The organism is Anabaenopsis sp. NIES-4685, assembly GCF_059725405.1.
In genome coordinates this window covers 4,152,150-4,209,820 of the sequence record NZ_AP043602.1, presented here as the reverse complement: position 1 = coordinate 4,209,820, position 57,671 = coordinate 4,152,150, and the positions used below count along the sequence as shown (strand labels likewise).

At 43.0% G+C, this 57,671-nt stretch carries 34 protein-coding genes, 2 tRNA genes and 6 pseudogenes (2 of these 42 cut by a window edge); 16 read left to right on the top strand and 26 right to left on the bottom strand.

The features are described from left to right. The 3 genes from AC6IZ0_RS18165 to AC6IZ0_RS18155 form a co-directional block, all read right to left on the bottom strand. On the bottom strand, positions 1-625 hold the 5' portion of the coding sequence (locus AC6IZ0_RS18165; protein WP_497726099.1) for a S8 family peptidase. Its footprint begins 1,112 nt before the window's first position; only the first 625 of its 1,737 coding nucleotides appear in the window; the start codon lies at positions 623-625; the stop codon falls past the left edge of the window. Then, the gene (locus tag AC6IZ0_RS18160) at positions 622-4,977 is read right to left on the bottom strand and encodes a DUF4347 domain-containing protein (RefSeq protein WP_497724245.1); all 4,356 of its coding nucleotides are present in this window, start codon (positions 4,975-4,977) and stop codon (positions 622-624) included. The genes AC6IZ0_RS18165 and AC6IZ0_RS18160 overlap by 4 nt, the downstream gene beginning before the upstream one ends. 438 nt (positions 4,978-5,415) lie before the next feature. Then, a complete protein-coding gene (locus tag AC6IZ0_RS18155) occupies positions 5,416-7,338 on the bottom strand; it encodes a GAF domain-containing sensor histidine kinase (protein ID WP_497724243.1) in 1,923 nt (640 codons plus the stop codon). Positions 7,339-7,558: 220 nt separating this feature from the next. Here AC6IZ0_RS18155 and cobN point away from each other — a divergent pair. Then, positions 7,559-11,260: pseudogene (cobN, locus tag AC6IZ0_RS18150) on the top strand (cobaltochelatase subunit CobN); the annotation flags it as partial. An 18-nt stretch (positions 11,261-11,278) separates the two neighbouring features. After that, the gene (locus tag AC6IZ0_RS18145) at positions 11,279-12,496 is read left to right on the top strand and encodes a peptidoglycan-binding domain-containing protein (RefSeq protein ID WP_497724242.1); all 1,218 of its coding nucleotides are present in this window, start codon (positions 11,279-11,281) and stop codon (positions 12,494-12,496) included. 9 nt (positions 12,497-12,505) lie between these two features. Here the strand turns inward: AC6IZ0_RS18145 and AC6IZ0_RS18140 are convergent, their stop codons facing one another. The 4 genes from AC6IZ0_RS18140 to lipA all read right to left on the bottom strand — a co-directional run bounded on the left by AC6IZ0_RS18140 (position 12,506) and on the right by lipA (position 16,835). Further along, positions 12,506-12,961 (bottom strand): ferric uptake regulation protein, encoded by a 456-nt coding sequence (locus tag AC6IZ0_RS18140; protein WP_271730521.1) that lies wholly within the window; start codon positions 12,959-12,961, stop codon positions 12,506-12,508. Positions 12,962-13,279: 318 nt separating this feature from the next. After that, positions 13,280-14,527 carry an RNA polymerase sigma factor SigC gene (gene sigC / locus AC6IZ0_RS18135; protein ID WP_271730523.1) on the bottom strand — a complete coding sequence of 416 codons (1,248 nt, stop codon included), beginning with the start codon at positions 14,525-14,527 and terminating at the stop codon, positions 13,280-13,282. 466 nt (positions 14,528-14,993) lie between these two features. Then, complete coding sequence (locus AC6IZ0_RS18130; protein ID WP_271730587.1) at positions 14,994-15,920, bottom strand: NAD(P)H-dependent glycerol-3-phosphate dehydrogenase; 927 nt, start codon at positions 15,918-15,920, stop codon at positions 14,994-14,996. Positions 15,921-15,932: 12 nt separating this feature from the next. Next, positions 15,933-16,835, bottom strand: a complete 903-nt coding sequence (gene lipA / locus AC6IZ0_RS18125; protein WP_497724241.1) for a lipoyl synthase — start codon at positions 16,833-16,835, stop codon at positions 15,933-15,935. 128 nt (positions 16,836-16,963) lie between these two features. Here lipA and AC6IZ0_RS18120 point away from each other — a divergent pair. Then, positions 16,964-17,036: transfer RNA gene (locus AC6IZ0_RS18120), tRNA-Pro, on the top strand. Between the two features lie 922 nt (positions 17,037-17,958). Beyond that, positions 17,959-19,651: pseudogene (locus tag AC6IZ0_RS18115) on the top strand (WD40 repeat domain-containing protein); the annotation flags it as partial. Between the two features lie 116 nt (positions 19,652-19,767). Here AC6IZ0_RS18115 and gcvP read toward each other — a convergent pair. The 3 genes and pseudogenes from gcvP to gcvT form a co-directional block, all read right to left on the bottom strand. Beyond that, a pseudogene (gene gcvP, locus AC6IZ0_RS18110) lies at positions 19,768-22,679 on the bottom strand (aminomethyl-transferring glycine dehydrogenase). An 80-nt stretch (positions 22,680-22,759) separates the two neighbouring features. Next, positions 22,760-23,149 carry a glycine cleavage system protein GcvH gene (gene gcvH / locus AC6IZ0_RS18105; RefSeq protein WP_497724240.1) on the bottom strand — a complete coding sequence of 130 codons (390 nt, stop codon included), beginning with the start codon at positions 23,147-23,149 and terminating at the stop codon, positions 22,760-22,762. A 219-nt stretch (positions 23,150-23,368) separates the two neighbouring features. Continuing rightward, complete coding sequence (gene gcvT, locus AC6IZ0_RS18100; RefSeq protein WP_497724238.1) at positions 23,369-24,505, bottom strand: glycine cleavage system aminomethyltransferase GcvT; 1,137 nt, start codon at positions 24,503-24,505, stop codon at positions 23,369-23,371. A gap of 139 nt (positions 24,506-24,644) precedes the next feature. On the opposite strand from gcvT, the pseudogene AC6IZ0_RS18095 reads away from it, so the two are divergent. Further along, a pseudogene (locus AC6IZ0_RS18095) lies at positions 24,645-25,140 on the top strand (pentapeptide repeat-containing protein). A 96-nt stretch (positions 25,141-25,236) separates the two neighbouring features. Here AC6IZ0_RS18095 and AC6IZ0_RS18090 read toward each other — a convergent pair. The 8 genes and pseudogenes from AC6IZ0_RS18090 to hisF all read right to left on the bottom strand — a co-directional run bounded on the left by AC6IZ0_RS18090 (position 25,237) and on the right by hisF (position 33,016). Then, positions 25,237-26,880, bottom strand: coding sequence for a restriction endonuclease subunit S (locus AC6IZ0_RS18090; protein ID WP_497724237.1), 1,644 nt, complete (start codon positions 26,878-26,880; stop codon positions 25,237-25,239). Next, on the bottom strand, positions 26,877-27,299 hold the full coding sequence (locus AC6IZ0_RS18085; protein ID WP_497724235.1) for a PIN domain-containing protein: 423 nt from the start codon (positions 27,297-27,299) through the stop codon (positions 26,877-26,879). The genes AC6IZ0_RS18090 and AC6IZ0_RS18085 overlap by 4 nt, the downstream gene beginning before the upstream one ends. Continuing rightward, a complete protein-coding gene (locus AC6IZ0_RS18080) occupies positions 27,283-27,501 on the bottom strand; it encodes a hypothetical protein (RefSeq protein WP_497724233.1) in 219 nt (72 codons plus the stop codon). Before AC6IZ0_RS18080 ends, AC6IZ0_RS18085 begins: the two co-directional genes overlap by 17 nt. Before the next feature lie 45 nt (positions 27,502-27,546). Continuing rightward, positions 27,547-29,004, bottom strand: a complete 1,458-nt coding sequence (locus tag AC6IZ0_RS18075) for a type I restriction-modification system subunit M (protein WP_497724231.1) — start codon at positions 29,002-29,004, stop codon at positions 27,547-27,549. A 73-nt stretch (positions 29,005-29,077) separates the two neighbouring features. Further along, a pseudogene (gene hsdR / locus AC6IZ0_RS18070) lies at positions 29,078-31,415 on the bottom strand (EcoAI/FtnUII family type I restriction enzme subunit R). Between the two features lie 372 nt (positions 31,416-31,787). Then, positions 31,788-31,860: transfer RNA gene (locus AC6IZ0_RS18065), tRNA-Ala, on the bottom strand. An 82-nt stretch (positions 31,861-31,942) separates the two neighbouring features. Next, positions 31,943-32,134, bottom strand: a complete 192-nt coding sequence (locus AC6IZ0_RS18060; RefSeq protein ID WP_200988426.1) for a hypothetical protein — start codon at positions 32,132-32,134, stop codon at positions 31,943-31,945. Between the two features lie 108 nt (positions 32,135-32,242). After that, positions 32,243-33,016 (bottom strand): imidazole glycerol phosphate synthase subunit HisF, encoded by a 774-nt coding sequence (hisF, locus tag AC6IZ0_RS18055; protein WP_497724230.1) that lies wholly within the window; start codon positions 33,014-33,016, stop codon positions 32,243-32,245. A 146-nt stretch (positions 33,017-33,162) separates the two neighbouring features. On the opposite strand from hisF, the gene ruvB reads away from it, so the two are divergent. From ruvB to AC6IZ0_RS18030, 5 genes are all read left to right on the top strand, one after another. Next, positions 33,163-34,260 carry a Holliday junction branch migration DNA helicase RuvB gene (ruvB, locus tag AC6IZ0_RS18050; RefSeq protein WP_497724229.1) on the top strand — a complete coding sequence of 366 codons (1,098 nt, stop codon included), beginning with the start codon at positions 33,163-33,165 and terminating at the stop codon, positions 34,258-34,260. Between the two features lie 104 nt (positions 34,261-34,364). Further along, a complete protein-coding gene (locus AC6IZ0_RS18045; protein WP_497724227.1) occupies positions 34,365-34,958 on the top strand; it encodes an IS607 family transposase in 594 nt (197 codons plus the stop codon). Further along, positions 34,843-35,352, top strand: coding sequence for a transposase (locus AC6IZ0_RS18040; protein WP_497726098.1), 510 nt, complete (start codon positions 34,843-34,845; stop codon positions 35,350-35,352). The genes AC6IZ0_RS18045 and AC6IZ0_RS18040 overlap by 116 nt, the downstream gene beginning before the upstream one ends. 21 nt (positions 35,353-35,373) lie before the next feature. Next, the gene (locus tag AC6IZ0_RS18035) at positions 35,374-35,487 is read left to right on the top strand and encodes a zinc ribbon domain-containing protein (RefSeq protein ID WP_497724225.1); all 114 of its coding nucleotides are present in this window, start codon (positions 35,374-35,376) and stop codon (positions 35,485-35,487) included. Positions 35,488-35,670: 183 nt separating this feature from the next. Next, complete coding sequence (locus AC6IZ0_RS18030) at positions 35,671-36,477, top strand: tetratricopeptide repeat protein (RefSeq protein ID WP_497724224.1); 807 nt, start codon at positions 35,671-35,673, stop codon at positions 36,475-36,477. 136 nt (positions 36,478-36,613) lie between these two features. On the opposite strand, the pseudogene AC6IZ0_RS18025 reads toward AC6IZ0_RS18030, so the two are convergent. Together AC6IZ0_RS18025 and AC6IZ0_RS18020 are read right to left on the bottom strand one after the other, a co-directional pair. Further along, positions 36,614-38,001 (bottom strand): annotated as a pseudogene (locus AC6IZ0_RS18025) (cytochrome P450). Between the two features lie 124 nt (positions 38,002-38,125). Then, positions 38,126-38,929, bottom strand: coding sequence for a TIGR01548 family HAD-type hydrolase (locus AC6IZ0_RS18020; RefSeq protein WP_497724223.1), 804 nt, complete (start codon positions 38,927-38,929; stop codon positions 38,126-38,128). A gap of 139 nt (positions 38,930-39,068) precedes the next feature. On the opposite strand from AC6IZ0_RS18020, the gene AC6IZ0_RS18015 reads away from it, so the two are divergent. The 4 genes from AC6IZ0_RS18015 to bioB all read left to right on the top strand — a co-directional run bounded on the left by AC6IZ0_RS18015 (position 39,069) and on the right by bioB (position 43,997). Next, the gene (locus AC6IZ0_RS18015; protein WP_200988431.1) at positions 39,069-39,368 is read left to right on the top strand and encodes a 30S ribosomal protein PSRP-3; all 300 of its coding nucleotides are present in this window, start codon (positions 39,069-39,071) and stop codon (positions 39,366-39,368) included. Positions 39,369-39,688: 320 nt separating this feature from the next. Further along, a complete protein-coding gene (locus AC6IZ0_RS18010; protein WP_271730551.1) occupies positions 39,689-39,829 on the top strand; it encodes a hypothetical protein in 141 nt (46 codons plus the stop codon). Between the two features lie 95 nt (positions 39,830-39,924). Next, on the top strand, positions 39,925-42,816 hold the full coding sequence (locus tag AC6IZ0_RS18005) for a glycerol-3-phosphate acyltransferase (protein ID WP_497724221.1): 2,892 nt from the start codon (positions 39,925-39,927) through the stop codon (positions 42,814-42,816). Positions 42,817-43,010: 194 nt separating this feature from the next. Then, positions 43,011-43,997: a biotin synthase BioB gene (gene bioB, locus AC6IZ0_RS18000; protein ID WP_497724220.1), complete on the top strand. Its 987-nt coding sequence runs from the start codon at positions 43,011-43,013 to the stop codon at positions 43,995-43,997. Between the two features lie 181 nt (positions 43,998-44,178). On the opposite strand, the gene AC6IZ0_RS17995 is transcribed toward bioB, so the two are convergent. Next, positions 44,179-44,502, bottom strand: coding sequence for a hypothetical protein (locus tag AC6IZ0_RS17995; protein ID WP_271763661.1), 324 nt, complete (start codon positions 44,500-44,502; stop codon positions 44,179-44,181). 286 nt (positions 44,503-44,788) lie between these two features. On the opposite strand from AC6IZ0_RS17995, the gene AC6IZ0_RS17990 reads away from it, so the two are divergent. Continuing rightward, a complete protein-coding gene (locus tag AC6IZ0_RS17990; RefSeq protein ID WP_497724219.1) occupies positions 44,789-48,271 on the top strand; it encodes an RNA-directed DNA polymerase in 3,483 nt (1,160 codons plus the stop codon). Then, a complete protein-coding gene (locus AC6IZ0_RS17985; RefSeq protein WP_497724217.1) occupies positions 48,195-50,750 on the top strand; it encodes a 3'-5' exonuclease in 2,556 nt (851 codons plus the stop codon). The genes AC6IZ0_RS17990 and AC6IZ0_RS17985 overlap by 77 nt, the downstream gene beginning before the upstream one ends. Before the next feature lie 256 nt (positions 50,751-51,006). Here the strand turns inward: AC6IZ0_RS17985 and ftsH3 are convergent, their stop codons facing one another. The 5 genes from ftsH3 to AC6IZ0_RS17960 all read right to left on the bottom strand — a co-directional run. After that, the gene (gene ftsH3 / locus AC6IZ0_RS17980) at positions 51,007-52,845 is read right to left on the bottom strand and encodes an ATP-dependent zinc metalloprotease FtsH3 (RefSeq protein ID WP_497724216.1); all 1,839 of its coding nucleotides are present in this window, start codon (positions 52,843-52,845) and stop codon (positions 51,007-51,009) included. A 117-nt stretch (positions 52,846-52,962) separates the two neighbouring features. After that, positions 52,963-53,736: an aminotransferase class IV gene (locus tag AC6IZ0_RS17975; RefSeq protein WP_497726097.1), complete on the bottom strand. Its 774-nt coding sequence runs from the start codon at positions 53,734-53,736 to the stop codon at positions 52,963-52,965. A gap of 39 nt (positions 53,737-53,775) precedes the next feature. Then, complete coding sequence (locus AC6IZ0_RS17970; RefSeq protein WP_497724215.1) at positions 53,776-54,771, bottom strand: DnaJ C-terminal domain-containing protein; 996 nt, start codon at positions 54,769-54,771, stop codon at positions 53,776-53,778. A 65-nt stretch (positions 54,772-54,836) separates the two neighbouring features. Next, positions 54,837-56,906 carry a molecular chaperone DnaK gene (gene dnaK / locus AC6IZ0_RS17965; protein ID WP_271730561.1) on the bottom strand — a complete coding sequence of 690 codons (2,070 nt, stop codon included), beginning with the start codon at positions 56,904-56,906 and terminating at the stop codon, positions 54,837-54,839. Positions 56,907-57,181: 275 nt separating this feature from the next. Beyond that, on the bottom strand, positions 57,182-57,671 hold the 3' end of the coding sequence (locus tag AC6IZ0_RS17960; RefSeq protein ID WP_497724214.1) for a hydantoinase B/oxoprolinase family protein. It continues 1,073 nt past the right edge of the window; 490 of the gene's 1,563 nt are visible here — the last part of the coding sequence; the start codon falls outside the window, past its right edge; its stop codon occupies positions 57,182-57,184.

The window sequence follows — 57,671 nt, the reverse complement described above, 5'->3', positions numbered from 1 at the left end:
GTTGATCATCAGAGATTTCATCACCAGTATCGTGGAGAATCTGACTAATTTCCGTAGGGGATAGCCTGCTACCGCGAAACCTCATGGCTGCTTCCTGCATCAGTGCTACTATTCCAGCTATGTGAGGAGAAGCCATACTAGTTCCACTTTGGTGACCAGAGCGATTACTAGGAAGCGTACTGAGAATTCCCTCACCGGGGGCAAAAATAGTCTTTTTATAGATATTGATTGTATCTAGTCTTTGGCTATTAGCGGCGATTTGACTATTATTTGGCGAGATACTACCGACATTTAAGGTACTGATAATTGCTGGTATTCGTACACCTGACTTGCGGAACTCTTGATAGTCATTACCTGTTGCGGAAACAATAGTAACTCCTGCTTCTTCTAGGCTACGGATTTCATCACTTATTGGAGATCTCTGAGCGGTATCAGTATAGGCTCCTTTTGATCCCAAGGATATATTCACAGCCACAATGTTGTACAGTCGCTGATTTTGTTTCACCCATTGCAAGGCTTGTTGTAGATGTATCAGGTTAAAATCTCTTTGACGATTCGGAATGACCTTTAATCCCAATAATCCTACCCCAGGTGCAATTCCATAGCTGGGATTACTAGAGCCTATTGTGCCGGAAACATGAGTTCCGTGAATTTGTCCATCGTAGGAATCAAGGGCATTGTGGTAAATCTTCCGCCGCGCTGAGTAAAGTCGATGAATCCTTTAAAGTTATTGATGATATCTCTATGGGATCCCTCTATTCCCGAGTCGATAACTGCTACCGTAAATCCACTACCATCAAGCCAATCTTTGTAATTTTCATCGTGGCGTAAGCGGTCAACATCTATGAGGTCAAAGGCTTTATTTCCCGTGGAGGGAGCATCATCATTTTGAATTGTCCCCGTAGCAGTAGCTGTGGTAATGGTGCTGTTAGTCGCACCTGACAAAGTAACGGTAAAGGCTTCATCTGGTTCTACTAACGTGTCACCACTGACATTGACTGTAATTACTTGAGATCTTACCCCATCTGCAAAGGTGACCGTACCTGTGGGGAGGGTTCCGCCAAAGTCGGCGGCGTTAGCGGAGTTTTCACCTGTACCTGTAACCGCCCAGTTAGCAGTGCTGATACCTGTATCCACTGTGCGGGTAACTGTGAAGGTGAAGGGGGTAGTACCTGAGTTACCTTCAGCCCTTGTTGCATCATTATTGGGGTCGATCTCTAGGACGGGGAGAACATCATCATCTACATCTGTGACTGTAATGGTGACATTACTAGCAGTGGAGGTATTCCCTGCTGCGTCTCTAGCTCTAATTCCCAGTGTAAAACTGTTGGGTAAGGTTTCAAAGTCATTGGCTGCAGCGGCGACTCCTGCTGCTGTCAGGGTAATTACGCCACTGTTGTTAATGCTAAAGAATCCATTGTCGTTACCACTGTCAATGGTATACCCTGTAACAGCTACGTTATCGGTAGCAGCTACGTTTCCTACTTGGTAACCTGTTGCTTGGTTTTCTGGGTAGGTGAAGGTTTGACTGGGGTTGATAACAGGGTCGGTGTCATCTACATCTGTGACTGTAATGGTGACATTACTAGCAGTGGAAGTATTCCCAGCCGCGTCTCTAGCGGTAATTCCCAGTGTAAAACTGTTGGGTAAGGTTTCAAAGTTATTGGCTGCTGCGTTGAATCCTGCTGCTGTCAGGGTGATTACGCCACTGTTGTTAATGCTAAAGAATCCAGCTTCGTTACCACTGACTATGGTGTACCCTGTAACAGCTACGTTATCACTAGCAGCTACGGTTCCTACTTGGTAACCTGTTGCTTGGTTTTCTGGGTAGGTGAAGGTTTGACCAGGGTTGATAACAGGGTCGGTGTCATCTACATCTGTGACTGTAATGGTGACATTACTAGCAGTGGAGGTATTCCCTGCTGCGTCTCTAGCGGTAATTCCCAGTGTAAAACTGTTGGGTAAGGTTTCAAAGTTATTGGCTGCTGCGTTGAATCCTGCTGCTGTCAGGGTGATTACGCCACTGTTGTTAATGCTAAAGAATCCAGCTTCGTTACCACTGACTATGGTGTACCCTGTAACAGCTACGTTATCACTAGCAGCTACGGTTCCTACTTGGTAACCTGTTGCTTGGTTTTCTGGGTAGGTGAAGGTTTGACTGGGGTTGATAACAGGGTCGGTGTCATCTACATCTGTGACTGTAATGGTGACATTACTAGCAGTGGAGGTATTCCCTGCTGCGTCTCTAGCGGTAATTCCCAGTGTAAAACTGTTGGGTAAGGTTTCAAAGTTATTGGCTGCAGCGTTGAATCCTGCTGCTGTCAGGGTGATTACGCCACTGTTGTTAATGCTAAAGAATCCATTGTCGTTACCACTGACTATGGTGTACCCTGTAACAGCTACGTTATCACTAGCAGCTACGGTTCCTACTTGGTAACCTGTTGCTTGGTTTTCTGGGTAGGTGAAGGTTTGACCAGGGTTGATAACAGGGTCGGTGTCATCTACATCTGTGACTGTAATGGTGACATTACTAGCAGTGGAGGTATTCCCTGCTGCGTCTCTAGCGGTAATTCCCAGTGTAAAACTGTTTGGTAAGGTTTCAAAGTTATTGGCTGCAGCGTTGAATCCTGCTGCTGTCAGGGTGATTACGCCACTGTTGTTAATGCTAAAGAATCCAGCTTCGTTACCACTGACTATGGTGTACCCTGTAACAGCTACGTTATCACTAGCAGCTACGGTTCCTACTTGGTAACCTGTTGCTTGGTTTTCTGGGTAGGTGAAGGTTTGACCAGGGTTGATAACAGGGTCGGTGTCATCTACATCTGTATCATTACCTTGAGACACATTCAAAACTATGTCCCCTGTATTGATATCATAGCCATCCACTGCTATTTGATAGGTGGTTCCAGATATAGCATTAAAGCTGACTCGACTTTGCCTACTTTCATCAAAATCATCATTTTCCGCCACGAAAGTTAAGGTATTAACCCCATTCCCCCTGTAGACAGAAAGAAATGTATCAAAATTACTCCCTATGGTGTCAATGGTCACAGTTCCTGATGTTGGCGCTGTCCAACTCCACCAAGCTGAGTTAATTATACCTGACTGGGCTGGTTCTCCGCTTTCTCCTGTGAATCCTATATTGCTGCCAGTTTCCGAGGTGTTTGTACCTGTGATGGTGGTACGATTGGCAAAGGTATCATTGTTTGTGGTACCAGCATCATCATTAATAATTGTCCCCGTAGCAGTACCAGTGGTAAGAGTAGCGTTACTGGGGTTAGATAGGGTGACGGTAAAGGCTTCATCTGGTTCTACTACTGTATCACCACTGACATTGACTGTAATTACTTGAAATGTTTCCCCCGCAGCAAAGGTGACCGTACCTGTGGGGAGAGTTCCGCCAAAGTCGGCGGCGTTAGCGGAGTTTTCACCTGTACCTGTAACCGCCCAGTTAGCAGTGCTGATACCTGTATCCACTGTGCGGGTAACTGTGAAGGTAAAGGGGGTAGTACCTGAGTTACCTTCTAACTGCGTGAGATTGGCGGTGGCGATTATTATAGATGGTTGCTCAGTTGGGGATTGAGTAAACTCACTTACATCTAATAATATTTGCAATCCTGAACCACCATCAGCGACATAGGCGTAGTTCCCCACTACTTGTACACCCTCAGCACTACCAGAGGTATCGTAACCGCCGGTGCGGGTGGGGAATTCGGGGTTGCTGATATCAATGACTTGCAATCCTGAATCCCCATCAGCGACATAGGCGTAGTTCCCCACTACTTGTACACCATAAGCCAAACCAGAGGTATCGTAACCCCCAGTGCGGGTGGGGTTAGTGCGGTTGCTGATATCTATGATTTGCAATCCGTCCCAAAAATCAGCGACATAGGCGTAGTTCCCCACTACTTCTACATCAAAAGCCAAGCCAGAGGTATCGTAACCGCCCGTGCGGGTGGGGTTAGTGGGGTTGCTGATATCAATGATTTGCAATCCTGCATCCCCATCAGCGACATAGGCGTAGTTCCCCACTACTTGTACACCATAAGCCCAGTCAGAGGTATCGTAACCGCCGGTGCGGGTGGGGAATTCGGGGTCGGTGATATCGATGACTTGCAATCCCTCCCAACCATTAGCGACATAGGCGTAGTTCCCCACTACTTGTACACCCTCAGCACTACCAGAGGTATCGTAACCGCGGGTGCGGGTGGGGTTGGCGGGGTTGCTGATATCGATGATTTGCAATCCCTCCCAACCATCAGCGACATAGGCGTAGTTCCCCACTACTTCTACATCAAAAGCATAGCCAGAGGTATCGTAACCGCCGGTGCGGGTGGGGAATTCGGGGTTGCTGATATCGATGATTTGCAATCCTGCATCCCCATCAGCGACATAGGCGTAGTTCCCCACTACTTGTACACCCCAAGCATAGCCAGAGGTATCGTAATTACTGAAGGGAAAAACATTCAATACCCCCATATAATTCTTCAATGTCGCACCACTCAAAGGTACTGACACCAACCCATGATTTACCTCCAAATCCCAATTACCCCCCAGGGTAGGGTGACCGGTTTTGCTGGTGGAAGCACTAATAATACTTTGGGTCAAGTCCTGTAACTTCTGGATAAATTCTGCCCCCGCATCCCCTGCAGCCACTTCACAGCCATAGAGACAGATATGGGGAATTGACCACTGCTGTAACTGTGGTTGATATAAATTAAGATTCTTTAAATTAACTTGACTGTTACCTAAATATAGACATCCCGGCGCACCGTGAGAAATGATATGGAGAGTGTCACAGTGGGGATGTGCTGTTAAAAATCTAGTAATTTGGGTAATACCATCCTCATCAGGATTGAGGATGACAGTGGTTATACCAGGTATAACACCTGCTGCTAGGGTTTGATAGTCGGATACAGCCGAATCAATAAATACAACAGACACGGGGGTCAGGGTGTGATGGGTAGTAGATAGCATGGTTTAAAAATACAGGTTTGGGACTGGCTTTATTACGTTTCATAGTCCAAAAAATACCATAATTAAATTAATTTATTGATTTAATTTAATTAATTAATTCTCAAATATTCTTCATAATAAGCCGTTACTTTTATTATTAATGTGATAATTAATACTTAGTCGGCTTGATCCGACTTACGCTTTCAGACAGGGGTTTCTAACCCCTGACTGCTGTGGGTGTTGACTGCGGGTGTTGACTCTGCTGGTCAATATCCCCGACTTCTACCAAAATTTATCACTACCCGACAAGATCATAGTCAGAAGTCGGGGATATGAGTGACGGTCAACCGTCAAGCGTCATCTATACTAAGGTGGTAAACTGAGTTAAATGTGCTTGTATCTGGGTTAAATCCCTGGTATCATTAGAGGCGATCGCACCTTCAGTCGCGATTAATTGCGTTACTGCTGGGCTGGTATCCATACCGTAAAAATTGAACCAATGGCTACAGTAGATTCCACTTCAATTCGACCGCGATGGAGTTCTACCAGTTGTTTAGTTAAGGCTAAACCGAGTCCTGTACCTTCGTAGCGCCGGCGATAGGGTGTATCTAATTGCTGAAATTTTTCAAACATCACTGGTAATTGTTCTTCAGGAATACCAATTCCAGTGTCTTCAATTTGAAAGACAGCCATATCATCTTCTACCCAGATCCGCAAGGTAACACTGCCACCTCCTGGGGTAAACTTAATCGCATTGGTTAATAAATTCCAGAGAATTTGTTCTACTCGCTGTACATCAGCAGTAAACAGATCCCGTTGGGGGTCGATTTGTAAATCCAGTTGAAGATTAACCTGTTGGTTATCAGCTTTTTCTAATAGTGACTCTAGGGAATTTTTGGCGGTATGGGTTAGGGAAAATTCCGTAATATTTAATACAGTTTTTCCCGCTTCAATTTGGGATAAATCCAGGATGTCATTAATTAGCTCTAATAAATGTTCTCCACTGTCATGGATGGTTTGCAGGTAATCTCGTTGACGTTGACTCAGTTCTCCGAGAGGCCAACGTAACAAAGTGGAAGACATCCCAATCACATAGGTTAAAGGCGTGAGTAATTCGTGACTGATGGTAGCCAGAAATTCGCTTCTGAGGCGACTAGCAGCTTCTGCAGCTAGTAAAGCCTCCCGTAGGGCTTTTGTCCGCTCAATTACTCGTTGTTCTAAACTTTGTTTTTCTTGGGTAAGGGTGCGGGTAGCTTTTTGTAAAGATTGCATCAACTCAGCTTGATGAATAGCAATGGCTAATTGTTCCGCTATGGAAGTGAGTAAACTTTGATCACTTTCGCTCCACTCCCGTGGGGTATGACATTGATGAGCAATCAATAGACCCCACAGATTTTGCTCAAATATAATTGGTGCTACCAACTTAGCCCTAACTTGGCATTTTCGTAATAAATTCAATAAACATTCTTCTGTGACATAAGTTTTTTCCACGTCGTCAATTACTAAGGTAAATCCTTGGCGATACTTTGCTAAACAGGTGGAGTTCTTAGACCAGCAGTCGTTTTCTTGATAAGACAACACCGATGAAATCGCACCTTCAGCCCTCTCCTCATAGACAATACAACCCCCCATCTCTCCTGGGGGTAGGTTTTCATCTATGGTTATGCCATGTAAGCTATCAGTTTTGACACTCAAACCCTGAAATTTATATATTACTAATCGATCCAGTGCCAGAAATTCCCGTACCATACCGATCGCCGTGGCCATAATCACTGGTAAATCTAAGCTTTTGCGAATCTGGGTGGTCACCTGATTTAACAGTCGCTCTTGCAAAATCTGTTTTTTTAAGGCATCTTCCACAGGCTGACAAGTATAAACTTGAGGAATGGCTACGCATCCCGGGCTATCAGCAGGGGTTAAAGGATCTATAATCTTCTGGGATGACCCTGTGCCGATATACTCTAATAACAACAGTGTAAATTTAGTTTGGGTCTGAGCATCATTAGGTCTGACAAGCTCTCGATAGCGTTCCAGATTTTGGTGTGTGTCAGAATTTCCCTCAAACAAGTCTCGTACCTGGGAGACAAATAAAGCGATCGCCTCAGAATTAAATGTCAAACTGCTATTGTATGCGGCGCAATTCCCCCCATCCCCCGGTGCTAAAGTTCCCACCAAAAGGGCGCTAAACTCCTGAGAAATCAACAGTGTAAACCTTTGATTGCGCCACTCTTGGGGTAAACAAATCCTGACTAATACAGACTCAGTGAGTACCAGTGCAGCACTTCCGACGACTTGAGCCATCTGCTGTAACAATTCCCCAAGCTGATTATATACAACTAAAGGCAAGTTTCGAGAAAAACTCAAATCAGGAGAACTAAGCATTTTTAATGGTCTGGTAATAATTTACGTGGCGGAAGACAGTGTAAAATCTCTTGTAGAGTGCGTCAGATATGAAAAATCTGTTTATTGATGGCATTCATGCACTTCTTGGCATCCTATTAATATGTCATGTAATAACTTGCACGGGCGAAAACAGTGTTATATTCAACAGTTTAAGGGGGTAATACAAGATTATGCATCGTATCAGCGCCACACCGGGGGGATGGAATCAGTCCGCAGGGTTAGTTTTGATCGAACAATCTCCCGCTCCTTTTGTATTCATTACCGCCGCTGATACCGACATTCAAACCCTAGCAGTAGCAGTGACTCAATTACCACCAAACTTCCCAGCCATCAGGGTTGCTAGTCTGTTGCAGTTACAGCAAGAAATAACTATAGATTCCTATGCTGAGGAAGTTTTAGAATCTGCCCAAGTGATTATTTTGCGTCTGTTAGGAGGACGTTCTTATTGGGCATATGGTTTAGGAGTGGTGCAAGAAATTGTACAACGTCAAGGTACAACTCTGATTGTAATGCCTGGTGACGACGGTCTAGACCCAGAATTAATTTCCCAATCTACTTTGCCTTTAAGTGTTATTAATCAAGTATTACAATATTTCCGAGAAGGCGGAGTAGAAAATATTGTTAACGCTCTAAAATTTATCTGTGATACCTGTCTTCATACTTCTTTCCAAACCTCACCACCAAAAGGAGTTCCCCGTGTTGGGTTATATAACTGGGGAATGGGGACTAGGAAATCAGCAATACCTAAAGTGGGCATTCTTTTCTACCGCGCTCATTATCTATCTGGTAATACTAAAGTAATTGATGCCTTGTGTACAGCCCTGGCAAAACGTAATTTACAACCTGTACCAGTGTTTGTTTCCTCATTGCGTGATCCTGATGTTCAAGGAGAATTAAGTGAGTTTTTCCAGCCTAAAGATACAGAACAAATAGGAGTACTACTAAATACTACGAGCTTTTCTCTGGCGCGGTTGGAAGCAGAAGCACCCCAGCTAGACCTTTGGCAAAAATTGAATGTCCCAGTCTTACAAGTTATCCTCAGTGGTGGTGGCGTGGAGCAGTGGGAGTCACAATTACAAGGACTTTCCCCCCGGGATATAGCCATGAATGTGGCGCTACCAGAGGTAGATGGGCGGATTATTACCCGCGCTGTTTCTTTTAAAACTGTACAAAAGCGCCATCCTGACTTAGAAACAGATGTGATGGTTTATGAACCAGTGAGCGATCGCATTGAGTTTGTGTCCCAACTAGCAGCCAACTGGGTAAACCTGCGCTCCCAGCCTCCCCAAAAGCGCCGTATTGCCCTGATTTTGGCAAATTACCCCAATCGCAACGGCAGATTAGCTAATGGCGTAGGATTGGACACACCAGCCAGTTGTGTAGAAATAATTAAGGCTTTACAAAATGGGGGTTATGTGGTAGAGAATCCCCCCAGAAATGGAGATGAATTAATCGACATTCTGACTAGTGGGGTAACTAATGACCCAGAAGGTAGAGATTTTCGCCCTGTGCTGCAAAGTGTTGACTGTGACGATTATCAAAAGTATTTTGCTAGTTTACCCACAACTGTACAGCAAGAAATTACTCAAACATGGGGATGTGCTGACTCTTTCCCCATTCCAGGAATCCAACTGGGTAACATATTTGTAGGGATTCAACCACCACGGGGTTATGATATTGACCCTAGTTTGAATTATCATGCACCGGATTTAGTGCCCACTCATGCTTATTTAGCCTTTTATTATTGGGTGAGGGAAATTTTCAGCGCGGATGCAGTGGTTCATGTGGGGAAACATGGCAATTTAGAATGGTTACCCGGTAAAAGTGTCGCCTTATCCAGTCATTGTTATCCCGAAGTAGCTTTCGGACCAGTTCCCCATTTTTACCCCTTCATTGTCAATGACCCAGGGGAGGGTTCTCAAGCTAAACGTCGGGCCGAAGCGGTGATTTTAGACCACCTCACGCCTCCCATGACCAGAGCAGAACTTTATGGCGCACTACAACAGTTAGAAAACTTGGTGGATGAATATTATGAGGCGGAAAGTTTAGATCCTGGGCGTTTACCGTCAATTCGCGATCGCATTCGGGAATTAGTTATCCAAGAAAATCTCCACCAAGAGCTAGGTATTGCCATAGAAAGCGATATTTTAAAGTTTGAATCAGTAATTTTAAACTTCATCGGTGGCTATCTGTGTGAACTCAAAGAAGCGCAAATTCGCGACGGGTTACATATTTTGGCCAATGTCCCCAAGGGCGACAACTGCGAGATTTAATAGTGGCGATCGCCCGTATCCCTAACCGTTACTCCCTAGGTATCACCCGTCACCTAGCCACAGAGTGGGGACTAGAGTTTGACCCCCTAACCACGGATTTTCACACTCAGTTATCAGAAATTGATCAGCAAATTTTACACAACATCACCCCAAAAACCTGTCGCACCGTCGGCGACGCAGTAGAAGTTCTGGAAATACACGCCGCCCAATTAGTAGAACAACTCCTGAATGCTCCCCCCCTCTCATCCCCCCATCTTGACTGGATTAAAACTAAACTCATCCCCGCCTTAGAACAAACCAAAGACGAAATCACCAACTTACTCCAGGGACTCAATGGTAAGTATATTCCCAGCGCCCCCTCAGGCGCACCCACCCGGGGACGACCAGAAGTTTTACCCACCGGGAGAAACTTTTATTCTGTGGATATTCGCGCCATTCCCACAGAAAGCGCCTGGGATGTGGGGAGAAAAGCCGCTGAAAATCTGATTGAATGTTACACCCAAGAAAACGGCGAGTATCCCCAAACCTTGGGTTTATCCTTGTGGGGTACTGCAACCATGCGCACCGGGGGCGATGATATCGCCGAAGCCCTAGCTTTAATGGGAGTGCGTCCTGTTTGGGACAGTGCGGCGCGGCGTGTAGTAGACTTTGAAATCTTACCCTTGAGCATTTTGGGTCGTCCCCGTGTTGATGTTACCTTGCGGATTTCGGGATTTTTTCGGGATGCTTTCCCCAATTTAATCGACTTATTCGAGCAAGCTGTAATCGCAGTGGCCGCACTCAAGGAACCCCAAGACTTTAACCCCCTGGCGGCACAAGTCAGCCAAGATACTCAGTTTTGGATGCAACAAGGCTTAACAGTGGAATCAGCGAGAGTGCGATCGCAATACCGGGTTTTTGGTTCTCAACCCGGTGCCTATGGTGCGGGTCTCCAAGGGCTGATGACATCACAAAACTGGATAGATGAGCAAGACTTAGCCCGTGCTTATATTAACTGGAGTTGCTACGCTTACACTAGTGGTAGTTCCCCGGATACTCAAGGGGAATTAGTGGGTATTTCGGCACCAGAAGCATTTGAGCAACGCCTAACACAAATGCAAATTGTTTTACACAATCAAGATAACCGGGAACACGACTTACTCGACTCCGATGATTATTACCAATTTCAAGGCGGTTTAACAGCAGCCGTGCGATCGCTACAAGGAAACAACCCGCAAACCTATTTTGGTGATCATTCTCATCCCGCTCAACCAAAAGTGCGCACCCTCAAAGCCGAAATTGCCCGGGTGTATCGTTCCCGTGTAGTTAACCCCAAATGGATTTCCGGAATGATGCGCCATGGTTACAAAGGTGCCTTTGAAATGGCGGCGACGGTAGATTATTTATTTGCCTATGATGCCACAGCCCAATGTGTCGAAGACCATATGTATGAGGGTGTGACACAAGCATATTTACTAGACCCTATAGTTTGTGAATTTATCCAGGATAAAAATCCTTGGGCAATGCGTGATATTGCCGATAAATTATTAGAAGCGCACCAGCGAGGTTTATGGCAGGATGTAAACAGCAAGACATTAGATAAGTTGCGAAATCTCGTACATCAAGCAGAAGCAACCATCGAAGAAAAATAAATCAGGAGATATCACATGGACAATCTTGCATATTTATATTTAGCCAATACCTATGAAAACAGTGCATCCAGTGAATTAGTATCCTTGAGTGTCTTATTCAAGAAAGCATCTGCCCCAGACTGGAAACGCCTTTCTGGTGGAACCTGGAAGCACTTGTTACCCTTAGCTGTGGCTATATCTATTCTTAGTTCTATCAGCAGTGCTTTCGCACTACAACGAGGTGATCAAAGTCCTTCGGTAGCCAACCTCCAAAGACAATTGCAACAAGCTGGCTTTTACCGAGAGCAGATCACACAAGTCTATGATTTTTCCACAGAAGATGCTGTACGGCGTTTTCAATCATCTCAAGGTTTAGTAGTTGATGGGGTTCTGGGAGTAGAGACACGGCAAAAATTAGAAACCTCGCTGAGACAACCAGTAAATCCCCAACCCTCCACACCAACTATTACCAGCACCGTAGTACCCACCATCAACAGTCATGTAGAATCTATTCCCCCGCTGACTACTGCTAGTACACCGTTTGAGACAGTAAAAACCTCAACACCGCAACCACAAAAAGTTACAACTGCGAAAACTCCCACTCAACGCCGTCATCCCCAGTTGCTCCACAGAGGTGATCAAGGCGAAGATGTCAGGGTTTTACAAGAAAGGCTGCGAGTTGCAGGTTTCTATTCTGGTAAAGCCACCGGGGTCTTTGGTCCGGTTACTGAAGAAGCTGTCAAACAATTCCAAACAGCTTCTAAATTAGATGCTGATGGCATTGTTGGCCCGTCCACAATCAAAAAATTGCCCCCTGTGGGCGTTGGTGGCGCAACAACAACCCCTCCCACACCCAGACAAACAGCTAATCCAGACAATCTCAGGATGGGTAATCGGGGTGAGGCCGTCAGACTGCTTCAAGAACATTTGATCGCGGCCGGATATCTAACCGCAACACCAACCGGGTATTTTGGTTCCCAGACTGATGATGCTGTCCGTAGGTTTCAAGCCGCTAATCACTTAGCTGTCAGTGGAATTGCTGGACCGACTACTAGAGCTAAGTTATATAGCTTAATTAACACCGGCCGCCAGGGTGATTTCAGTGTCTTGGAAATTCAAAGGCGACTACAAGCACAGGGTTTCTATCGAGGTGATCTCAACGGCGTTATGTCCGATGAGACTAAACGCGCTCTTCAGCAAGCAAAAACATTTTACGGCATCAATGTAAGTAATCTCACTAGCGGAAAACTTTAGGCTCTATGGCTACAAAGGCATCAGAGACCGTTGGCACTGAGGACAGACTGCATGAATTGTCATTTGACAGTCTAGCAGGTGGAATCCCTCTTTTTGAGCCGTTTTTGCACCTATTTTTAAAATCGAGTCGTTTTTAAACTCGATAGTCGCGTTACATTTAACACAAATTAAATGGTGGTGATGATGGGGGGAGGGTTGGTTAATTTCATAATGCTTATGTCCTTCTCCCAGTTCTAGTTCCCGCAAAATCCCCATCCGTGCCATCAATTTCAACGTCCGATAGACTGTTGAAAGGCTGATTCCCTGACCCTCAGTCTCCAGTCGATGATAAAGATCCTCAGCGCTGAGATGTTCACCTTGGGGAAGTTCTTGGAAAATGTGTAAAATCGTCTCCCGTTGGGGTGTTAAACGCCAACCTCTATCATTTAGTTCTGCCTTGAGCGAAGAAGATGTGTAAACAGTCATATTAATTCTTTTCTCAACAAAGCCTATTAGTTGAGAATATAACAAATTCTGGGATTAAGCAATAAATATTTCTTCTTGCTAAATATTATAGTATTTCCCATGCTCGTGAGGTACAATTTTTTTAGTTTGAGGGAACACCGGAACACCGGAACAGGGAATTGGTGTATACTTCATGAGCCTGAAAAAGGCTATATCAATAAATTAGTGAAAAAAAACCCTGGTAAATCTATGGAACCTCCGCCACCCTAAGCCATGACTAGGAGAAAGCCGATGGTAGATTTGTTTGGTTGTGGAACCTAGGCGGTTCCAGATTTGAACCTAACTTAAGGACTCTAAATAATCCCGGATAAAGTTGCGTCGTTTCGGTTGGCGCAGCTTTTGCAAAGCTTTGGATTCTATTTGACGTACTCTTTCTCTAGATAAGTCCAGAGCGCGGCCAATTTCGGCTAGGGAGTAAGGATGACCATCCGCTAAACCAAACCGCATCAGTATTACATCACGTTCACGGCTAGTTAAATCTGCTAACAGAGTATGCAAGTCTCTTTGTAAAGATTCTCGCACTAACATTTCTTCGGGGGTAATCCCGTCGGTTTCCAATAATTCCCCTAATTCGGTGTCTTTATCTTTGCCTACCTTCGTCTCCATGGACACGGAACGTGGTACTTTAAGTAACACTTCCCTGACTTGGTTTGGTGTCATTTCTAACTCAATGGCTAGGTCTTCTAAGGTGGCTGTACGACCTTTTTCTTGAGAAATTTTCCGTTGTGCTTTTTTGATTTTGTTCAGCTTTTCTGTAATATGAACAGGTAAGCGAATTGTGCGGCTATAAGTGGCGATCGCCCGTGTAATTCCCTGACGAATCCACCAATAAGCATATGTACTAAAGCGATATCCCTTAGTGGGGTCAAATTTCTCGACCGCTCTTTCTAAGCCTAAAGTTCCCTCTTGGACTAAATCCAATAATTCTAAGCCCCGATTTTGATACTTTTTCGCCACGGACACTACCAAGCGCAAATTAGCCTTGATCATGTGTTCCTTAGCTTGGAGTCCTTGGGATTTGATTTGTTCTAGCTCTTCTACTGTTAACTCAGCAATTTCTGCCCAGCGGCGTTTGCCATTTGCTAAAGTAGGTTTGAGATCCAATAGATTCATCCCCGCACTACTAGCCCACCTTTCCAAAGATGGGCGGTGTCCTAGTTCAGATGTCAGACGCTCCTGAACCTCAATTAACTTGAGAAATGGCACAATCACTTGATCCCCTTGCTGTGCCGCATTAGTTAGTACAGTCCGCATCCGCAAGTAGCGTTGAACTTTTTGGGCTTCTGAAACTTCTTGATCCCGCCCCAGAAGCTGTACTCGCCCAATTTCCTGAAGATATAAACGTACTAGGTCTGTACTCCGACGGTTAGTACTCCCTTCCAAGTGAGCATGGTCTGTTGCTGCTACTTGCAACTCTTGGATATCATCAGCCGATAACTCATCATCAATAGTCAGTTCTGTATTCAAACTCTCGACAGACTTCTGAGTGTAGGAAGCCTCATCTGCATAAAAAGATATTGCTGGCATATGGCTAGTCTCAATGGCTCCAGGTAACAATAGATAATGGCGCAACTAATGAACTGGTGCTATTGCGTGATTCAACATGAACTAATCTGGTAGAGGTTTTAGTTAAGCTTCTGAGCCAGAAAACACACTGATATTTTTCACACTGTTACCGATGTATCGGTTGAGCGTTTCAATTGAACCAATAGCTATTCAAATCTATATCTAGGCTTTAAATAAACATGGAATATTTTAGTGAGGGTTTTAACACAGGATATTTATATGGCTGATGCCACAATACGCTATCAGGCTGATGTTGGTAACTTGTAAAACTTGTTTTACAAGTTGGTAACTTGTAAAACATATGTTTACCATCGCTATAGTGATATATACATCGGGGTGAAAGAATATCCTGACGATTTTATGATTTTTTTTTCTAGGGATTATTCAGGTTCACACTACTCGTAATACTTTGTCATCCTACGCAGGATTAACAGTTGTACTCTGGCTTAATATCTCGTAGCATTAGTTCCTCCAAAGCTTGTCGCGGTGTGACTTCACCTTGCAGCAAGGCATAAACTTGTTCGGTAATGGGGATAGCAATACTGTGCTCCTGGGCTCGTTTGATTAAGACTTGACAAGTATTCACACCTTCGGCTGTTCCTGGTAAATTTGCCAGAACTTCTACTAGTGTTTTACCCCCAGCCATCTGGTAACCAACTTGGTAATTACGACTGAGGGGACTGTTACAAGTCGCTAACAAATCTCCTAGACCTGATAAACCATAAAATGTTTCCGTCTTTGCACCCCAATTTTGGCCAATGCGAACCATTTCCGTCAGTCCACGGGTGACTAAGGCGGCTTTGGCGTTGGTTCCTAGATGCAAGCCATCACATACACCAGCAGCGATCGCCATAATATTTTTTAATGTTCCCCCTAGTTCTACACCGATGGGGTCAGGATTGGTATATACCCGGAAACAACTAGAAGAAAATACCTGTTGCACCAATTGAGCCGCTTTCTGGTTCTTGCTGGCCACTACCGTTGCTGCTGGTAGTGATTGGCGAATTTCTGCCGATAAATTTGGCCCCGACAAAACAACTACTGGATGATCAGGGAATGCTCCTTGCCAAATTTGCGAGGGGGTACAGGTAGTTTGGGGATCTAGTCCTTTGGTAGCCGTGACAAAAATTGTTTTGGCTGACAGGGGGAGGAATTCCATTTGAGACACTATCTCACTCACCCCTGTCATGGAGATCGCCGACAAGATGATGTCAGCATTTTGTAAAACTGCTGATAAACTTACTTTTCCCCCACGTGACCAGATACGCACCTCATGGCCGTTGTCCGTGGCTAAGTTGGCTAAGGCCATAGCCCAAGCACCAGCACCCAGTATACCTATGGTAGTTTTTTGCACCACTGTTAACAATCATTGACAATTACTTAAAGACTCAACACTTACCTGACGGGGGTAGCGTTGCATTAGTTCTCTGACTTGCTCTGCATGATATGAGCTTCTTGTCAAGGGTGAAGAAACAACTTGTAAAAATCCGATTTCCTCACCGAAGACCTGCCAAGCTGCAAATTGTTCTGGGCTGATAAAGTCATTAACTTGTAAGTGTTTTTGACTGGGTTGGAGATATTGCCCAATGGTCAAAATATCACAATCTACACTGCGTAAATCTGCCATGACTTGGCGGACTTCCCCATCAGTTTCACCCAGACCCACCATAATCCCAGATTTGGTGTATACTTGAGGTGCTATTTGCCGCGATCGCCCCAATAATTCTAAACTCCGTCGGTAGTTTCCCTGGGGACGTACCCGGCGATATAACCGCTCTACGGTTTCTGTGTTGTGGTTGAGTACCTCTGGGGAGGCTTGTAAAATCACTTCTAAAGCCTTCCAATTACCGCACAAGTCAGGAATTAACACCTCAATTGTGGTTTGAGGTGAGAGTTCCCGCACCGCTTGAATACACAGCACAAACTGAGAAGCACCACCATCAGGTAAATCATCACGGTTGACCGAAGTAATCACCACATGATTTAGTTTCATCCGCTCCACAGCTGCTGCTAGTCGTCCTGGTTCTGTGGGGTCTAGAGGTTGGGGTTTTTTCTCAAAGTCAATATCACAGTAAGGACAGGCGCGGGTACAAACCGGACCCATAATTAAAAATGTGGCAGTACCAGCTTGAAAGCACTCACCAATATTAGGACATGACGCTTCTTCACAAACTGTGTTAAGCGCTAAATCCCGCAAAATTTCTTTAACGTTACCAACGCGCTGCCATTGAGGCGCTTTTACTCGCAACCAGTCTGGTTTAACAGTCACAATCTGCCCTTATGAAGTTATACAAATCTCATCCTAGCAAACGGTAGCTTAATGAGTTAGGGTAAGATATTGATTATATATCAACAAAGTTGTACTATTATGATATAATCGTATCTTGTATGTCGTGGCGGGATGTAGCGCAGCTTGGTAGCGCACTTCGTTCGGGACGAAGGGCCGCTGGTTCGAATCCAGTCATCCCGATGTACATTAACTTAATTTTAATTGTCCGCGTTGCCCAACTACCTAGTCATCACGGTGTATTGGCGTTCAAAACTATTACAATCATAACTTTTATAGCCTTTTTCAGGCTCATGAAGTACACACCTATTCCCTGTTCCCTGTTCGGTGTGTTCCCTCAAACTAAAAAAAATTGTACCTCACGAGCATAGGAAATCCTATATTGATTTCTATTGCTTCAGTTAGGAAAAATCCCAAACGAAGTGCGCCTTTCACCCCACCTAAATTCGAGTAGATGACTTGAATCCGGCCGTCCTAAACCTGGAATAGAAGTCGGGGATATTAGCCCCAGAGATATCCCTGACTTCTCACAGTCATTTTATGCAGTAGCCATGAATCTGAATAGAAGTCGGGGATATGAGACTCAGGAAAGGGAGGATGATCTTTAAGTTTGACTTAAACCGAATCAGTAGAGGTGCTTTAAGTGGACCTAAAAAAGTTCTTTTATGGACTCTTGAGAAATACCCGCGTCTTCAGACAGGGGAAGCTTCATTGATTGTATAATGTTGCCCGGAGTAATTTAATCACCACTGGAGAATCCACGATGAATCAGCGCCCAGAACCAGTCCAGTTTGATGTAGTCTTAGTTGGTACTGGTAATGCTCCCGAATTAGTAGCGGTGTTGGGGAGAATCCAGGGTCTGCTGAGGGATTATAGTAGTCCTGACCCCAAAACAAGGGTAAAAGCCATATCCCAAGCACTGCAGTATGGCGATGAGGGGGTTAATTTACTTCTCCAAGCTTTAAGCACAGATGAATCAGCAGATGTAAAAGATGCAGCCTATAATCTGCTAGTGTCTAAGTATGGAAAATTAATTGAGATTATTCAGGCTTTAAAAACTTATAAATCACGAAAATCAATATCTTCATGGCAGTTGCAGTATACCACTGCACATACAGATGCGGTTAACTCAGTAGCCTTCAGCCCCGATGGTCGCACCTTAGCCTCCGGCAGCGATGATCACACCATCAAACTGTGGGATGTGACCACCGGGCTGGAAATCGCCACCCTCACGGGACATTCAGATGTGGTTAGTTCAGTAGCCTTCAGCCCCGATGGTTGTACCTTAGCCTCTAGTAGTTATGATAACACCATCAAACTGTGGGATGTGACCACCGGGAGGGAAACCGCCTCCCTCACAGATGGGTTTGTTTCAGTAGCCTTCAGCCCCGATGGTCGCACCTTAGCTTCTGGTAGTTGGGATAATATCACACTGTGGGACATGGTAACCGGGAGGGAAATCGCCTCCCTCACAGATGGGTTTGGTTCAGTAGCCTTCAGCCCCGATGGTCGCACCTTAGCCTCTAGTAGTTATGATCACACCATCAAACTGTGGGATGTGGCCACCGGGAGGGAAATCGCCTCCCTCAATGGACATTCAGATGAGGTTAACTCAGTAGCCTTCAGCCCCGATGGTCGCACCTTAGCCTCTAGTAGTTATGATCACACCATCAAACTGTGGGATGTGGTAACCCAGCGGCGAATCGCCTCCCTCATCGGACATGGAAATTACCTTAACTCAGTAGCCTTCAGCCCCGATGGTCGCACCTTAGCCTCTAGTAGTTATGATCACACCATCAAACTGTGGGATCTGGCCACCGGGAGGGAAATCGCCTCCCTCACCGGACATACAGATAACGTTAACTCAGTAGCCTTCAGCCCCGATGGTTGTACCTTAGCTTCCGGTGCAGATGATCAAACCATCAAACTGTGGGATGTGGCCACCGGGAGGGAAATCGCCTCCCTCACCGGACATACAGATAAAGTTAACTCAGTAGCCTTCAGCCCCGATGGTCGCACCTTAGCTTCCGGTGGAGATGATCAAACCATCAAACTGTGGGATGTGTTAAACCCAGCGGCGAATCGCCTCCCTCATCGGACATTCAGATAACGTTAGTTCAGTAGCCTTCAGCCCCGATGGTGGCACCTTAGCCTCTGGGAGTTGGGAGACTATCAAACTGTGGGATGTCGCCACCAGGTTGGAAATCGCCTCCCTCACGGAGGGCGTTAGTTCAGTAGTATTTAGCCCCGATGGTCGCACCTTAGCCTCTGGTGGTTATGAAACCGTCAAACTGTGGGATGTATCCACCCTACGGGAAATAACCTCCCTGAAGGGACATTCAGATGACGTTAATTCAGTAGCATTTAGCCCCGATGGTCGCACCTTAGCCTCTGGTGGTTATGAAACCATCAAACTGTGGGATGTATCCACCCTACGGGAAATCACTTCCCTCATCGGACATTCATATGGGGTTAACTCAGTAGCCTTCAGCCCCAGCAATGGTCACATTTTAGCCTCATCGGGTAGTGAGGATGAAACCATCAAATTGTGGGATGTTGTCAACAGGGGGGAAATAGCCTCCATCACTCGAGGTTCAGTTGGCGTTGGTTCAGTAGCATTTAGCCCCGATGGTCGCACCTTAGCCTCTGGTGTGGATAACATCAAACTGTGGGATGTCGCCACCCTACAGGAAATCACCTCCCTCCTGGGACATTCAAATTACGTTAATTCAGTAGCATTTAGCCCCGATGGTCGCACCTTAGCCTCTGGCGATCGGGATGGAAGCATCAAGATTTGGCAACGGCGTTAATAGAGATATCCCCGACTTCTCAGTGTCATTTTATGCAGTAGCCATAAATCTGAATAGAAGTCGGGGATATGAGAGTCAGGAGCGGTGATTAACCACCCATGACCTTACTGATAAGCATCCATAGGTAAACAAGCACAAACAAAATGGCGATCGCCAAAAGCCGAGTCAACCCTCCCCACACTAGGCCAGAACTTATATTCACGAGTCCAGGGACCAGGGTAAGCAGCTTGTTCACGGGGATAGCCATGATTCCAAGCTCCCGCAATCAAACTGTGAGCCGTATGGGGTGCATTTTTGAGCGGATTATCTTGCAGATCCATCTGGCCAGATTCAATAGCAGATATTTCTCCCCGGATAGCAATCAACGCCTCACAGAACCGGTCTAACTCTGCGCGAGATTCGCTTTCTGTGGGTTCCACCATCATAGTACCCGCCACAGGCCAAGACACAGTAGGCGCATGGAAACCATAATCAATCAGCCGCTTGGCGATATCATCAACTTCGATCAGCGCCGACTTTTTCACCCCCCGTAAATCTAAAATACACTCATGGGCGACAAAATCATTTTTGCCCTTATACAGCACCGGATAGTAAGACTTTAAGCGGTGGGCGATATAATTAGCATTGAGAATTGCCACCTTAGTCGCCTGGGTCAAACCCTCAGACCCCATCATAGTAATGTACATCCAAGAGATAACTAAAATACTAGCACTACCCCAGGGCGCAGCAGCCACCGCCCCAATTTGAGCATCTCCAGAGGGTATAACCGGGTGTCCAGGGAGGAAAGGAACAAGATGTTGAGCCACACCAATCGGTCCCATACCAGGGCCACCGCCACCATGAGGAATACAGAAAGTTTTATGCAGATTTAAATGACAGACATCCGCCCCAATATCTCCAGGGCGACAAATACCCACTTGGGCATTCATATTCGCCCCATCCATATACACTTGTCCACCGTGATGATGAATAATGGCGCAGATTTCCTGAATCCCTTCCTCAAACACACCATGAGTGGAAGGATAGGTGACCATTAAAGCCGCCAGTTGATCCCCGTATTTAACCGCCTTGGTTTGCAAATCATCCAGGTCAATATTACCCGAAGCATCACAAGCAACTGGGATCACCTTCATCCCACACATCACCGCACTGGCGGGATTAGTTCCGTGGGCGGACTCAGGAATTAAACAAATATTACGGTGTCCTTCCCCCCGACTGTGGTGATATTGACGGATTACCAAAAGTCCTGTATACTCTCCCTGAGAACCGGCATTAGGTTGTAAAGAAATTCCCGCAAAACCTGTAATTTCCGCTAACCAGGTTTCCAGTTGCTGGAAGAGGATTTGATAACCCCGGGTTTGTGAAACCGGCGCGAAGGGATGAATCTTAGCGAACTCCTCCCAAGTAACGGGGATCATCTCTGCGGTAGCATTCAGTTTCATGGTACAAGAACCCAAGGGAATCATGGATGTAGTTAAAGATAAATCCTTGGTTTCTAGCTGATGCAGATAACGTAATAACTCAGTTTCGGAGTGATAGCGGTTAAACACCGGATGAGTTAGATAACTGCTGGTGCGCTCCAACAACAGATGAGAACGGGAATCAGAAGTTAAATCTTCTAGAGTAAAGGGTAAGTCATCGCTGAGAGCGAAAATCTGCCACAGATCAATTAAATCTTCTGGGGTAGTAGTTTCATCTAGGGAAATACCCACAGATGTAGGATCAAAAACCCGGAGATTTATCTTTCTGGCTTGACAAGCTTGCAGAATTGGTGTAAGTGATTGTGCGCCTAACTCTACGCGCAGGGTATCAAAGAAATATTCAGAACTAATCCTGTAACCCAGCCGCTTTAGTCCTGCAGCCAAAATTACAGTTAACTGGTGAATGTTACAGGCAATGTTTTTAATACCATCTCCACCATGATATACAGCATACATACTGGCCATGACTGCCAATAACACCTGGGCAGTACAGATATTACTAGTTGCTTTTTCCCGCCGTATATGTTGTTCCCGGGTTTGTAAAGCCAGACGTAAGGCCGGCTGACCGTGAGCATCTTTTGACACTCCCACAATGCGCCCCGGAACCTGGCGCTTATACTGTTCTTTGGTAGCGAAGTATGCCGCATGGGGTCCCCCGAACCCCAGAGGAATACCAAAACGTTGAGTACTACCCACCGCAATATCAGCACCCAATTCTCCGGGTGGTGTCAATAAAGTTAAACTTAAAGGGTCTGCTGCTACCGTCACCAATGCACCCTGAGCATGGGCTTTTTCAATAAAAGCGCGGTAGTCGTAAATCGTGCCATCACTAGCAGGATATTGCAGAATTGCCCCAAAAATCCCTTGGGTAAAATCTTGGCGATGATCACCGATAATGATTTCAATCCCCAAGGGTTGAGCACGAGTTTTCAACACCTCGATAGTTTGGGGATGACAGTTGTCAGAGACAAAATAAGCATGGGCTTGATTTTTGCACACCCCATAACTCAGACTCATGGCTTCTGCTGCTGCGGTCGCTTCATCCAGTAAGGAAGCGTTAGCAATTTCCAACCCTGTGAGGTCAATAATCATTGTCTGGAAATTGAGCAGGGCTTCCAGTCGTCCCTGGGCGATTTCTGGCTGATAGGGGGTGTAAGCTGTATACCAACCCGGATTTTCTAGAATATTGCGCTGAATCACCGGGGGGGTGATACAGTCATAATATCCAGTACCGAGGTATGAACGCCACACCTGATTTTTAGCGGCAATTTGTTTTAATTTAGCTAGGGCGGTATATTCACCCTGGGCTGGTGGTAATTTGAGCTTTTTTTCTAAGCGAATACCGGGGGGTACTGTGTGATCAATCAGTGAATCCAGACTTTGTAAACCCAATACCTCAAGCATTTCTTGGATTTCTTGGGAGTCGGGCCAATGTGCCGTTCTGGGAAATTAGTTAACTTTGAACTGCTTTGACTAATTATTTCACTAATTATGGGTTCATGGCTGGATTGGGGAATAGGTGGGTAACTTACCACAAGTTGAACTCCAAACGTAACTACTTCATATTTTGCAACAAATATTCAAATATGTAGGGACAAGTCCCTACATATCTCATCTACTCCCCTTCTACCAGGGCGCGGTACTCATCAGCGCTCAAAGCATCCAGTACCTCATCGGGATCATTAACGCGCACTTTTAACAACCAGGTTTCGCCATAGGGGTCTTCTGCTACTTCTTCGGGAGACTCTAGTAAAATCTCATTGCGTTCTATGACTGTACCGGTAACTGGTGAATTGAGGTCTTCAACGGCTTTCACAGATTCAATGGTGCCAAAAGTTTCTCCCTTGGTTACTAGGTCACCAATGTCTGGTAATTCCAAAAAGACAACATCACCCATTTGGTCTATAGCAAATTCAGTAATACCAATGGTGCCAATTTCTCCATCTAGCCGCACGTATTCGTGAGTATCCTGGTATTTCAAATCCTGCGGATATTCAAAAGACATTTTAGTTTTTTCCTTCCATCTCAAAATAGTTAGCGCCCACAGTTCCCTCAGTTATGGTCGGTCATGATCGCGTTTCCTGATTATATGAGGTCTACCATAGTTACCTTTTCCTTGGTTTAGGGGTCGGGTATGGCTTACGCAAGCGGTAGCTATCGGTATACCTACTCAACCAAGAAATGCCATAACCATAATTTAAATTGAGTAACTCAAAACACATTATCAGTTAGTGAGACGATTTTGGGAGCGATAAAACGGACGTTTGACTACAACACCCCGGTAATTCTTACCACGTATATCTACTTCTAACTGTTCACCCACCTTTGTTAATTGAGTAGGAACATAGGCTAAGGCTATAGGATAGCCTAATGTGGGGGATAAAGTCCCGCTGGTAATCTCGCCCACAACCTCACCTGCTGATAGAATGGGGTAGCCATGGCGCGCAATATTCCGCCCTGACATTTGTAAGCCGATTAACCGCTTCTGCACTCCCTGGGCTTTTTGTTGTGCTAAAATTTCTCTACCGATGAAATCATCTTTACTGTCAAGGTGAACTAGCCACCCTAAACCCGCTTCTAGGGGGGTGGTGGTGTCGTCAATATCTTGACCATAAAGCGCCATCGCTGCTTCTAGTCTTAGGGTGTCTCTAGCACCTAGTCCGCAAGGGGTAACGCCGGTTTGATGGAGTCTTTGCCACAATTCTATACCCTGATCTGCATCTACCATGACCTCAAAACCATCTTCCCCTGTGTAACCGGTGCGGGCGATAAATGCGGGTTTACCCAGTAGAGTTGTTTGGAGATGACCAAAGGGTTTAATAGGTTGTAGGTCTGCTTGTACTAAGCTCTGAAGATGTTTAACGGCCTCAGGTCCTTGGATGGCAATTAATACTTTTGACTGTGACAGGTCTTGAAATTCTACCTGATTTTGGTCTAGTTGCTGTAATAGCCATGCTTTATCTTTATCTGTCGTGGCTGCATTGACGATTAGTACAGCCTTTTGTGTGCCGGTGCTATCCTCACCTTGATAGTATATAATGATGTCGTCAATAATTCCTCCCTGGGGATTGAGTAAGACTGTGTATTGTGCTTCACCTGGTTTTAGTCGGTTTAGGTCTGAGGGTACTAAGGGCTGAAGTTGGTTAATTAGGTGTTTACCTTGAAGGGTGAATTTACCCATGTGGGAGATATCGAACATCCCCGCAGTGGTTCTCACAGCTTCATGTTCCCCGCTAATACCAGTAAATTGTACAGGCATTTCCCAACCGCCAAAGCTGGTAAAACGGGCTTTGAGTTCCGCACCTAGTTGATATAACGGGGTTCGCCTTAAGGATGGGGTGATGTCTTGTTGATGAGCCACAGGTATTTATGCGATCGCAGGTCATTATATATCCTAGGGGATGCTTTATAGTTATGGCTGAGGCTAGGGGCGGTTAATTACCTCTAGTCAGCTTTGATAGTGAATAATATAATTGTTGAGATTTGTTAACAAAAAAATGATTAAGTATTGGCAACTACTGGTCTAGTTTGGTTTTAGTTACCTTTGTGTTTTTCTTCCCCCTGTCCGCTCAAGCTGCTAGTTCTTCTAGTATTACCCGTTCTGTGGGTGAGGAAGTGGAGGTTAAAGATTACTCTGGTCAAGATTTGGTGGGGACTGAGTTTACCAATGTGGTTTTAAAGAAGACTAATTTTAGTAATACGAATTTCCGCGGCGGTGTGTTCAATGGCTCTTTGTTAGAGGGGGTAAATCTCCATGGTGCAGATTTTAGCGATGGTATAGCCTATTTGACTAAGTTTAAAGGTGCTGATTTAACTGATGCTGTATTTACCAATGCGATGATGTTACGTTCTATCTTTGAGAATGTGGACATCACCGGGGCTGATTTTACCGATGCGATTTTAGATGGACCGGAAATTAAAAAACTGTGCGCTCAAGCTAGTGGGGTGAATCCTCAAACTGGTGTAGATACTCGCGAATCTCTCCAATGTAAGTAATAATACAATATATTACTTTTAATTCAGGGATATAACTGAGAAGCCAGGGGTGAAAACCCCTGTTTAGATGTATTTAAGTTCATTAATTCCCTGGTGCTAATTTAGCAATACTTGCTTTGCTGCAACTTCCATCAGCTTTTCTCTGCTTTCTCTCCCTTGTTTTAATTTGGCTTCTAGGCGATCGCACAGGGACATCAGGCGATCGCACTTCTCTACAATCCGTTTTTGTTCCGCAAGGGGTGGGAGGACTATTTTTATTTCCTTAATTTTTCCTAGAAAAAGGTTTGCTTGTGCTGATGTCTTTGATTTTTCAATTATTTGATTTTGCACGAATAAGGATCTCAGAGTATAGGCAAGAAATTCACTCATTACATAATCTTGGAATGGCTTAACCAAAGCTGCACTTCTCACCATTACATAAGTTTCATCTCTGTCTACAATTGCTACTCTGCCAACACTTCCTGAGCAAGAAATAAGGATGTCTCCTTTATTTGGATCGCATCTTTTTCTAATTCTTAGAAATTCGTTTTCAGGAACATAATCAACATCATCTAGGGCAATTCCTTCATCTCTAACATTTCTAGCTGATAGAAGGTAGTAGCCACTTGAAGCTCTTTGAGGAGTCAGGTGTTCTCCATCTGTGATTTTTGTTGAGATATCAGAGACATAACACCATTCCCACGCCTTTGGAATTACAAATGGTACAATATCTTCTTCAATTTTAGGTAAAGCTTTATCTTGTTTTATTTGTTTGCTTTTAATGAGTTGCTCTTTCTCATATTGAATGTTTTTCAATAGAGTTGAAGCAGATTCATCATTTGGATCTTGTCTTACAAGCTTACCCATGACAGCCAATTGCAAAATCGCCTGACGTAGTTTAGGAATGGTTTCAGGGACACTGTAGAGTAAATCAAAATTATTACAAATGCGTTCCCAATGGTGGCGAAAATCATCGGGATTTTGTGAGGAGAGGAGTTGAGCGATCGCACCTTCATTCATCCTCACAATACTATCTTGCTTTTGTTTCTGCTGTTTTTCGATTTCGTCGCACAGGGACATCAGGCGATCGCACTTCTCTACAATCCGTTTTTGTTCCGCAAGGGGTGGGACTGGAACAAGAATAGTATTCCATTTACCTTTACTCAGAATTGGCATTGTTGTACTGGGGGCTAACAACACAACCTGTTGTTGAAAATAAGGAGATTTTAAAAAGTAAAATACTAACTTTGGTAAAATTTCTTTTTTTAAAGTTATGTAATTTATTTGTTGGTTACAAGAACAATCTCTATCAACCAAACCAACTTTACCAATAGAACCACCAATTGAAACCATTAAAACTGAATTACTCGGTACAAGCCTGCCATTCTCAAGTCCTTTTTTAGATAGACCATCTAGACCATATCTAATACCATTAAATGATATATGTGCTGGTTTTATAAAAGGATAATCATGCCCATAAAAGTCAAGATTACTGGTTGATGGTGTTGTTCCTGTTTGTGTTTTCCCTAAATTGCTTAATCTTTGCCATTGCCAATTTTTATGTATATAAAATGGATACTTATTAATTTTTCTTTTATCACCCAGTTCTTCTAACTTCAAATTAACTAGATTATCATTACTATTATTAGGGACAAGCTTACCCATGACAGCCAATTGCAAAATCAACTCCCGCAACTTAGCTGTTGCATTTGGCGCATCAGTCAACAATTCAAAATTTTGAAAAAAAGTATCTACTTTCATTTAAACGGATTCACAATTTCTAATTTATTATCTACTAATAACCCATGGTGCATATCTTCAGAATAGAGAATACTTGCTCCCCCAGCTAAAGCACAAGCAACAATTAAACTATCCCAAAAAGAGAAATTATATCTACTCCTAAGATGAGAAGAGTTCACAAAAATATCACGATTAAATGTAATTATGTGATAACCTTGATCAAATGCCTCTATTAACTGTGTGATTTTTGGCTCAGTAAAAGAAGATTTTTTAATGAGATTAAGACATACTTCATTAATAACTTGTGTACTAATGATTACCCCTTCACCATTGACTAAACCACAAGCTATATGGCGTTTGTCAATGTATTCATGATTTGCCAAGGCATAAATCCAGATATTAGAATCTAGAAAATGTCCATTCTCATGAATTGCGGTCATAAATCTCCTCTCGTGTCAAAGGTGGCCATTCAAACTCAACCGGATGCTCCATGAGTTCAGCAATAATATTTACTGCTGCTGTTCTTTTAACTTTTTTCATCACAATTACTTTTACAGACTCTCCATCTAGTTCTCCTTGATAAATTTCAGGAATTTGAATTACACCATCTTTGACAATACCTTGAAATTCTACTACTTCCATCTGCATAATCTCATCTCCAGATATTTTCAGATATTTTGTTTCTATCTATGATTCTATAGTTTGATCAACTTGATCATTCAAAGCTGACATTAACTCAAATTTTAACTTACCGCGCACATCACCCAACTCACCCATGAGTTTGTGATACTCTGCTAACATTTCATCTAAATCAGCTTGTGCTACATCAACTTGGTGGGGATTCTTAATATCTAGGTTGTAATTATTCGCCTTTAAATCAGTAATTGTAACTTTCCACGCAAATTCATTCTCCTCGCGCTTATCCCACCATTCCTGCTCTGGTGCAAACTCCTCAAAGCGAATCGGCTTAGTTTTAGAATATGACTTATACCCCTCTGGGTAGGGGTGTTCATAATACCAGATGGTTTCTGTGGGTTCCCCTTTGGTGAAAAATAGCAGATTAGTCTTAATACCTGTGTAGGGATTAAATACCCCATTTGGTAACCGCACAATTGTATGTAGATTGCAATCTTGCAGCAGTTTTTCCTTAATGCGAGTTTTCACACCTTCCCCAAACAGGGTTCCATCGGGTAAAACTATTGCGCCTCTACCGCCTTCTTTGAGTAAATTAACAATCAGCACTAAAAATAAATCTGCTGTTTCCCTGGTGCGGAAGGTAGCGGGGAAATTATCCTCAATTCCATCTTCCTCCATCCCCCCAAAAGGCGGATTAGTAATAATTATATCTACCCGTTCTTGAGGACTGTAATCCCGCAATGGTCGCGCCAAAGTATTATCGTGTTCAGCTGCGGGTATATCAATACCATGTAAAATCAAATTAGTGATACACAGATTATAAGGTAAGGGCTTTTTCTCAGTTCCGCAAATTGTCCTTTGCAGAATTTGTGGGACATCAGCACTTTGGAAATGTTGGCGAATGTAATCAATAGTTGCTGTTAAAAAGCCACCTGTACCACAAGCGGGATCAAGGACAATTTCCCCTAATTGCGGTTTGATTCTATCGACAATAAACTTAGTCACCGCACGGGGAGTATAATATTCTCCTGCATTTCCCGCACTTTGCAAATCTTGGAGAATCTTTTCATAAATTTCGCTGAACTGTTTTTTCTGCTCTTTTTTATTAAAGTCAATTTCATTAAGTTTGTTAATTACTTGGCGGATGAGAGTACCATTTTTCATATAATTGTAGGCATCTTCAAATACCTTACCAATCATTTGCCCACGGGGATGAGTGGCGGTAGTTCTCAGGTCTTTGAGAGTTTTAAATAAACTATTATCGACAAAATCTAGTAAAGCATCTCCGGTAATTCCTTCTGCATCCGTAGCCCAGTTACGCCAGCGTAAACCTTCAGGAATAGGAGATTTATAATTATCCTGTAGGAGTTCGTATTCTTGTTCACGAGCATCAAAAACCTTGAGAAAAATCATCCAAACTAATTGACTGATGCGTTGCGCGTCACCATCAACGCCCGCATCTTTGCGCATAATATCTTGAATAGTTTTAATTGTAGTGCTGATGGGCATAATAAATTTTGTCTTTGTCCCGTTTGTCCTGGTGGGTGGCTGAATGTCTTAACCAGGATACTGGTAAACCCCACTACATAGCAAGGTCATAAATTTTCTGTTTTAATTCTTGCAAAATTTGTAAATAATTCTGCTTACCGCCAAAAATATTAATGATCTCTAAGGGAGTACCTAAATCACTGATGGGTTTAACTTTCAACACATCCAGAGTTTCAATATCTTCAACTCCCCGATCAGCGTACTTATCTAACAAAGCATTTAAAACCGTTCTGGCTTTGTTCCCCATACCTGCTAAAGTAGTTACTCCTGCGGACATTGTTCGCCCTTTCCTTGCGTGTGAGTGGTGGTTGGTCAAAGACCACATGACAAATTAAATCTAAGGGGTCAAAATCCTGACCAATCTCTTTTTCTAAAGCTTCCCAAAGTACACCCAATTCTTGTAACTCCTGAATAATCGCCTGTTTCTGCTCACTAGAGCGCCATTTTTTTAAGAAAACATCTAATGAGGCGTACTCCTGAGTCACTGTTTTGCGAGTATAGTCTTTAATTGATTCTGTAATTAGCCTACGGTCTTTACCGTAGTATTGCTCTCTAATCAGAGTAACGTTAACTTCTTGATCTGCAACTACATACTTTTCTCGCTTCTGCTTGCGGCTAATTTCACCATCATCTATGATTTGCTCATCATCCCCATGATCAGGGGGATTAATTGGGTCATCGGGTTTGGGTTGATAAATTTGTACAGGTTCACCATCAAAGTCAGGGTCAGCAAATAACTGGGTTGCTTTCTTAAAATCTATAATGGTGAAGAACATTTTACCGTAGTCTTCATCAATGCGAGTTCCCCGCCCAACTATCTGCTTAAATTTAGTCATAGACAGAATGCGCTGATCTAAAACAATCAACTTGCAAGTTTTAGCATCAACACCGGTGGTGAGTAACTCAGAGGTGGTAACAATGGTGGGATATTTACTTTCTGGGTTGATAAAATTATCTAATTCTGCCTTACCTTGAGCATCATCCCCGGTAATTCGCATAATGTAGCGACTATTCTTGGCGACTAAATCAATATTTTCATTCACCAATGCTACCCGCATCCGTTCCGCGTGGTCGGTGGTTTCACAAAAAATGATAGTTTTGGCAAAGCGATCGCTGGATTTGAGATAATCAGAAATTATCCGTGCTACTAACTCAGTGCGCTTCTCTAACACCAGGGTTTTATCAAAATCTTGCTGATTAAATATCTGGTCGGGAATTTCTTTACCGTATTTATCCCGTTGTCCTGGTCTGGGTTTCCATCCACTCAAGTCTAGATCAAAATCAATGCGAATAACTTTATAAGGAGCTAAAAAGCCATCTTCAATCCCTTGTTTCAGGGAATAGGTAAAAACTGGCTCTCCAAAATAATCAATATTAGAAACTTCCTCTGTTTCCCTGGGGGTAGCTGTCAAGCCAATCTGGGTAGCACTGCTAAAATAGGTTAAAATATCTCGCCATGCTGAATCCTCATTGGCGCTTCCCCGATGGCACTCATCTATTATAATTAGGTCAAAAAAATCTGGAGAAAATTGGCGATAAATGTTTTTCGCCGCTTCATTTCCCGTCACTGCTTGATATAGGGAGAGATAAATTTCATAGGATTTATCTACCTGTCGCTGCTTAATTTTCGTCATTTTTGAGCCAAAGGGTTTAAAATCATTGACTCTAGTTTGATCAATTAAAATGTTGCGGTCTGCTAAAAACAGAATACGCTTTTTTGCTCCCGACTTCCACAACCGCCAGATAATTTGAAAAGCTGTAAAAGTCTTACCTGTACCCGTGGCCATCACTAATAAAATCCGGTTTTGTCCTTTGGCGATCGCCTCAATTGTGCGGTTAATAGCAATTTGTTGATAATAGCGGGGTTGTTTTTGATCAGGACTGGGGTAGTAATCTTGGGAAATAATCCCCTGAATTTCCCAGTCAATCCCCTTCCAATTACAGTATTTTTGCCAAAGCTCTTCCGGTGTGGGGAACTGGTCAAGGGGAATTTCTCGCTCTCGCTGTCCCTCGGTCATAGTGCGATCGCACATCATAAAAGCGTCCCCATTAGAACTAAAGATGAATGGGACATCAATTAATTCACCAGTGGCGATCGCCTGTTGCATTCCCGCGCTCACACTGTGATTATTATCCTTAGCCTCAATCACAGCTAGTGGTACACCGGGTTTGTAATACAGCACATAATCCGCGCGTTTTTGTTTACCCCGAATAGCAAGCTTACCCTTAACAATCACCCTCCCCTTTGTCAGCGTTACTTCCTCTCGAATCTGAGTATTGATATTCCATCCCTGATTCACTAAAGCTGGTGTGATGTACTTTGTACAAATATCACGTTCACTTAAAGATTTCTTATCAATAGCTTCTGACATAAAAGGCCTGCTAAAACTTGAGGTGTGTAAACACAAAAATACACAACCTCAGTATACAAGATTGGGTAGTCACCTTTAACCTATGTTTCAACCACAACCGGTCACCCTCTCCTAATTAAGGGGAAGACTGGGGGAGACCAAGATTTAATTAACGGTAATGTTCACATCTGGTAGGGAGAGAATTGTTAAATTTTGACCCGCAGTGAATTTTCGCCTCAGCTGATAACCTGTATCTGTCGGTTGTTGGTAAACTTCGACAAGTGAGTTAATATCTACTAATTTTTCGCCAGAATATCAAGAGTGATGGGCGGTTTTACCATCCCCTTACCACTCCTACAACAAAATAATATAAACATATAAATTATATAAATATGGAGCTAAGCGGATTCGAACCGCTGACCCCCTCAATGCCATTGAGATGCGCTACCAACTGCGCTATAGCCCCGAGTCATGCTTTATTATAATCCCTGAAGATTTGACTTTTGTCAAGCTGGATTTATGATTAATCTCTAATTCTTCAGGATTTTTTAAGACAATTGTAACAAATAGGTCATACAATGCCCCATGAGAAAATAAACAACTAACATAGCCGCCGCCGCCATGGCCACTAAGCCCCCAGCCAGCATTAAGGAAAACTCCTTATGCTGTACGGCTTTTTCCATCAGGTGCAATGACCAGGCCACTAGTGCGATGTCAAATAATAAAATTACAACCAACATAATATTTCTTCATATTTATTCATACTTATACACCAATCTTAACACTATTTCAGAGAACTGGATTGAACTTGTGATAAATCTGGTTAAATTTCCCTAAAATTTTGAACCTTAAGATAACAACCTGACTGGTACCGAGCGATCGCGTAAATACTCCTTAATTTCCCCCACACTTAATTGCCCGTAATGTAGTAATGATGCGAGTAACGCCGCTTCCGCCTTACCCTCAGTTAATGCGGTGTAGATGTGTTCACAATTACCAGCGCCACCGGAAGCAATCACAGGAACTTGTACAGATTCTGCCATCGCCCGCGTCAGTGCTAAATCATAGCCAGCTTGAGTTCCGTCAGCATCCATACTCGTTACTAGTAATTCTCCTGCGCCGCGTTTTTCCACTTCCTGTGCCCAAAGTAAGGCATCTAAACCAGTATTTTCCCTACCACCGCGGACGTAGACATCCCAGCCCGGATTTTCGGGGGAAATTCTGCGCCTGGCATCAATAGCAACAACTATGCACTGATTACCAAAGCGATCGCTAGCCCGATTAATCAACTCTGGATCACGTACCGCTGCCGAATTAATACTAACCTTATCCGCCCCGGCTCGTAACAAAGCTTTAACATTTTCTAAGGATTGAATCCCACCACCCACAGTCAAAGGAATAAACACCTGTTCAGCAGTGCGGTAAACCACATCAATAATTGTGTCCCGATCTTCATGAGTAGCGGTAATATCCAGAAACACTAACTCATCAGCACCAGCTTCATTGTAAACTTTAGCCAGTTCCACCGGATCCCCCGCGTCTTTGAGATCGACAAAGTTAACTCCTTTAACAACCCGTCCCGCCTTCACATCTAAGCAAGGTAAGATTCTTTTAGACAACATAATAAATTTTTCACTCCTGGCTAATCATCTGGAATTTAAATTCTAAATTGACCTGTGTAATTCTCAGCAAAAAAAATTTTTTTTTTGCTCTAACCATGGTGGTTTAATCCTCAAACAGTCCTGAACTCAAGGTTGATAGCTGAATTATGGCGATAATCTCCTCGAAAAAACAGCCTCAAGAACCCAACGGGAAACCAAATCAGCCTACTGGGCCTCGCAGTGCATCTGACCAGAAGATTTTGCAACCGTCGGTAACAACTGACGAACAAAGTCACCCAGAAGAGAATATCAGACCACAGCGATTTGCCGACTACATTGGACAGAAAGACTTAAAGGACGTGCTAGATATTGCCATCAAAGCAGCTAAATCAAGGGGTGAGGTGGTAGATCACTTACTGCTATATGGCCCTCCGGGATTGGGAAAAACAACAATGGCAGTAATTCTAGCATCGGAAATGGGAGTAAACTACAAAATTACCAGCGCCCCCGCCCTAGAACGTCCCAGAGACATTGTAGGCTTACTGGTCAACCTCAAACCTGGGGATGTCCTGTTTATTGATGAGATTCATCGTCTTTCCCGGATGACAGAAGAAATTCTCTATCCAGCCATGGAAGATTATCGCTTAGATATCACCGTTGGTAAAGGTTCTGGCGCTCGCATTAGAAGTATACCACTGAACAAATTTACTCTAGTGGGAGCCACAACCCGTGTAGGCGCTCTCACCTCACCCCTACGCGATCGCTTTGGCTTAGTGCAGAAACTGCGGTTTTATGAAGTGGAAGAACTCAGCCAAATTATTTCCCGCAGCGCCGAGTTACTCAAAACCCCCATAGCAGCAGATGGTGCCACAGAAATTGCTCGTCGTTCCCGAGGTACCCCCCGGATTGCTAATAGATTACTTAAACGAGTCCGTGATTACGCCCAAGTCAGAATATCAGGTAAGATTACAGCAACCGTCGCCGCCGAAGCACTGGAACTATTTCAAGTAGACCCCTGCGGTTTAGATTGGACAGACCGCCGGATGTTGAGTGTGATCATTGAACAATTCAACGGCGGCCCAGTAGGATTAGAAACAATTGCCGCCGCTACCGGTGAAGATACCCAAACCATTGAAGAAGTTTATGAGCCTTACCTGATGCAAATTGGCTATTTAAGCCGCACTCCCAGGGGACGCACCGCCACCACCGCCGCCTACAAGCATTTGGGACTCAAGCCCCCTAATGAACAGTTATCTATGCTGTAATTGGGGGAAAATAGGGAAACTGAGAATTGGAAATTAAGGTAAGCCAATAGCTAGTTATTTACTAACAATAGATTACATATGCTCGTAAATGCTAATATAGTAGTATGGCTTATGTACCACTACGAGAAGCAGTCAAACAACTGGGACTGCACCCAAACACTTTAAGGAAGTACGCAGACAATGGCAAGATCGAAAGCATCAAAAACGAAGCAGGACAAAGACTTTTTCACGTTGAATCCTACCTCCGTGGTGCCACTAGAACTTCCTTTGTCTGCTACTGCCGAGTTAGTTCAACCAAGCAACGAGACGACCTTGGTAGACAAGTTGCCTATATGCAATCACTCTACCCAGATGCCGAAATCATCAAAGATATCGGCAGTGGAATCAACTTTAAAAGGAAAGGACTGCAAGCCTTACTGGACAGACTTCTGCTCGGAGATCAGCTCACGCTTGTTGTTACCTGTCGTGACCGACTCGCAAGGTTTGGATTCGAGCTTATTGAGTACATGGTCGAGCAAAACGGTGGACAGGTCGTGGTTCTCGACAACACTGTACACTGCCCAGAATCAGAACTTACCTCGGATCTTCTCTCCATCCTCCACGTCTTCTCTTGTCGGATGCCCGGACTCAGTAAGTACAGTAAAAAAATCAAGGAAGATCCGGATATTCCTCACAACCGAGCACAGACGGATCGTTAAACAGTGGTTTGGTGTGTCCAGGTTTGTTTACAACACTGAGGATGTGCTGCAACAGAAGTCTGATAACCAAGGACGTGTTGTAGCACTTGACCCCGGTATCAGAACCTTTATCACCTTCTTTTCTGAATGTAGTTTTGGCGAAATTGGAATATCTGCCAAGCAAATTCAGAAGCTGTGTTTTCGCTTGGATAAGTTAATTTCTAAATTCACTAAAGCCAAGTGTAAACAAAGAAGAAGGATGAACCTTGCTGCTAGTAGACTGCGAGGTAAAATCAAAAACCTTGTAGACGAATTGCACAAGAAAACTGCTCGATTTTTGGTTGATAACTTTGACATTATTTTACTGCCAACCTTTGAAACATCCCAAATGTCTCAGAAGGCAAAGCGACGGTAATGGTCAAAGTCAGTGCGCCAAATGTTAACACTCTCTCACTACCGATTTAAGCAGTTTCTCAAGCACAAGGCTTTTGAGACTAATAAAGTAGTTATGGATGTCAACGAAGCGTACACATCAAAAACAGTCAGTTAGACCGGTGAAATCATCCCCAACCTTGGTGGTGCTAAATTCGTTAAGTCTCCATCTGACGGGCGGGTAATGAGCCGGGACATAAATGGTGCGCGAGGGATTTTCCTACGTGCATTGGTTGATACGCCCTCTCTTAAAGAGTGTATTTGTTAGTGAATGTTAGCAAAAAAGTATCGGTAAATCTGGATGGTAAAATTAATTAGTATTTTGTTGAGTTTATTACTTGTATTCACCTGGAGTACACCAGCCATGGCGCTACCCCCAGGAGCAAGTATTACTCAAGAACAGCTAGAACAAGGCAATCAACTAGCTAATAAAGCTTTAGCAGCTACAAATAAAGGTGATTTTGCCACTGCGGAAATTTACTGGACACAAATTATTGAGCAGTTTCCCACTAATGCAGGTGCATGGAGTAACCGGGGAAACTCCCGGGTCAGTCAAAATAAATTAGCAGCAGCACTCACAGATTACAACAAAGCTATAGAATTAGCCCCCGATGCAACTGACCCCTATTTAAACCGTGGTGCAGCTTTGGAAGGGTTGGGGAAATGGCAAGAGGCGATCGCCGATTATAATCATATATTAGAACTTGACCCTAATGATGCCATGGCATACAATAACCGCGGTAATGCCAAATCGGGTTTAGGACAATGGCAAGAGGCGATCGCCGACTATCAAAAATCCGTAGAAATAGCCCCTAACTTTGCCTTTGCGCGGGCTAACTACGCCCTGGCCCTGTATGAAACCGGTCAAACCGACGCCGCCATCCACGAAATGAAAAACATAGTCCGCAAATATCCTAAATTTGCTGATATGCGCGCCGCCCTCACCGCCGCTTACTGGGTAAATGGTAACAAAGGGGAAGCCGAAAGTAACTGGGTAGCAGCCTATGGCCTGGATAATCGTTACAAAGATATGAACTGGGTGCAAAATATCCGCCGTTGGCCGCCTAGGATGGTAGCAGCTTTAGATAAATTTTTGCACCTTGAGTAATTACCATCGCACAACAGAAATTTTAGCTCCATGGGGGTGGTGCGATAGCATATGGCTTACACCACGCTACCCTATGGGGGTATTATGTCAAACTATACTCATCCGTACTGAGGAGTCACACCACACCCCCACGGTTTTAAACTGAACTATTCTCAGGTAATAGCTGATGTTGCTGACGCCGCCCCTTAATAACCATCTGTACCCCTCCTTTGGGGCCAAACAGTAAGCCTTTACGTATTGGTTGCACTGGCCGACTATCCGCTAATTGCATTTGCCAATTAGACACCACTGTGGCCAAAACCAATTTCATTTCAAACAGGGCAAAAGCCATACCCAAACAGCGGCGGTTACCACCGCCAAAGGGTAAATATTCAGAAGGTGAAAACTGCCTTTCTAAAAAACGCTCTGGCTTAAATGTGAAAGAATCAGGGTATAAATCTTCCCGATGATGGGTTAAATAAACACAGGGGATTAATAAAGTCCCAGGAGCAAACTGATATTCTCCAATTTGTAGCGGTGATTTGACTAATCTAGTCAAAGTATTTATAGCTACTGGGTAAATACGTAAAGTCTCCGAGCAAACAGCATTCAAATAAGGTAAGCGAAAAATAGCATTGGGTTCAGGGTGTTCTCCGAGAGTTTCTAACTCTTGCAATAATTTTTCCCTCACATGTGGCTGTTTGTGAATCCAGTATAAAGCCCACGTCAGTGATGTAGCGGTAGTTTCGTGACCCGCGATTAATAAAGTCATCAACTCATCACGTAACTCCAAATTCGTCATTGCCTCACCCGCTTCATCACGAGTAGCCATCATCAAAGATAAAATATCAGTCCGAGATGAATCAGGCTGTGCTTTGCGTTCTTGAATTTCCGCATAAATAAGTTGATCAATTTGCTGGCGTAAACTTAGAAACTCGCCCCAAGGACTCCACAAACCTAAATCCCGTCGCAGTGATGGAAACAGGAGTATCAATGCTCTCAACGCAGGTCTTTTGGGGTTGAGGATGGTAATTAACATCTGCTTGAGTTGTTCGTAACGTTCCCCTTGCGCCAAACCAAATACAGCCTTTAAAATCACTTGAAAGGAAATGGACTGCATGGATGAGAGGATAGAAATTGTTTCCCCCACTTGCCATTTATTACTCACTTCCTGAGTAATTTCACGAATTAACTGACCATAAGCTAACATACGTTCCCCATGAAAGGGGGGTGCTAACAGCTTGCGTTGTCGTTGGTGTGGCTTACCATCTAAGGCCAGTAATGATTGACTTCCTAATAAAGGCGCTTGAAAGCCAGTAGCGGCACCAGAGTCTAAATGTTTGGGGTCGGTACTAAAAATCTGCTGAATCCCTTGAGGGTGGCTTACGAATACTTGCGGCTTAAAAAGAGGGCCGATCCTGAGAGTGAAAATATCACCATAGGTTTTAGCGCAGTCTTCTAGATATTCCAAAGGGCTACTCAGCCATCGGTATGTCTGTAGCCAAGGGTGAGTTTGGGGCCATCAGGTAGTTGAAGTGCAGACATTTTGATTATTTTCCCAATAATTGGAGCAAAAATTTGATCAGGTAGTCATTCATGCACCGATTTCTGGATTAATCTGAAAACAAGAATCTCATTCGAGATTCCTATTAATTCTACATTTTCAATTTTAAATTTCCCCGGTTTCCTGTAATTCTAGTATTTTGAGGGCAGTTAGTTGTTCGACGTTACTTAAAACTACCGCCGCACCTGCTGTTAGTAAAGTTTGACTATAAGCATGACTATGGGCGGCTGTGTCTTGAACGTGGGGCGGTAAAATTCCTACACCAATCCAATTCCGGTGAGGATGAATTTCCCTGGCTTTGTTGACGGTATACATATCAGCTACAGTATCTCCCACATAGATAATTGTTAGATTATTAACTTGATTTTCTAACAGTTCCACGGTGGCAAACAGTCCTGTGGGGTCTGGTTTACCCGGTGCATCTTCCATGGCAATTAACACTGGTGACTCTAAACCCAGACGTTTTTGTAAAACATAGGTAGCAGAACCACGGGTAGCACCACTAAAAAATCCCCAAGCAATTCCAGCGGTGGTGAGGTTTTCTAAATAACTCGGTTGTAATAATAAGGGTTCGTTACATATATACCCTGTCCAGTTCTCTGGGTCTGTACCGCGATAACGAGATTGGAAAAAGGCAACTATGGCATTGTAATCTAGTTGTAACTGCTGGCGAGTTTTCCCTTGGGATTCACAGTAGCGGTAAATAAATTCTTGGGAAGCTTCCCAATCATTATTCCATAGTCCTTCAGATTTGATCTGATCAATGTCTTGGGGTGTGGGACGATAGGCGCTGTTGGTGAAATGCTCCACAGTATCCGCTAAAGCCCGACGGTAGGAGTTAGCAACATCGCGCACCACGCCGTCAATATCGAAAACAACAATAGTTTTTACTGAAGATTTTGCCATCATAGGAGATTTTCTATTTTATGAGGTTATGGTAGAGCAATTTGTGACCACTATTTAGTCAATAGGTGAGGTATTGCGTTAGAATAAGCGATCGCATAGCACATACATTGTAAGAATCCCCTGATATTCCCCGGAGGTGTGATTGACCCAATTTATTCTGAAAATTCTGTGGTTAGATGAAAACGTTGCCCTAGCAGTGGATCAAGTTGTAGGCAAGGGTACAAGTCCTTTGACTAAGTACTTTTTCTGGCCTCGCAATGATGCCTGGGAAGAGTTAAAGAAGGAATTAGAAGCTAAACACTGGATTAGTGATTTAGATCGCGTCGAATTGCTCAATAAAGCTACAGAAGTGATTAACTACTGGCAAGAGGAAGGCAGAAGACGACCGATGGCAGAAGCTCAATTGAAATTCCCTGAAGTTGCTTTTACAGGTAGCGCCTAAATATTACTTATGTTTTTAGATACAGTAAGTTGACTGCGGACAAGTACTATATAAATCACAAAAAGACTTGTGGGGTGGGTAGGAAAGCCCGCCCTTCTCAGCCCATAAAATTTGCTGTATCTTGAAATGAGCAGCGCCCCAGGCGCTGTTTTTACGATTGGGAATGCGTATGAGCAACGGATTTCTCACCCATAGGCACTTGCTAGCCACAATACAAAGCTTAAACAAAATATTATCTGTAATTTAGCTTGATCGACAAATAGAAAGACTACAATCAAAACGGACAAATTAGCACTGTAACAAAGGAGGATTACAAAGCTATGTCCGATTTAAACCGAGGAATTATGAAATTCAAGGGTGCCGATTCCCCCAGAGTAGTCACCATCTCTACTGTGCTACTGTTGGGTTCCATTGCCGCCTTAATTATATGGGCTTTACAAGCCGCCTATGCGCTAAACTAAGCCATTAGGAACTAAGATGGACACTGGCAACAACGGTTGATTCCGCAGCCACGTGTCCACCGACCAAGATAGATTAAAACGTCTTCGCTACCATAATGATTCAATCTTGGGGTGTCCTCGTTATTTTAATTGCTTGTCCCCTCTTGGGGTCTTTGCCAATTATTGCTTGGATTACCTATGCCCTGAAGGGTAGAAAATTATCACAAATTGGTACTAAAAACATCAGTGTTTCAGCCGCTTTTTATCACGGCGGCACATGGGTAGGAATCCTGGCGGTTATTTCAGAAGCCCTCAAAGGCATGGGGGCAGTTTTGCTGTGCCGTGTGTTTTTTCCCCCTGGATCACCTTGGGAATTAATTGCTCTGATCGGCCTAGTCTTAGGGAGATATGGGGTGGGTAGAGGGGCTGGAACAACCAATGTTGTTTGGGGGATCCTGGTACATGATCCGCTGGTGGCAATATTTACAAGTTTATTGGCTATTATCAGTTTTATAGTTCTGCGATCTAGGCAATGGGTAAAATTCGGAGTTTTATTCCTGTTTCCTTGGTTGATGTTACTCCTGAATATTGAGGATATACCCAAAATAATGGCGGTTGTGACCCTAGCGGGAGTATTGGGGTGGATTTATACAAAAATTCCCGATGACCTGAATTTACCAGCACCGGAGACTGATGCAGAGTCACAAGCAGCTTTTGCATATTTACGCGGGAATCACCGGATTTTTTGTTTAGATGACGAGTTGGATGCAAATGTGGTGGGACACAAAGCCGCGACATTATCTGAAATTAATCGCTGGGGCTATCCAGTACCTAAAGGATGGGTAATTTCCCCGGTTGATGATCCGGAAAATTTGATGGCAATTATTCAGCCTTCTCATCTGTCTCCTTTGGTGGTGCGCTCCTCTGCTATCGGAGAAGACTCTGAACAAGCTTCTGCAGCAGGACAGTATACAACAATTTTGAATGTTACTACCACCGAGCAATTACGAGATGCGATCGCCCAAGTACAAGCTTCTTACAATCATCCGTCTGCTGTACAATATCGTCGCGATCGCGGTTTACCAGATATGGCCATGGCTGTGCTGGTACAACAACAAATTCCCAGTGTGTATTCTGGTGTAGCTTTCAGTCGTGACCCCATTAGCCAACAGGGGGATGCAATTGTAATTGAGGCTTTACCAGGTAGTCCCACTCAAGTGGTTTCCGGTAAGGTGACACCAGAACAATATCGCGCCTTTGTGGTGGAAACAGAGAATGTTTCCTCTGTGCAAGTGGTGGGGGAAATGTCCCGGCGGGAAGTAGAAGTACCACAAGCATTAATCAAACAAGTAGCATATTTAGTCCGCCAACTAGAAAAACAGTATCGCGGGGTACCCCAAGATATGGAGTGGACTTATGATGGTCAAAATCTCTGGGTTTTGCAGTCTCGACCTATTACTACTCTATTGCCGATCTGGACGAGGAAAATAGCCGCCGAGGTCATTCCTGGTGTGATTCATCCGTTAACTTGGTCGATTAATCGCCCCTTAACTTGCGGAGTTTGGGGAGATATTTTTACTGTGGTTTTGGGCGATCGCTCCTGGGGATTGGATTTTACCGCAACTGCTACCCTCCACTATTCCCAGGCCTATTTTAATGCTTCCCTGCTAGGAGAGATTTTTTTACGGATGGGTCTACCACCAGAAAGTCTGGAATTTCTCACCAGGGGGGCGAAGATGAGCAAACCGCCCTTAAAGTCCACTTGGGATAATTTACCAGGGTTAATGCGGTTACTCACGCGAGAACTGAGCTTAGAAAAAGACTTTAAGCGGGATTATAGTAAAAAGTTTCTGCCTAGTTTGTCAGAATTAGCACATGAATCAATAGAAGAACTGACAGCAGCCCAGTTATTGGAGAGAATAGATTATATTCTGGAATTACTACGCACTGCAACTTATTACAGCATTTTAGTCCCCTTGAGCGTCGCTTTAAGACAGGGGATTTTTCGCGTTAAAGATGGGGAAATTGATCACAGTATAGCTCCGGAGGTAGCAGCATTGCGATCGCTGACTGCTTTAGCGGCACAGGCGAAACAGCAATTACCTGACTCGAAACCGGATCAAGTCTTTGAAGAATTGGCGCAAACACCAGAAGGAGAGAAAATTCTCTATGAATTCAACCAATTGCTGGAAGATTACGGTTATTTGAGCGATGTGGGCACAAATATTGCTGTTCCTACCTGGAAAGAAAACCCCCAACCCATCAAGGACTTGTTTTTACAGTTATGGCAAAATGCAGCAGAGACAGACAAACCGGTGAAGTTGACAAAGCGCAAACGGGGGGTAGTACAGCGACGAGTAGATATTAAAGGACAAGTTACCGAAATTTATTCTCGTTTCTTAGCTGAATTGCGGTGGCGATTTTTAGCTCTAGAGCAAGCTTGCTTAAAATCCGGCTTAATCCAGCAAAGTGGGGATATCTTTTTTCTAGAGTTGAACGAAGTCCGGCGTTTAGTAGCAGGTGATGATATTGAACTGAGGGAAGATTTATCTGAGATAGTAGAATTTAGGCGATGGCAATTCCAGCAAGATACTGAATTTCATCAAATCCCCCTTTTAGTTTATGGTCATACACCACCCCATCCCCTTCCTCCCTCCCCACTGTACTCAGACCAAGTATTACAGGGTATCCCCGCTAGCCACGGTCAAGCGGAAGGTCGGATCAAGATAGTACGAGACTTACAACAATTACCAGAAGTAGACCGCAACACCATCTTAGTAGTACCTTATACAGACTCAGGCTGGGCACCTTTGTTAGTTAGAGCAGGAGGCTTAATTTCTGAAGCTGGGGGAAGACTGTCTCACGGTGCTATCGTAGCTCGTGAATACGGTATTCCCGCCGTTATGGATGTTTATAATGCTACAGTGAGACTAAGAGATGGGCAACGGGTACGCATAGATGGGTCAAGAGGAATTATAGAATTGTCTAACAAGTTGAGATCAGATTGAAGGAGTGTGTTCTGGTTTCCAGTCAGCAGTTGAGTCCTCCGTGATCTCAGCTAATGCCAGAACCGCAAAATCTTGGTAAGCTGATGTCTAATATCTACAGCACTAAGATTGAGATGATTTAATCCCAACGCTGTATTTTCAGAGAACCAATTAGAAAATGGCTCTTAATCAATCCAGTCTCAAAGAGGATAGTGATGTCGGTGGGAATACGCTACAATTGGCACAAAGCAGAGATTCAGGCGATATACAACCAGCCATTCCTAGAGCTGATTTATCAGGCTGCTAGCGTGCATCGTCAATATCATGACCCCAGAAAAATACAGGTTTGTAAGCTGATATCAATCAAAACTGGCGCTTGTCCCGAAGATTGTAGTTACTGCGCCCAGTCTTCCCGTTATAAAACTGAGGTAAAGCCCCAAGCACTGCTAGAAAAGGAAACAGTTGTTAACATTGCTCAACAAGCTAAAGCACAGGGTGTGAGTCGGGTTTGTATGGGTGCTGCTTGGCGGGAGGTGCGGGATAATTCGCAATTTGAAACAGTGCTGGACATGGTGAAAGAAGTCACGGATATGGGTCTAGAGGTGTGCTGTACTCTGGGAATGCTCAACACAGACCAGGCTAAACGCCTAGAAGCGGCCGGACTATATGCTTATAATCATAACTTGGATACTTCCCAGGAATATTACAATACTATTATTACCACGAGAACTTATGGCGATCGCCTCAATACAATTGACAATGTAAGACAAACAAACGTCACTGTTTGTTCTGGGGGTATCCTGGGTTTAGGTGAAAGTGTCGAGGATCGCGTGGGGATGTTACAGACACTGGCGAATTTACAACCTCATCCCGAGTCAGTACCGATTAATATTCTGTCCCAAGTCCCGGGTACACCCCTAGAAAATCAGCCAGATGTCCCCATTTGGGAAGTGGTGCGCATGATTGCTACAGCCAGAATTATTATGCCAACTTCTGATGTGCGTCTGAGTGCTGGTAGGGCGAGACTTTCTCAAGTGGAACAAGCTTTATGTTTTATGGCTGGGGCTAATTCTATTTTTTCCAGCGATGATCATAAAATGCTCACTGTGACTACCCCCTGTCCAGATTACGACGCTGACAGACAAATGCTAAATTTGCTGGGGTTAGAAATGCGTCCCCCCAGCAAAGACCCCAACAAGTGACAACTCCCGCAGTCGTGGGATAAACCCACCCCCAACCCCTCCCCCAAGGGAGGAGGGGAGAAAGATGATAGGAAAATTGGAAAATATTCCTGTTTTTGGGACTTAATAGTGAAGTTCACTGTCTGACTTCAGGACACAAGAAAGGCATAATAAATGTCCCTCTTGCTCAAATCACGTTGTACTATGCTACTGACAAATGTTTCAGTGGACGGTGTTTTAATTGCTCAGACAACTCCTGTGCATAAGTATCAAGTTCTGAAGTTGTCATCGCTTTGAGAACGCGCTGATGACTAGAGGGAATTTCCAGCTGCGCAATCAACCGCATAATATATTGCATTACATAACCCCTCCTCTCATCATCCCGTTTTTCCTGAAGTTGTTGGTTTTCTGCATTGGCTAAAGCAAGGGTCAATTCCATATATTTGATTTTTTCAGCCAAAGAATCAGGAAGGGCAGCAACTGTTTGTCCTATATCAACTGCCCGTGAGTTATCATGGTTATACATTGTTAGTTCTCGCTTTTTATTGAGTTTGAGAATTACAGAAACAATTTAACGTTAAGAAAGTTAGAACCCTTTCCCCCAGGCAATTGGGAAGGGTTCAGTACACCAAAAGGCATTCCAATACACTTGGAGTGCCTTCTTTGTTGCTGAAGGTATTATTGCACGCTAATTATACACAGTCAAGTAGCTTTTATCTTCAATTATTTTAATAAACTATATCATTGACATAATACAAAAAGAGAGATAGGCTGAGTTTATAGTCAGCCAACATAGAGGAAGACAGACACAAATGATACAAAATGAGGATTTCGAGCAACGTCTCAAGGAATTAGACTGGACGCTGTACAAATTAGCCAAGGAATTTGCGGAACATCGAGCTGCAGACGGAGATGTTTCCCCTGCTTCCCGATATCACAGTTCTATAAGTAAAGCAATAGAAAATCCTGGTAAATCCAAACTGGAAACCATTGAAGATATTGTTCAGGTTCTCAACGGTGAGCTAACTATCTTATGGGAACCAGGAAGGGTAGTCACCATTCGACTAGAGGATGAAACCATAGAAGCTTTAAAACAGAGAGCCGAAAATGATGGAAAGACTATTAATGACATAACCAAGCAACTCTTATTGCAAGCACTTTCAGGACTTCCCGCGCAGCATTCAAAAAAACTCACTAATTTAGTCATAGCTGAACAAGCCAAAATTTATCGGTCGTTTCATCCTGTCATTAGTTCTGCTTACTCTGCTGTACATCAATGGTTGTCAAACATCCCAGACGCAAAGGGATATCAGCAACTTGATTATTCAAAAGATATTTTACACTCTCTAGATAAAGCAGATTTAAAAAGTAAAGCATTTCAGTTTTATACTCTATTTCCTCCTAACTACTTTAAAGCAGTTCATATTTTAGATAATGTCATTGACTCCAGTCGATTAATGACAAAACTCAGATATCATCCACGCATTTACTTATTGGATATTGGTGGTACTATGGGTGCTGCTACAACTGCTTTGATTGCAAAAATATTAACTTTACCTCAAGAAGAAATTCGATTAAACCCAATAGAAATTATTTGCATAGGTATAGAACCTAATATTTATAGCTATGCGATTTATCAAAAATTGATGCAGCAACTCAAAGAGAAGATTGCACCATTTAACATCTTATTAAATTTTCAGCCAATCAATGAATCTTTGGCACAAGCAACTCTTACGACAATTACTTACCTAAAAAATAAATGCAAGGGAGATAAATCTTCAGATAAATTATTATCTAACCTCTTTGTCATGCAACTTGATATTGCTGCATCTATAGACAAAGATAACATTCTCAAACGAGAAAGAGATAAACAACTTCAAGCTTTAGGATTAGAACTACAAAATGATACAGAAATAAAAAAAGATTTTTGGCAAGATGAAGCACTTGCTTTAAAAAGGTTATTAGAGGAAGTACCGGTTGAAACATTATATTTGATGACAATAGGAACAAAAAACCTAGAACATACCCTCAAGCAAATTATTCAAATTACTGACATTAATCAAGGAACCAAGGCTATAAGCAATGCTTTAGAAACCTTTATTGGTAAAAACCATACATTTTCTGATGTGATTCCAGTTAAAGATATAGTTTACTTTGAGAATCCTGTTAATAGCTATTGGCAAGAAAAAGGTATTTTCAATCATGAAACTCAATTCCATGCCCTTTGTCAAACCATCAAAAATAGGGAAATTGAAGAAGATAATCAATGGAATCAACTGATAAGTTTAGAAAATATAGAATTAGCTTGGGTTAAAGCCAGAAATAATGTGTTCAATGAATCTTTTTATGATGAAATAGAAATCCGATTATTTGAAAGTAATCTAGATGAAAATTTACAAATGGTCGTTGATAACTTAGTTGACAGTTTATATTCAGATAAATTTCTTCCCTCTAATCAGGATATTGACTATAAATTTGTCAAGAGTAGAACAAAAGGACGTTCAAAGCAGTTAACTCGTTTAGAAGAAGAAATACTAGCTATTGCGATTCTGCAAACTCTTGCACAAAAAAACGAGTTGAATTTTTATTCCTATAAACTCAAGTCAGAACAAACGGAAGATTTATATGAAGATTACTTTCCTAAATATAAAAATTTTTTAGAAGAATCACGAGCAAGTGCTGAGAGTTATCCAAATGGTGCTGTTATGAGAACTGACATAGAATCATATTATGTCAAAGTGATTCAACAACAGTTGCTTGATATTAGTGTCACAGAATTGGAAATTAGCAGTAACCGCATTAAGTGGTTACTTAGTCAAATTCTCAAGCGAAATTTGAATAATGGACATGAGAATGGGATGGGACTAAAACAAGGAACTCTCACATCAGGTTTTTATGCAAATCTGTATCTGAAAGCAGTTGATGATTATTTCCGTAATCAACCGCGATGGAAACATCAAATCAAATTGCATCGTTATGTTGATGATATTATTGCAGTTGTTCCGCGTACTCATGAGCTTGAACCATTTGAAATAGAATTAAAAGAGCAACTCGGCAAACTAGGACTTAATCTTAATGAGAATAAGACTGAATATTATGATAATATATCAGATTTTCTACCGACAACAGAACTAGATACTGATTTAGATACACTAAATGAAAAATTTAATTTTCTACTTGGTCCTTTATGGATAATGAATTATGATTACCGCACAGAATTTGAATTAGCTAATAGGAGTCATGATGACAAATCATGGTGGAAACTGATTAAAATATATCAGCATTGTTTATATTCTCAGGGTATTTATATTACAGAAATGCGGCTGAGTCGCAAAATTTATCAAAAATTGGTTACCAAAAAATTAAACAATCAAAATGACTTAACGTTCCCATCTCTCCCAAGAAATGATAAGTTTATTATAATTGCTAATTGGAGTAGTCAATTTCAACAGAAGAATGACAATTGGGTGAATAAAAAAAATCAGTTAAAGTCTAAATTTGTTCATCTTTTTCAAGATAGTTTAAAAGAACTACAAGAAATTACAGTAACTATCAAGGAGAAAGCTGATTCACCCACTAAAACAGAAAAGCGGGAACTAAATATCAAACAGAGGAAGTTACAATCTCGCATTAGATTATCGGTAAATAAATTACTAATTTTAGGGTTTGATCCAGTTTGTCAGGAAATTGTTAACTTAATTTGCGACCCTGACTTATTCGTAATTCGTGATTTGCTAGATGTGGTTATTGGTTTAGCTTCTCAGGGACACATAAATGCAATCAATCAACTATGGGAACATTTTCAAAAAAGTAACATAACAAATGAAGAAACCAGTACATATTACCGCGCAATTTTACTGGAAGCATTTCGCTTTTTACCTATAATCGAATTCAATAATTGGGAATTAATATTTAACTGTGCAACACAAGCACAATCTGATATTGAAAAGCTAAAAGCAACCGAAACTTGGCTATATTTGGGTCAGCTAGCTAAACCTTATGTACAAAATCAACATTTTGAAAATGTTGCTAAGGCTTTAGAAAGTAATCCTCCTCCGTTTACCCGACTCAAAAAAAACTACATTTTGATTTTGGGACTTTACAATTATGACTTACCAGATAATATTTCCTTTTCTGAGGAAGAGGTCAAGGATTATTTAATTAAAGATGCTGTGAAACTTGCAGAATCGGGAAAAGTTGCAGAAATATTTCAAGAAGTTGAACCAGCCAGAGTTAGACAATATTACAACCCGAAAAAGACAGAAGTCACTAAAGATCAGAAGTTATCACTGTAAAAATATCATACTTTCTATGTCACCAACTCAAGCTAACCCAGATCAAGTAAAAATCATCAAGCACATCAACGGAGCAATTTTAGTGCTTGCTCCAGTGGGAACTGGTAAAACCCGCGTTTTATCATCAAGAGTAGTTCAAGCTATTAAAAGCGGTATTCCTGCAGCAAAAATCTTGTGTTTGACTTTTACTAACCGAGCAGCAAAAGAAATGAAAGAAAGGTTAGCACAAATGTGTCCTGAAGGATTTTGCCACATCACCATCAAAACCTTTCATAGTTTATGTACTTCCATACTGCGAGTTGAAGCTCGTCAAATTGGTTTACCAGTAGATTTTGTAGTTTACGATGATGCTGACTGTCTGGGAATAATTAAAGAGATTTTCTGTCTTTCCAAAGACAAAGAAGCTCAAGATATCTTTTTTAAATTAGCTGATTGTAAAGTTAAAGCTAGTCAGTTACAGTTATCTCCCCATTATCCTTTAGAAAACCTGTTTGCATCTCTAGGAATAGGTCAAGCACAATTAGCGAGTCAATACCAAAGCATTCTTCAAGAACGTCATGCTGTGGATTTTGCAGACTTAATATTTTACGTGCGTTACTTGCTGGAATATTATCCAAAAATTCAACAAAGATGGAAACAACGCTTTGATTTTATCCAGATTGATGAAGTTCAAGATACTCATCTTTCTGAATATGAAATTGTTAAATGTTTAGCTTCTGGTACGGATAATATTGCCATGATTGGTGATTTAGACCAAACGATTTACAAGTGGCGAGGTTCGGAACCGGATAAAGTTATTAGTCGATTTAAACAAGACTTTCACCCTCAAGAATACTCTCTAACTTGGAACTACCGCGCTACTAAAACATTACTTAAGGCTGCTTCTGGCTTTGCTGACTCTTTTCACAAAAGATATACAAAAATTACTCCTGCTCCTGTTTGTGATGCGGGAGAATTAATTACAATTTATGCAGCTAAAAATGAAATAGAAGAGGCTAAGTGGATTGGGGAGCAGATTAGACAGTTATCAAAACATGACCCCAATATGCTTTATGGTCGAGTTGCTGTTTTAACTAGAAATCATAAACGAATTCAGATAGTTTCTCGAGTTCTAGAACAGTTAAATATTCCCTGTGTTACAGTTGAGCAGCATCAATTTTTTATGCGTCAGGAAGTTAAAGATGCTCTTGCTTACCTGCGATTAGTTTTAAATCCTTTTGATACAGGTTCTATGCTGCGGCTATTAATGCGTCCAAGTCGCGGTATAGGTTCCATCACTATTGAAAATGTCATCAAAGGGGGAGAAGCATGTGGTTTGAAACTTACTGATATGGTTTCAACTCAGACTTTTATTGATGGCGACCCTTTTAGTAATTTAATATATGCTTATAATCATGGCACAATTGTTGTTTTTGATGTGGAAACAACTGGTTTATTAGTGAGTCAAGATGAAGTCATCGAAATTGCAGCCGTGAAATTAGTTAAGGGACAGGTAAAAGACCAATTTCATGCTTATATTCAAAATACTGTCTCTGTGGGAGATTCTGAACAAATACATGGTTACAGTAATGAATTTTTAGCCAGAAATGGTGAAAATGCAATTCATGTATTTGAGAAATTTTTATTGTTTATTCAAGATGCTTTTTTAGTTGGGCATAATCTGGGTTTTGATATTAAGATGATCACAGCCCATGCTCAAAAACTAGGTTTATCAACTCCTACATTTAAATGGTCAGATACTTGGGATTTGGCTAAACGCTTTATAAAATCAGAAAGCTATAATTTGGAAAGTTTAGCAAATAAATTAAACCTCCATCAATTACCAAATCATCATGCGCTTGATGATACGCTGACAACTGTTGAATTATTGGCAGTTTTAATACCTTTAGTACAAGCACGTGCTGACTATCGTCAGGCTTTAGTTTATCGTTATGGAGAAGAATTTGAAAATTTAGCTGATGCTGTTGAAAGTTGGAAAGATGCGAGCCAAAGATTACGTCCAGCAGATTTGTTAGGTAACATTTTAGTAGAATCTGGTTTATATGAATATTATCAACAGCATGAACTAAAAGGGCTAGAAAACCTGAAAAGGCTGATCAATATTTTTCAACAGCAGGATGATTTAGAACTTCATCCAGATACTGCACTAAGAAGCATTATTGATTACACTGCATTGGCGAAAAATCTAGATCAAATTTCTATCGAAAATAATCAAGTTCCGATTATAACAGTACATCAATCAAAAGGTTTAGAATTTGATACAGTTTTTCTAGCTGGTTTATCAGAAGATGAATTCCCCACTTATTTTAGTGTCCGCGATGGTAAGGTAGAAGAGGAAAAACGGCTGTTTTATGTGGCTATCACAAGGGCTAAACAACGTTTGTTTATTTCAGCTTTTATCAGAGATTCTCAAGATTACAAAAAATCTTTAAGTTCATTTATTAATCTGCTTCCTTGTGAATATATAAATTACAATTAGAAAAATTACTTTTGACTTGATATTTTTGCAAAAATATATACAGCACTATCTAAGTAAAGAAAGTACACAAATGACCCGTGCTGATCAGAGTAACCCAAAACCAAAACCTTGATTTTGTTGGGTTTCACTGCTTTCTACCCAACCTACCTTTCTTAATTTAAAAGTAATTAAGCATACTCAATATGCTAAAAAAAATAGGGTAATTCTGGAAAACCCAGAATCACCCCAGTTTTAGTTAAACTGCAACCAAAGTTAGTTAAGCAAAAGCAGCAGTTCTGACATCGTTGTTTGTCAAAATCTCTTGCAATTCCTCAGCATCTACTGTTTCTTTCTCCACCAGCATTTTGGCGATTTCATCCAGAATGTGGCGGTTGTTAACTAATACTTCTTTAGCACGTGTATAGGCTGCATCAACGAGTTTACGCACTTCTTCGTCAATAGCAGCAGCAGTTTCTTCGGAGAAATCACGCTCGGACATGATATCTCTGCCTAAGAACATATTACCTTGCTGACGACCTAAAGCCACTGGACCGAGGCGATCGCTCATACCAAAGCGGGTAATCATCTGACGGGCCACACGGGCTACTTGTTGCAAGTCGTTAGAAGCACCTGTGGTAACTTCTTCATCACCAAAGATTAATTCTTCAGCCAGACGACCGCCTAAAGCTACCGCCATTTGATTTTCCAGATAAGCACGGCTGTACAAACCTGTATCCATGCGGTCTTCACTGGGAGTAAACCAAGTCAAACCACCAGCACGACCGCGAGGAATAATGCTGATTTTTTGTACTGGGTCATAGTCGGGCATTAAAGCACCCACTAAAGCGTGACCAGCTTCGTGATATGCTACTAGGGTTTTGCGCTTTTCGCTCATTACCCTATCTTTTTTCTCTGGTCCAGCTAAGACGCGATCAATGGCATCATTGATTTCATCCATAGCAATTTCAGTTAAATTCCGCCGTGCTGCCAAAATTGCAGCTTCGTTGAGCAAGTTGGATAAATCCGCACCGGTAAACCCAGGAGTCCGACGGGCGATTTTATCCAGGTCTACATCCTTGGCTAAGGTCTTACCACGGGCGTGAACTTTAAGAATTTCGCTACGTCCTGAATAGTCGGGACGGTCTACAACTACCTGACGGTCAAAACGACCGGGACGCAACAGAGCAGCATCTAAGACATCAGGACGGTTGGTAGCGGCAATAATGATAATACCGGTATTGCCTTCAAAACCATCCATTTCGGTGAGTAACTGGTTGAGGGTTTGTTCCCGTTCATCGTTACCACCGCCTAAACCTGCACCCCGTTGACGACCTACCGCATCAATTTCATCGATAAATACAATACAGGGGGCGTTGGTCTTAGCTTGCTCAAACAAATCGCGGACGCGGGAAGCACCCACACCTACGAACATTTCTACAAACTCAGAACCGGAGATGGAAAAGAAGGGTACACCAGCTTCACCAGCTACAGCACGAGCCAAGAGGGTTTTACCTGTACCAGGAGGACCTACTAACAATACACCTTTAGGAATTTTTGCCCCTACTGCGGTAAAGCGGTCGGCGTTTTTGAGAAAGTCTACTACTTCGTTTAATTCCAGTTTGGCTTGGTCAATACCGGCGACATCACCGAAGGTAACTTGAGTTTGGGGTTCCATTTGCACTCTGGCTTTGGATTTACCAAAGTTCATTGCTTGGTTACCAGGACCACTTTGAGCGCGACGTAGTAAGAAGAATAAGCCAACCAGAAGTAATACAGGGAAGAATAAACTGCTCAGTGCCTTAAACCAAAATCCTTCATCAGTTTGGGGGAGAACAGAAATATCAACGCCCTTGTTACTCAAATTATTGATTAAGTCAGGGTCATTGACTAAATTCACAATCTTTTTGTCACCGTCTCTGGAGGTAACAAGTGCTGTAGAGCGGTCTGCACTCAGACTGACTCTATCTACTCTGCCTTTGTCAACTTCTTGAATAAATTGACTGTATCGCCATGTTTCTCTGGTTTGAGGTTGTTTGTCAAAGAATGCTGTTCCTAAAGCGATGACAACTATAAAAAGCAGTGCATAAAGCCCCGCATTTCTCCATCTTTTATTCACTGAGGTCTATCCTCCTGTATTTTGTGTGAGTTAGCGTAGCTTCTCTAATATGAGAGGGCATTATTAAGAATTATGTTAACTTATCTTAAGGTATAACATAACATGACGGCTGTCATGTTAGAAAAGCTCTCTGATTTGTTCCAAACTAAAATGGTAAGGATTATATTGTAGAGACCCTATAGGCTGGTGAACCGTATGTATGGGGATAATTTCTACCACACTATTAGTGTAGGCGATCGCTTCAAATCCCCTGACTAATTCGGCATTCCAGGGCGACTCATGCACCATGGGCAGATGATTGAGCAATTGCGATCGCACAATTCCCGGTAATATTCCCTCTGTGAGTGGTGGTGTCCACCAACTACCATTTTGCCAGCCCCAAAGGTTACCTGTGGTAGTTTCAAGCCAATTACCTGCGCCATCGATGAAAATGGCCTCCTGAGAATTTAACTGTTGGGCGTGAGTCCTCGCTAACCAACCACTGAGGTAGTTACCAGTTTTATGAGCAGGAAGACTGCGATACAAGTTCGACATTGCCAAAGTTGTGGTAATACCGTGTTTTTGCTTGGTGATTAAATCTGGTGGTAATAACCTCCCGGTTATCCACTCCCTCCCATCTGCAAACAGGGTAATTCTGAGAATGGGGAAATTTTCCGCCAGAATTTCTGCACCTTGACGCACCAGATTCCAGCTTGGTTCTCGCCAACCAAAAGCTTGTACTGATAACAGTAGGCGACGGCAATGTGCCACCCAGTTAGTTAAACTACTATCGAGGCTTTGCTCATAAACCCGCACTGTTGTAAATACCGTAGCCCCATAAAGTAACCCCGGGTCGTGAATATCTAATTCTAGGGTTTGAGATTCTCTGAGTTTGCCATGGTACCAATAAATAAAACTAACCTCCCTGGGGGTTAAACCTACTACTTGAGATCATCCTAATAAATCAGCGCGGGGTTTAAAAGTTTCTATTTCCCGCAGTTTTTCATAAAGTTCCCGTTCTTCAGGTGTGATACTTTTAGGTGTAACAATTTGAATTTCTACTAATTGATCGCCACGTTTACCATTTTCCCCGGGGTAGCCTTTATTTGCTAACCGCAGTCTTTGACCACTCCTCACACCCGGAGGGATAGTCATTTTCACAGGGCCATCTAAAGTCGGTGCTTCTACTTGTCCTCCTAAAACCGCTTCACAGGGAGTGACTGGAACTTGGCAAAATATATTGAACCCTTCTAGTTTAAATAGCCCATGGGGCAATACTGTTATTTTCAAGTAGAGGTCACCACCACCAATACCTTGATTGCGTAACCGGATACTTTGACCTGTTACCATAGCTGGGGGCATATTTACTTCCAGCGATCGCCCATCTTCTAGGCGAATCCGTTCTTTGCCACCTTCATAAGCTTTTTCCAGTGGTAAAGTTAATCTAGCTTCAATATCTCGGCGGGGTGTGCGCGGTGGGCTTTTAGGAACCGTATACTCAACCCGACTTTTAGGAGAACGAAATGGATCGCTTTTGGTACTAGTACTAACATTTCTGGTGTCTTGACGACCCCCTACACCAATGACTTGATTAATAAAACTCTCAAAATCGGAAAATTGTTCGGGATTTACATCTTCAGTGGTGCTGCGACCATTGGAGGAACCAGACCAGCTTTTAGATTTGGGTGCTTTGCTAGCAGTAAAACCTTTTTGTTTCCAGTAGCGGCTAAATTGGTCGTATTGCGATCGCCTGGCTGTATCAGAAAGGACTTCGTAAGCCTCACCGATATCTTTAAACTTTTCCTCTGCGGCTTTATTTCCCGGATTGAGATCCGGGTGATATTGTCTTGCTAACCGGCGATAAACCTTTTTAATTTCTTCACCGGAAGCATCCTTAGGTACTCCTAAAATTTCATAGTAATCGCGAAAATTCTGCAAATTTTGCATAGTTCAGTTATTTTACTTTTAATTGTAGTAATAGGGACTGATGACTGTTAACTATTGACTAATAACTACAACCAATCATCGTCATCATCATCCCAGTTATCCTGGTAACTTGGTCGAGAAGGCTTGCGAGAGGAACGCTGATCATAGTCTGGGTAGCGACTATCTTTGCTGTAACCCCTATCGTAGTCTCTGTTGTAATTTTTGCCATAGGAATCACGTTCGCGATATGTATCACGGGAAAAATTGGGTTCCCGTTCCTTATCACCGCCTGTAAAAATGTCACGAATCGTCCCAAACAAGTCTTCCTCTTCGTCCTCAGCATAATACTCCCGAACTTCTCGGTTTAGTTCATATAAAGCATCTTGTAAGTCAGCATAGGCTTGATCAATGCCGCGATCTTCATTTTCCTGGAGACTCTCACGCAGTTCCCGACAAATACTATCAATTCGCTGGCGGCGATTGCGGGCAAACTGCATACCAAATTCCAGTGCCACTTCTCTGAGTTGGCGTTCTGCCTGTAAAATCAAAGCCTCAGAACGAGTGCGTTTTTCTACTCTTTCTTTGCGTTCTCGGTCAACATCCGCGTATTTTTGAGCATCCTGAATCATGCGATTTACTTCTGATTCACTCAAAGTAGAAGCCCCTTGAATTGTGATACTTTGTTCTCGTCCGGTGGTTCTATCAAGGGCTGTCACCTGCAAAATACCGTTAGCATCAATATCAAAAGATACTTGAACCTGGGGAATTCCTCTTGGTGCTGGGGGGATGCCATAGAGCTTAAAACGTCCCAGTGATTTGTTATTTGATGCCATTTCCCTCTCACCCTGGACTACGTGAATTTCCACACTGTTTTGGTTATTTTCTGATGTAGAGAAAATATCAGAACGGCGCACTGGGATAGTAGTGTTACGGGGGATGAGTTTTTTCATCACACCGCCAATGGTTTCCAGTCCCAAAGATAATGGTGTCACATCCAAAAGCAGCACGTCTTTGAGTTCACCCGCCAGAATACCGGCTTGAATAGCAGCACCTATTGCCACCACCTCATCAGGATTAACATTTTCGTTAGGTTCTATCCCAATTAAGTCACGCACTAACTGCTTCACCATTGGTATGCGTGTAGAACCACCAACTAGTACCACTTCTTCAATATCTACCGGTGAGAGTCCAGAATCTTTGAGTGCGCGTTTAACTGGTGTACGTAAACGTCCCATCAAGTCCACACACAAACCCTCAAACTGAGAACGAGTCAGGCGAGTCTCTAGATGTTTAGGGCCGTCCTCCGTAGCAGTGATGAAGGGTAAGTTAATTTCGGTGACGCTGACAGCGGAAAGTTCAATTTTCGCCTTTTCTGCGGCTTCCATAAGGCGTTGTAAAGATTGCCGCTCGCGTCTTAAATCTACCCCTTCAGCCTCCAGAAATTTATCTGCTAACCAATCTACTATTTGTTTGTCAAAGTCATTACCACCTAGTTGAGTATCTCCACTGGTAGCTTTAACTTCAAAAATGCCATCACCAACTTCCAAAATTGAGACATCAAAAGTCCCACCACCCAAGTCAAAAACAAGGATAGTTTCAGTTGCACCCCGATCTAATCCATAAGCCAAAGATGCGGCTGTAGGTTCATTAAGAATCCGCAACACTTCTAAACCAGCAATTCTGCCAGCATCGCGGGTAGCCTGTCGTTGAGAATCATTAAAATAAGCGGGAACCGTAATTACCGCCCCTGTCACGGTTTCCCCCAAATAGCGACCAGCATCGTCTGCCAATTTTTTGATCACCATGGCGGAAATTTCTTCTGGGGCGAAATCCTTTTTCAGACGTGGACAGGGAATTGTCACATTACCTAATTCGTTTTTACGGATAGTATAAGGTACACGCTTAGATTCCTGGCTGAGTTCATTATACTGCCGCCCAATAAAGCGTTTAACCGCAAAAAATGTATTTTGGGGGTTGAGAACAGTTTGCCGTCTGGCCATTTGCCCAACAACCCTTTCGCCCTCTTTGCTGAAGCCGACAACAGAGGGGGTTGTGCGCATTCCTTCTGCATTGGCAATCACCACCGGCTTGCCACCCTCCATTACGGCGACTACTGAGTTGGTTGTACCCAAGTCGATGCCGACTACCTTGCCCATGGGTTACTCTTCTCCTAGTGTGTCTTGTACGTTTAATTTAATTATGCGGTACTACCTCTAGTTGTTGGATATTGGATGAAAACACCTCAATGGTATGATAGTCATTGTTAAGGTAAGAAGTAGAGGAGTTTAAGCTTGAGGAGCTAGTTGCAACACTAGGATAACATTGACAATGCTAAGTATGTCCAAGTAGCTGAAATCTTATCTTTGTCATCCCCTACCCCCCAAACCAGAGGGATTGAGGTTATCCATTGACAGGGCATTTTCAGGAATCCTCACGACTGATAAAACCCTCCACCACCAGGGGTTTCAATCACAAAAACATCTCCTGGCTGCATCTGCACTGTTGCTGTGCTGCCTAAATCCTCTTGTGTTCCATCTTGATGCTGTATCCAGTTGCGCCCCACCTGACCAGGTTCTCCCCCATTTAATCCAAAGGGAGGAACACGGCGATGTCCAGACAGAATATTAGCTGTCATTGCTTCAAGGAACTTGATCCGGCGAATCACGCCGTTACCACCTGAATATTTGCCTTTACCCCCGCTATTGGGACGTAAACAAAAGCTTTCTAACAAGACGGGATAACGAGTTTCTAAAATTTCTGGGTCTGTCAAGCGGGAGTTAGTCATGTGGGTTTGAACTGCATCAGTACCATCAAAGTTAGCCCCTGCGCCGGAACCACCGCAGATGGTTTCATAATATTGATAACGCTCATTACCGAAAGTAAAATTATTCATCGTTCCCTGAGAAGCAGCACTCACACCC

Bases quoted from the DNA above. Each gene is read 5' to 3' on its own strand.
- AC6IZ0_RS18155 (WP_497724243.1), bottom strand. From the start codon at position 7,338: ATGCTTAGTTCTCCTGATTTGAGTTTTTCTCGAAACTTGCCTTTAGTT.
- bioB (WP_497724220.1), top strand. From the start codon at position 43,011: ATGTCGGTGGGAATACGCTACAATTGGCACAAAGCAGAGATTCAGGCG.
- AC6IZ0_RS18085 (WP_497724235.1), bottom strand. From the start codon at position 27,299: ATGACCGCAATTCATGAGAATGGACATTTTCTAGATTCTAATATCTGG.
- AC6IZ0_RS18010 (WP_271730551.1), top strand. From the start codon at position 39,689: ATGTCCGATTTAAACCGAGGAATTATGAAATTCAAGGGTGCCGATTCC.
- AC6IZ0_RS17995 (WP_271763661.1), bottom strand. From the start codon at position 44,502: ATGTATAACCATGATAACTCACGGGCAGTTGATATAGGACAAACAGTT.
- sigC (WP_271730523.1), bottom strand. From the start codon at position 14,527: ATGCCAGCAATATCTTTTTATGCAGATGAGGCTTCCTACACTCAGAAG.
- AC6IZ0_RS18080 (WP_497724233.1), bottom strand. From the start codon at position 27,501: ATGGAAGTAGTAGAATTTCAAGGTATTGTCAAAGATGGTGTAATTCAA.
- AC6IZ0_RS18035 (WP_497724225.1), top strand. From the start codon at position 35,374: ATGTTAACACTCTCTCACTACCGATTTAAGCAGTTTCTCAAGCACAAG.
- ruvB (WP_497724229.1), top strand. From the start codon at position 33,163: ATGGCGATAATCTCCTCGAAAAAACAGCCTCAAGAACCCAACGGGAAA.
- AC6IZ0_RS17990 (WP_497724219.1), top strand. From the start codon at position 44,789: ATGATACAAAATGAGGATTTCGAGCAACGTCTCAAGGAATTAGACTGG.
- AC6IZ0_RS18005 (WP_497724221.1), top strand. From the start codon at position 39,925: ATGATTCAATCTTGGGGTGTCCTCGTTATTTTAATTGCTTGTCCCCTC.
- AC6IZ0_RS18060 (WP_200988426.1), bottom strand. From the start codon at position 32,134: ATGTTGGTTGTAATTTTATTATTTGACATCGCACTAGTGGCCTGGTCA.
- AC6IZ0_RS18090 (WP_497724237.1), bottom strand. From the start codon at position 26,880: ATGAAAGTAGATACTTTTTTTCAAAATTTTGAATTGTTGACTGATGCG.
- AC6IZ0_RS18030 (WP_497724224.1), top strand. From the start codon at position 35,671: ATGGTAAAATTAATTAGTATTTTGTTGAGTTTATTACTTGTATTCACC.
- AC6IZ0_RS18145 (WP_497724242.1), top strand. From the start codon at position 11,279: ATGGACAATCTTGCATATTTATATTTAGCCAATACCTATGAAAACAGT.
- gcvH (WP_497724240.1), bottom strand. From the start codon at position 23,149: ATGTCTTTTGAATATCCGCAGGATTTGAAATACCAGGATACTCACGAA.
- AC6IZ0_RS18045 (WP_497724227.1), top strand. From the start codon at position 34,365: ATGGCTTATGTACCACTACGAGAAGCAGTCAAACAACTGGGACTGCAC.
- AC6IZ0_RS18140 (WP_271730521.1), bottom strand. From the start codon at position 12,961: ATGACTGTTTACACATCTTCTTCGCTCAAGGCAGAACTAAATGATAGA.
- dnaK (WP_271730561.1), bottom strand. From the start codon at position 56,906: ATGGGCAAGGTAGTCGGCATCGACTTGGGTACAACCAACTCAGTAGTC.
- AC6IZ0_RS18160 (WP_497724245.1), bottom strand. From the start codon at position 4,977: ATGCTATCTACTACCCATCACACCCTGACCCCCGTGTCTGTTGTATTT.
- AC6IZ0_RS17970 (WP_497724215.1), bottom strand. From the start codon at position 54,771: ATGCAAAATTTGCAGAATTTTCGCGATTACTATGAAATTTTAGGAGTA.
- hisF (WP_497724230.1), bottom strand. From the start codon at position 33,016: ATGTTGTCTAAAAGAATCTTACCTTGCTTAGATGTGAAGGCGGGACGG.
- AC6IZ0_RS18075 (WP_497724231.1), bottom strand. From the start codon at position 29,004: ATGCCCATCAGCACTACAATTAAAACTATTCAAGATATTATGCGCAAA.
- AC6IZ0_RS18020 (WP_497724223.1), bottom strand. From the start codon at position 38,929: ATGATGGCAAAATCTTCAGTAAAAACTATTGTTGTTTTCGATATTGAC.